The organism is Streptomyces beigongshangae (assembly GCF_019710745.1).
Taxonomy (GTDB): domain Bacteria; phylum Actinomycetota; class Actinomycetes; order Streptomycetales; family Streptomycetaceae; genus Streptomyces; species Streptomyces beigongshangae.
Genome location: NZ_JAHKJW010000037.1, coordinates 1 through 57,671 on the forward strand (window position 1 = coordinate 1; position 57,671 = coordinate 57,671).

46 protein-coding genes and 2 pseudogenes (1 of these 48 running past the window's edge) are annotated in these 57,671 nt (G+C 72.2%); 20 read left to right on the top strand and 28 right to left on the bottom strand.

What is annotated here, in order from left to right; genetic code table 11:
* From KM933_RS25830 to sbnA, 4 genes are all read right to left on the bottom strand, one after another.
* The coding region (locus KM933_RS25830; protein ID WP_260334165.1) for an amino acid adenylation domain-containing protein at positions 1 to 3,680 on the bottom strand (3,680 nt) is incomplete at its 3' end.
* Positions 3,681 to 3,759: 79 nt separating this feature from the next.
* A complete protein-coding gene (locus KM933_RS25835; protein ID WP_221356203.1) occupies positions 3,760 to 3,981 on the bottom strand; it encodes an MbtH family protein in 222 nt (73 codons plus the stop codon).
* Between the two features lie 94 nt (positions 3,982 to 4,075).
* Positions 4,076 to 5,065 (bottom strand): 2,3-diaminopropionate biosynthesis protein SbnB, encoded by a 990-nt coding sequence (gene sbnB / locus KM933_RS25840; RefSeq protein ID WP_221356205.1) that lies wholly within the window; start codon positions 5,063 to 5,065, stop codon positions 4,076 to 4,078.
* An 8-nt stretch (positions 5,066 to 5,073) separates the two neighbouring features.
* Complete coding sequence (gene sbnA / locus KM933_RS25845; RefSeq protein WP_221356207.1) at positions 5,074 to 6,057, bottom strand: 2,3-diaminopropionate biosynthesis protein SbnA; 984 nt, start codon at positions 6,055 to 6,057, stop codon at positions 5,074 to 5,076.
* 188 nt (positions 6,058 to 6,245) lie between these two features.
* Here sbnA and KM933_RS25850 point away from each other — a divergent pair, with 188 nt between their 5' ends.
* The 5 genes from KM933_RS25850 (at position 6,246) to KM933_RS25870 (ending at position 13,530) form a co-directional block, all read left to right on the top strand.
* On the top strand, positions 6,246 to 8,117 hold the full coding sequence (locus KM933_RS25850) for an acyl-CoA dehydrogenase family protein (protein WP_221356209.1): 1,872 nt from the start codon (positions 6,246 to 6,248) through the stop codon (positions 8,115 to 8,117).
* Positions 8,114 to 9,823 carry an acyl-CoA dehydrogenase family protein gene (locus KM933_RS25855; RefSeq protein ID WP_221356211.1) on the top strand — a complete coding sequence of 570 codons (1,710 nt, stop codon included), beginning with the start codon at positions 8,114 to 8,116 and terminating at the stop codon, positions 9,821 to 9,823. Before KM933_RS25850 ends, KM933_RS25855 begins: the two co-directional genes overlap by 4 nt.
* Before the next feature lie 91 nt (positions 9,824 to 9,914).
* Positions 9,915 to 10,205, top strand: coding sequence for an acyl carrier protein (locus tag KM933_RS25860; protein WP_221356214.1), 291 nt, complete (start codon positions 9,915 to 9,917; stop codon positions 10,203 to 10,205).
* Positions 10,205 to 11,611, top strand: coding sequence for a condensation domain-containing protein (locus tag KM933_RS25865; RefSeq protein WP_221356216.1), 1,407 nt, complete (start codon positions 10,205 to 10,207; stop codon positions 11,609 to 11,611). Before KM933_RS25860 ends, KM933_RS25865 begins: the two co-directional genes overlap by 1 nt.
* A 107-nt stretch (positions 11,612 to 11,718) precedes the next feature.
* Complete coding sequence (locus KM933_RS25870) at positions 11,719 to 13,530, top strand: fatty acyl-AMP ligase (RefSeq protein ID WP_221356218.1); 1,812 nt, start codon at positions 11,719 to 11,721, stop codon at positions 13,528 to 13,530.
* Between the two features lie 430 nt (positions 13,531 to 13,960).
* Here KM933_RS25870 and KM933_RS25875 read toward each other — a convergent pair whose 3' ends face one another.
* The 3 genes from KM933_RS25875 to KM933_RS25885 all read right to left on the bottom strand — a co-directional run bounded on the left by KM933_RS25875 (position 13,961) and on the right by KM933_RS25885 (position 18,721).
* Positions 13,961 to 17,089: an AfsR/SARP family transcriptional regulator gene (locus KM933_RS25875; protein ID WP_221356220.1), complete on the bottom strand. Its 3,129-nt coding sequence runs from the start codon at positions 17,087 to 17,089 to the stop codon at positions 13,961 to 13,963.
* 1,026 nt (positions 17,090 to 18,115) lie between these two features.
* A complete protein-coding gene (locus KM933_RS25880) occupies positions 18,116 to 18,403 on the bottom strand; it encodes a hypothetical protein (protein WP_221356222.1) in 288 nt (95 codons plus the stop codon).
* 39 nt (positions 18,404 to 18,442) lie between these two features.
* A complete protein-coding gene (locus tag KM933_RS25885; RefSeq protein WP_221356224.1) occupies positions 18,443 to 18,721 on the bottom strand; it encodes a hypothetical protein in 279 nt (92 codons plus the stop codon).
* Positions 18,722 to 20,333: 1,612 nt separating this feature from the next.
* Here KM933_RS25885 and KM933_RS39670 point away from each other — a divergent pair.
* Positions 20,334 to 20,564, top strand: coding sequence for a GNAT family N-acetyltransferase (locus tag KM933_RS39670; protein WP_260334167.1), 231 nt, complete (start codon positions 20,334 to 20,336; stop codon positions 20,562 to 20,564).
* 34 nt (positions 20,565 to 20,598) lie between these two features.
* On the opposite strand, the gene KM933_RS25895 is transcribed toward KM933_RS39670, so the two are convergent.
* The 8 genes from KM933_RS25895 to KM933_RS25930 all read right to left on the bottom strand — a co-directional run bounded on the left by KM933_RS25895 (position 20,599) and on the right by KM933_RS25930 (position 29,169).
* Positions 20,599 to 20,910: a hypothetical protein gene (locus KM933_RS25895; protein WP_221356226.1), complete on the bottom strand. Its 312-nt coding sequence runs from the start codon at positions 20,908 to 20,910 to the stop codon at positions 20,599 to 20,601.
* A 114-nt stretch (positions 20,911 to 21,024) separates the two neighbouring features.
* On the bottom strand, positions 21,025 to 22,578 hold the full coding sequence (locus tag KM933_RS25900) for a sensor histidine kinase (RefSeq protein ID WP_260334172.1): 1,554 nt from the start codon (positions 22,576 to 22,578) through the stop codon (positions 21,025 to 21,027).
* Positions 22,579 to 22,759: 181 nt separating this feature from the next.
* A complete protein-coding gene (locus tag KM933_RS25905; RefSeq protein WP_221356230.1) occupies positions 22,760 to 23,797 on the bottom strand; it encodes a rod shape-determining protein in 1,038 nt (345 codons plus the stop codon).
* Positions 23,798 to 24,059: 262 nt separating this feature from the next.
* Complete coding sequence (locus tag KM933_RS25910) at positions 24,060 to 24,302, bottom strand: hypothetical protein (RefSeq protein WP_221356232.1); 243 nt, start codon at positions 24,300 to 24,302, stop codon at positions 24,060 to 24,062.
* On the bottom strand, positions 24,299 to 24,649 hold the full coding sequence (locus KM933_RS25915; protein ID WP_221356235.1) for a CU044_2847 family protein: 351 nt from the start codon (positions 24,647 to 24,649) through the stop codon (positions 24,299 to 24,301). The genes KM933_RS25910 and KM933_RS25915 overlap by 4 nt, the downstream gene beginning before the upstream one ends.
* 98 nt (positions 24,650 to 24,747) lie before the next feature.
* Positions 24,748 to 26,220: a carboxyl transferase domain-containing protein gene (locus KM933_RS25920; RefSeq protein ID WP_221356237.1), complete on the bottom strand. Its 1,473-nt coding sequence runs from the start codon at positions 26,218 to 26,220 to the stop codon at positions 24,748 to 24,750.
* Positions 26,213 to 27,730, bottom strand: coding sequence for an acyl-CoA synthetase (locus KM933_RS25925; protein WP_430727366.1), 1,518 nt, complete (start codon positions 27,728 to 27,730; stop codon positions 26,213 to 26,215). The genes KM933_RS25920 and KM933_RS25925 overlap by 8 nt, the downstream gene beginning before the upstream one ends.
* An 83-nt stretch (positions 27,731 to 27,813) precedes the next feature.
* On the bottom strand, positions 27,814 to 29,169 hold the full coding sequence (locus tag KM933_RS25930) for an SLC13 family permease (RefSeq protein ID WP_221356239.1): 1,356 nt from the start codon (positions 29,167 to 29,169) through the stop codon (positions 27,814 to 27,816).
* A 183-nt stretch (positions 29,170 to 29,352) separates the two neighbouring features.
* On the opposite strand from KM933_RS25930, the gene KM933_RS25935 reads away from it, so the two are divergent.
* Entirely contained in the window at positions 29,353 to 30,075 is a 723-nt protein-coding gene (locus KM933_RS25935) for a FadR/GntR family transcriptional regulator (protein WP_221356241.1), read from the top strand.
* A gap of 43 nt (positions 30,076 to 30,118) precedes the next feature.
* Positions 30,119 to 30,874 (top strand): Type 1 glutamine amidotransferase-like domain-containing protein, encoded by a 756-nt coding sequence (locus KM933_RS25940; RefSeq protein ID WP_221356243.1) that lies wholly within the window; start codon positions 30,119 to 30,121, stop codon positions 30,872 to 30,874.
* A 68-nt stretch (positions 30,875 to 30,942) separates the two neighbouring features.
* Here KM933_RS25940 and KM933_RS25945 read toward each other — a convergent pair whose 3' ends face one another.
* Positions 30,943 to 31,794 (bottom strand): enoyl-CoA hydratase/isomerase family protein, encoded by an 852-nt coding sequence (locus tag KM933_RS25945; RefSeq protein ID WP_221356245.1) that lies wholly within the window; start codon positions 31,792 to 31,794, stop codon positions 30,943 to 30,945.
* Positions 31,795 to 31,836: 42 nt separating this feature from the next.
* Between KM933_RS25945 and KM933_RS25950 the strand changes: the two genes are divergently transcribed.
* The 3 genes and pseudogenes from KM933_RS25950 to KM933_RS39675 all read left to right on the top strand — a co-directional run bounded on the left by KM933_RS25950 (position 31,837) and on the right by KM933_RS39675 (position 33,877).
* Positions 31,837 to 32,238: a winged helix-turn-helix transcriptional regulator gene (locus tag KM933_RS25950; RefSeq protein ID WP_221356246.1), complete on the top strand. Its 402-nt coding sequence runs from the start codon at positions 31,837 to 31,839 to the stop codon at positions 32,236 to 32,238.
* Positions 32,239 to 32,670: 432 nt separating this feature from the next.
* Positions 32,671 to 32,889 (top strand): annotated as a pseudogene (locus KM933_RS25955) (GNAT family N-acetyltransferase); the annotation flags it as partial.
* Positions 32,890 to 33,319: 430 nt separating this feature from the next.
* Positions 33,320 to 33,877, top strand: a complete 558-nt coding sequence (locus KM933_RS39675; protein ID WP_260334168.1) for a L,D-transpeptidase — start codon at positions 33,320 to 33,322, stop codon at positions 33,875 to 33,877.
* 159 nt (positions 33,878 to 34,036) lie between these two features.
* Here the strand turns inward: KM933_RS39675 and KM933_RS40700 are convergent.
* A pseudogene (locus tag KM933_RS40700) lies at positions 34,037 to 34,150 on the bottom strand (transposase domain-containing protein); the annotation flags it as partial.
* A 21-nt stretch (positions 34,151 to 34,171) separates the two neighbouring features.
* Complete coding sequence (locus tag KM933_RS25965) at positions 34,172 to 35,317, bottom strand: MerR family transcriptional regulator (protein ID WP_430727367.1); 1,146 nt, start codon at positions 35,315 to 35,317, stop codon at positions 34,172 to 34,174.
* 138 nt (positions 35,318 to 35,455) lie between these two features.
* On the opposite strand from KM933_RS25965, the gene KM933_RS25970 reads away from it, so the two are divergent.
* On the top strand, positions 35,456 to 36,382 hold the full coding sequence (locus KM933_RS25970; RefSeq protein ID WP_221356249.1) for an ATP-grasp domain-containing protein: 927 nt from the start codon (positions 35,456 to 35,458) through the stop codon (positions 36,380 to 36,382).
* A 4-nt stretch (positions 36,383 to 36,386) separates the two neighbouring features.
* Here the strand turns inward: KM933_RS25970 and KM933_RS25975 are convergent, their stop codons facing one another.
* The 10 genes from KM933_RS25975 to pgfA form a co-directional block, all read right to left on the bottom strand.
* A complete protein-coding gene (locus tag KM933_RS25975; RefSeq protein ID WP_221356250.1) occupies positions 36,387 to 37,013 on the bottom strand; it encodes a hypothetical protein in 627 nt (208 codons plus the stop codon).
* On the bottom strand, positions 36,976 to 37,839 hold the full coding sequence (locus KM933_RS25980; protein ID WP_221356251.1) for an FkbM family methyltransferase: 864 nt from the start codon (positions 37,837 to 37,839) through the stop codon (positions 36,976 to 36,978). Before KM933_RS25980 ends, KM933_RS25975 begins: the two co-directional genes overlap by 38 nt.
* On the bottom strand, positions 37,836 to 38,174 hold the full coding sequence (locus KM933_RS25985) for a Trm112 family protein (protein WP_308013548.1): 339 nt from the start codon (positions 38,172 to 38,174) through the stop codon (positions 37,836 to 37,838). The genes KM933_RS25980 and KM933_RS25985 overlap by 4 nt, the downstream gene beginning before the upstream one ends.
* The gene (locus KM933_RS25990) at positions 38,056 to 39,129 is read right to left on the bottom strand and encodes a hypothetical protein (protein ID WP_308013549.1); all 1,074 of its coding nucleotides are present in this window, start codon (positions 39,127 to 39,129) and stop codon (positions 38,056 to 38,058) included. Before KM933_RS25990 ends, KM933_RS25985 begins: the two co-directional genes overlap by 119 nt.
* A 15-nt stretch (positions 39,130 to 39,144) precedes the next feature.
* The gene (locus KM933_RS25995) at positions 39,145 to 39,885 is read right to left on the bottom strand and encodes a class I SAM-dependent methyltransferase (RefSeq protein ID WP_221356253.1); all 741 of its coding nucleotides are present in this window, start codon (positions 39,883 to 39,885) and stop codon (positions 39,145 to 39,147) included.
* The gene (locus KM933_RS26000) at positions 39,882 to 41,270 is read right to left on the bottom strand and encodes a condensation protein (RefSeq protein ID WP_221356254.1); all 1,389 of its coding nucleotides are present in this window, start codon (positions 41,268 to 41,270) and stop codon (positions 39,882 to 39,884) included. Before KM933_RS26000 ends, KM933_RS25995 begins: the two co-directional genes overlap by 4 nt.
* The gene (locus tag KM933_RS26005; RefSeq protein ID WP_221356299.1) at positions 41,267 to 45,877 is read right to left on the bottom strand and encodes an alpha-(1->3)-arabinofuranosyltransferase domain-containing protein; all 4,611 of its coding nucleotides are present in this window, start codon (positions 45,875 to 45,877) and stop codon (positions 41,267 to 41,269) included. Before KM933_RS26005 ends, KM933_RS26000 begins: the two co-directional genes overlap by 4 nt.
* Entirely contained in the window at positions 45,874 to 46,686 is an 813-nt protein-coding gene (locus KM933_RS26010; protein ID WP_221356255.1) for a class I SAM-dependent methyltransferase, read from the bottom strand. The genes KM933_RS26005 and KM933_RS26010 overlap by 4 nt, the downstream gene beginning before the upstream one ends.
* Positions 46,683 to 47,837, bottom strand: a complete 1,155-nt coding sequence (locus KM933_RS26015; protein ID WP_221356256.1) for a glycosyltransferase family 4 protein — start codon at positions 47,835 to 47,837, stop codon at positions 46,683 to 46,685. The genes KM933_RS26010 and KM933_RS26015 overlap by 4 nt, the downstream gene beginning before the upstream one ends.
* Before the next feature lie 327 nt (positions 47,838 to 48,164).
* Complete coding sequence (gene pgfA / locus KM933_RS26020; protein ID WP_221356257.1) at positions 48,165 to 49,196, bottom strand: cell envelope lipid trafficking protein PgfA; 1,032 nt, start codon at positions 49,194 to 49,196, stop codon at positions 48,165 to 48,167.
* A gap of 321 nt (positions 49,197 to 49,517) precedes the next feature.
* Here pgfA and KM933_RS26025 point away from each other — a divergent pair, with 321 nt between their 5' ends.
* From KM933_RS26025 to arfA, 8 genes are all read left to right on the top strand, one after another.
* Entirely contained in the window at positions 49,518 to 49,670 is a 153-nt protein-coding gene (locus KM933_RS26025; protein ID WP_221356258.1) for a hypothetical protein, read from the top strand.
* Positions 49,671 to 49,672: 2 nt separating this feature from the next.
* A complete protein-coding gene (locus KM933_RS26030) occupies positions 49,673 to 50,917 on the top strand; it encodes a PucR family transcriptional regulator (protein ID WP_221356259.1) in 1,245 nt (414 codons plus the stop codon).
* Positions 50,918 to 51,110: 193 nt separating this feature from the next.
* Positions 51,111 to 51,884, top strand: coding sequence for an IclR family transcriptional regulator (locus tag KM933_RS26035; RefSeq protein WP_221356260.1), 774 nt, complete (start codon positions 51,111 to 51,113; stop codon positions 51,882 to 51,884).
* A complete protein-coding gene (locus tag KM933_RS26040; protein WP_221356261.1) occupies positions 51,881 to 52,795 on the top strand; it encodes an SMP-30/gluconolactonase/LRE family protein in 915 nt (304 codons plus the stop codon). Before KM933_RS26035 ends, KM933_RS26040 begins: the two co-directional genes overlap by 4 nt.
* A gap of 221 nt (positions 52,796 to 53,016) precedes the next feature.
* Positions 53,017 to 54,375 carry an extracellular solute-binding protein gene (locus KM933_RS26045; protein WP_221356262.1) on the top strand — a complete coding sequence of 453 codons (1,359 nt, stop codon included), beginning with the start codon at positions 53,017 to 53,019 and terminating at the stop codon, positions 54,373 to 54,375.
* Positions 54,372 to 55,313 carry a carbohydrate ABC transporter permease gene (locus KM933_RS26050; RefSeq protein ID WP_221356263.1) on the top strand — a complete coding sequence of 314 codons (942 nt, stop codon included), beginning with the start codon at positions 54,372 to 54,374 and terminating at the stop codon, positions 55,311 to 55,313. The genes KM933_RS26045 and KM933_RS26050 overlap by 4 nt, the downstream gene beginning before the upstream one ends.
* Positions 55,310 to 56,221: a carbohydrate ABC transporter permease gene (locus KM933_RS26055; protein WP_260334170.1), complete on the top strand. Its 912-nt coding sequence runs from the start codon at positions 55,310 to 55,312 to the stop codon at positions 56,219 to 56,221. Before KM933_RS26050 ends, KM933_RS26055 begins: the two co-directional genes overlap by 4 nt.
* Before the next feature lie 115 nt (positions 56,222 to 56,336).
* Positions 56,337 to 57,671, top strand: the 5' portion of a protein-coding gene (gene arfA, locus KM933_RS26060; RefSeq protein ID WP_221356264.1) for an arabinosylfuranosidase ArfA. Its footprint extends 186 nt past the window's final position; 1,335 of the gene's 1,521 nt are visible here — the first part of the coding sequence; the start codon lies at positions 56,337 to 56,339; its stop codon lies beyond the right edge, outside the window.

The window sequence follows — 57,671 nt, forward strand, 5'->3', positions numbered from 1 at the left end:
ACACCCTTGGGACGGCCGGTCGAACCCGAGGTGAAGATGGTGTACGCCAGGGAGTCGGCGTCCCTCCGGCGCTCCGGCGCGGTCCGAGGGCGCTCGTCCAGCGCAGGCCGGTCGCGGTCGACGAGGACGGTGGCGACGGCGCCGAAGCGGTCTGCGTACGCCCCCTCGGTGACCGCGAGCCTGGCGCCCGCCGACTCCAGCATGGTCGCGATGCGCTCGGCCGGGTACGAGGGGTCGATCGGCACATAGGCCGCACCGGCCTTCCACACCCCGAGCAGGCTCGCGAGCAGGTTCGGCCCTCGGTCCAGCAGCACCCCGACCACCGACTCCGGGCCGGTGCCCGAAGCGAGCAGGTGGTGGGCCATCTGGTTGGCACGGACATCCAGTTGTCTGTACGTCACCGTCCCGTCGGCGAAGCCGATCGCGGGGGCGTCCGGTGTACGGCCGGCCTGCTCCTCGAAGCGCCGGAGCACGGAGGCGGGCCCGAAATCGGCCCGCTCGCCCGTACCGAGGTCCAGCAGCCGCTGCCGCTCATCGGCGGGCAGCAGCGACACCGTGGAGAGCCGGGCGGCCGGGTCGGCCGTGACCTGGGTCAGGAAGCGGATGAACTGCTCCTTGATGCGGACGACGGTCGCCGCGTCGAAGAGCGAGGTCGCGTACTCGAAGACCCCTTCAAGCGAGCCGTCGGCCGAGCGTCCGATGAAGACCGAGAGGTCCGTCTTGGCAACCGTCCACGCGTCGGCGAAGGCCCGCAGGTCCGCCGCGTCGGTGGCGACGCTGGTGACGCCCTCGCTGTGCATGTCGAAGGCGACCTGGTAGAGCGGCGTACGGGACATGTCCCGCTCGGGCTGCATCTCGTCGACGAGCCGGTCGAACGGCAGCTCCTGGTGCGCGAACGCGGCCACGGACGCGGCACAGACCCGGCCAAGCGCCTCGGCGAAGGAAGGATCACCCGTCAACTGGCAACGCACGACGAGTGAGTTGAGGAAGAAGCCGACTGTGTTCGCCAGCTCGGACCGGGTCCGGCCCGCGACCGGGGTGCCGACCGGTACGTCCCACTGGCCGCTCTGCCGGGCCAGCACCGACGCGAACGCGGTGAGCAGCGTCATGAACGGGGTGGCGCCGTGCCTACGGCCCAGCTCCTCCACCTTCGCCGCCAGCTCCGGCTCCACCCGTACCGGGACGACCGCGCCGCGCGGGTCGCGCTCGGCGGGCCGGGGCCGGTCAGTGGGCAGCTCCAGCGGAGCTATGCCGTCCAGCGCGGCGCGCCAGTGCGCCAGCTCCGCGGCTGTGAACTCCTCGGTCTGCCCGGCGCTCTGCCAGGACGCGTAGTCGGCGTACTGGACACCGGTCGCGGGCAGCACGGGCTCGCGGCCCGACAGCCGGGCAGCACACAGCTCCCGCAGCTCACGCTCCAGGACGACGGTGGACCAACCGTCACAGGCGATGTGGTGCATGGTGACGAGCAGGACGTGCTCCTCGCCCGGCACCCGGGCCAGCAGGACCCGCCACAGCGGACCCGCCGCCAGGTCGAAGCCGCGGGCGAACTGCTCCTCGAAGCGTGCCGCGAGACCTTCCCGGGTGGTGTCGACGACCCGGAGCTCCACCGGCCCGGCCCGGCCGATCACCTGGCGGGGCTCGCCGCCCTCGTCCAGGTAGCGGGTGCGCAGCGCCTCGTGGCGGGCGCCTAGCGCGGTCAGGGCGGACTGGAGGGTGTCGACCGAGGTGTCGGCGGGCAGCCGCAGGATCAGAGGGGCGACCCACTCCCGGCTGCCCGGGTTCAGCCGGTCCAGGAACCAGAGCCGGCGCTGCCCGGAGGAGAGCGGCAGGGCCCCTGAGCGGGACACGACGGGGATCGACCGCACACTCTCGGACGGGGCGCCGATCAGCTTGGCCTGGGCCTCCACCGTGGTGGCGCTGAAGAGGCCGCGCATCGAGATGGCGACCCCCGAGGCCCGGAGCCTGGCCGCGAGCCGGGTGAGCTGGAGCGACGTACCGCCCAGCGCGAAGAAGTCGTCGTGCGCGCCGACCTTCTCCCTGCCCAGCAGTGCGGCCCAGACCTCGGCGACCTGTTCCTCGGCGGAGTTGCGCGGGGCGATGTAGTCGCCCTGCCCGGCCGTGGCGCCGGTCTCGTCCATCGTGGAGGCGAGCGAGGCCCGGTCCACCTTGCCGTTGGGGGTCAGGGGGAAGGCGTCGACGGTGTGGAACAGCGAGGGGACATGGCTGTCGGGCAGCCGCTCCCGCAGGAACCTGCGCAGCACCGTCGGGCCGAGCGGGGTGCGCGTGGTGAGCGCCGCACCGATCCGCTTGCCGCCGTCGTCCGCCACGAACGCGACCACGGTCGCGCCGCTGACGTCCGGGTGGGAGGTCAGGGCGGCCTCGATCTCACCGGGCTCGATGCGTACGCCGTTGACCTTGAGCTGGGCGTCGGCACGGCCGTGGTACTCCAGATAGCCCTCGGCGCTCCAGCGGACCAGGTCCCCGGTGCGGTACAGCCGCGAGCCGGGCGCGCCGTAGGGGTTGGGGACGAACTGCTCCGCGGTGAGGTCGGGGCGGCCCAGGTATCCCTGGGCCAGGCCGACCCCGTCCGCGTACAGCTCGCCGGTGACGCCCTTGGGGGCCGGGGTGCCGTCGGGGCCCATGACCAGGACGCGCATGTTGCTCAGGGCGCGGCCGATCGGCACCGGGCCGGAGGTCTGCTCCGGATTCACACGGTGGGCGGTGATGTCGATGGAGCACTCGGTGGGGCCGTAGGTGTTCCAGACGGCGATCTGCCGGCCGGCCCGCACGCGGACCCTCTCGACGAGTTCGGCGTGCAGCGGCTCGCCGGCCGAGAAGAGCAGGCGCAGCGCGTAGCAGCCGGCCCAGCCCTCCTCCTCGACCAGGAGCCGCAGGACGGAGGGCACCACCTGAAGGACGGTCACGCCGCCGTCGGCGACGGCGGCCAGCAGCACAGAGGCGTCGCGCTCGGTGCCGTCGGGGGCGATCACGACGCTTCCCCCGCTGATCAGCGGGGCGAATATCTCCCAGCCCGCCGCGTCGAAGCCGACGGAGGTCTTGAACAGGATGCGGTCCTCGGTGGACAGCTCGTGGGTACGCGCGGCCCAGGTGACCCGGTTGGCGATGCCCGCGTGGGTGACCTGCACGCCCTTGGGCTGCCCGGTCGAACCCGAGGTGAAGATGGTGTACGCGACGCTCTGCGGGTCCACGTCGACGGCGGAGGCGGCAGCCTCTGCTGGGACCTCGGCCGCGTCGCGGATGTCCTGCGGAGTGAGCGTGCGGGTGCCCTCGGCGGCCAGCGGGCCGGTCAGCTCCACTCCGGTGACCACGAGCGTGGTGCCGCACTGGAGAAGGAGGGACTTCAGCCGCTCCGGGGGGTGGCCGGGGTCCAGGGGCACATACCCGGCCCCTGCCCGCCACACCCCCAGGAGGGTGACGACCAGGTCGATGCCCCGGCCCAGACACACGCCGACCAGCGAACCGGGGACTGCGCCGGCCGAGCGCAGAAAGCGCGCCGTGCGGTCGGCGGCGAGATCCAGCTCCCGGTAGGTCAGCGTGCGGGCCCCGTCGCGGACGGCGGCCGCGTCGGGCGTACGGGCAGCCTGCTGTGCGACGAGCACGGGCAGGGTGGGAGGGACAGTTCCGCTCAGGGAAGTCCCCGGCAGCTGTGCGGCGTTCAACAGGTGCTCCTTCGAATGACCTGGCGCCAAATGCGACTCAGAACTCGGTGGTGGTGAGGGGCCCGCTGGGGGCGGCGGATCAGGCGGCTGCGTTCTGGCTCTCCATGCGGCGGCGCAGGCTCGCCGGGCGCATGTCGCTCCACACGTCGTTGATGCGGGCGAGGCACTCCTCGCGGGTGCCCTCGGTGCCCTCCGCGCTCCAGCCGGCGGGCAGCTCGCGGCCGGCCCGCCAGATCGAGTACTGCTCCTCGGCGTTGAGGACGACGCGGTAGACGGTGGTGTCGGTCAGCTCGCTGGACATGGTTCTCCTCGGTGACGTACGTGGGTGGGTGGTGAAACGGCAGCCACGCGGGTGCTGCGGGCGTGGTGTGTGTTGCAGGCGCTGCGGGCGGGGTTCAGGACAGGAAGTCCGTGATCTCCACACCCACGCCGAGCTGCCGGGCGCTCTCGTACACATCGACGGCCAGGGCGAGGTCCAGGACCCCGAGCCCGAACGGCGAGTAGATGGTGACCTTCTTCGGAGAGGGCGTGAACGTCCGTGTGCCCGCGATGAGCTGGCCGATGGACGCGTCGATGAAGGCGCGGCCCCCGGTCATCTGCTCGGCGAGGTGGAGCGAGGTGCGCTCGCGGCACACATGGTCCGCGTCGTCCACGATGTTGTGCGCCTGGATGAGCGTCTCGGGGTCGATGTCGCGCAGCGAGATGTGCAGCACCACCGTGCCGGGCGCGGCTGCCGTCAGATCGGTGTGGGGCTCGCCCGCCGAGGTGGCGAAGGAGATCAGGGACTGTGCGGCCAGCGCCTCGTCGATGCTTGCCGCGAGAGAAATCCGTGCCTCGGGAAGAATTTCCTTGCACGCCCGGGAGAATTCCTCGGCGCGGGCCGTGGAACTGTCGTAGATCGTCACTTCTCCGAGGCCGTCGATGGCGGCCTTGAGATAGCGGAGGATCTCCAGGTTGATGACACCGCAGCCGATGAGGGAAACCCCGCCGGGGCGACGGCCCCTGGTCAGCATCTCGGCAGCGAGAGCGGCACTGGCAGCCGTACGCGCGGCCGAGATCAGGGAGCCTTCGAGGAGGGCTTCCGGGTGACCGGTGCGCAGCGAGTTGAGGAGCATCGCGGCACTGGCGCGCGCGATGCCGGACTGGATGTTTCCGGGGAACGAGGAAATCCACTTCATGCCGGCGGCCGGCTTGTCGCCACCGCGGTACGAAGGGAGACCGATGATCCGGTTTGCGGGCTGGTCCGGAAAGCGGAGGAAAATGGAGTGCGGGACTGTCGTGGCGCCCTGCTCGTGCAGTTCATAGGTCGCCCGGACCGTCTCGATGTGTTCCCGTGCCTTTCCGCTGAGGAGCTTCTCCACATCGGATTGACGGATTACCAGCATGGGACAGATCAACCCTTCCACAGGTGCGACACTTCACCGAAGTGTTCTCGCACCCAGTCGTCGGAATAGATGGTCTTGAGATAGCGGTCTCCCCCGTCGGGGAAGATCAGCGCGGAGACGGAGCCGGGTGGAATGCGCGGCAGCATCCTGTCCACCGCGGCGAGCACGGCCCCGGACGATCCGCCGGCCAGAATCGCTTCCCGCGCCACCAGTCGGCGGCAGAAGACGACACAGTCGAGGTCCGAGACGTGCATCACGTCGTCGGCCGCTCCCGGGTCCATCAGCGCCGGACGTACTGAGGCGCCGTGGCCGGGGATGAGCCGCCGGGCCGGGGGCCGGTCGAAGATGGCGCTGCCGTCGGCGTCCACCGCCACGATCGTGGTCGGCAGGCCGGCCCGGTGGATGTAGTCCGCGCAGCCGCGCAGTGTGCCGAAGGTGCTGACCGAGCAGAAGAGGAAGTCGAGGTGCCCGTCGAGGGCTTCGACTATCTCGTGCATCGTGCTTTGATGGGCCTTCGGATTGCGTAGGTTCGCGTACTGATTGGGGGAGTACGCGTGCGGAACGCTCTCCAGCAGTTCGCGTACCCGGCGCAGTCTGACGGGCAGGAACTCCCCGGTGGCGGCGTCCCTTTCGTCTACCACCTCGACCTCGGCCCGGTAGGCCTTGAGGATGGCCAGATTCTGTTCGGTGGTCTTGGCGTCGACCACACAGATGAAGCGCAGTCCGAAATACCTGCATATCTGGGCGAGTCCGACCGCCAAATTTCCCGAACTCGATTCCACGACGACCGAACGCCCCGGCGTGATTTCTCCGCTGCGCAGCGCCTCGACGATCATATTGAGGCCGCTTCGGTCCTTTATACTGCCACCTGGGTTGAAGCGCTCGATCTTGGCGAAGACTTCTGACTGCCCCTCGGGAAACATTCTTTCCAGCTTCACCAGGGGCGTCTTGCCGATCGTACCCAGAATCCCCGAATTCGATCTTTCCGGCATGGATTCCCTCTCACCTGTAGGCGTGCAATGGAGACAGTAGCCGCCGCCCAAACGGAGTTACGGCTTCTTCCCTGGCAGGGAAGTGCCACCGCAAGGTCCTGTCAGCCCGGGCCCGCGACAGCGCTCCGGTGGGTGCTCAAGACTGGGGCTATTCCGGAATTCACATGTTCTCTGATTCAGGTGGAGTTGTGACGAGACCTCAGCTAGTACCGGACCGGCCGGCGCGCTACGTGCCGTACGACCTGGCCGGCAGCTTCGACCAGGACCTGGGCGACCCCCACCGCCAGGACCTCCCCTTCTTCGCGGGCCGGCTGCGTGAACTCGACGCGCTGGAGGAGTTTCCCGAGGACGCGGTACGCCGGCTCGACGAGCAGCGGCTGCCCTCGCACTACGTGCCCGTGCGGCACGGCGGGGAGCTGCGCAGTTACGAGGACCTGCTCCAACTCGTCCGCGTGGTGGCCCGGCGCGATCTGACCGTCGCGATCGCCCACACCAAGACCTATCTGGGCGCGGTCAGCACCTGGGTGGGCGGTACGGCGGATCAGGCGGGGGCGCTCGGGGAACGGGTGTCGGCCGGTGCGGTGGTGTCCTGGGCGCTCACCGAGCGGGACCACGGCAGTGATCTGCTGTCCGGCGGGCTGACCGCCACCGCCACGGCGGACGGATACCGGCTCGACGGCGAGAAGTGGCTGATCAACAACGCCACCCGGTCCCATCTGGTCTGCGTCCTGGCTCGCACCGCACCCGAGGGCGGCACCCGCGGCTACAGCCTGCTGCTGGCCGACAAGGAACGGCTCGCTCCCGGCACGTACAGCACCCTGCCCGCCGCGAAGACCCACGGCATCCGGGGCGCGGACATCAGCGGCATCGCGTTCCACGGCGCCGAGGTCCCGGCCGGTGCCCTGATCGGCGCCGAGGGGCAGGGCATCGAGATCGTCCTGCGGAGCCTGCAGATCACCCGTACCATCTGCGCCGCTCTGTCACTCGGCGCGGCCGACCGGGCACTGCGCATCTCGGCTGGGTTCGGTCTGGAGCACGAGCTGTACGGGAAGCGGCTCATAGACCTGCCGCAGGCGCACCGCAGCCTGACCGAGGCCTACGCCGACCTCCTCACCATGGAGGCGGCCACCCTCGTCGCCGGGCGCGGAGTCCACGCGCTCACCGAGGAGATGAGCGTGACGTCGAGCGCGCTGAAGTACCTGGTGCCGAGCACGGTGGACGAACTCATCTCTTCCATGGGCCAGTTCCTGGGCGCTCGCTCCTTCCTCAGCGAGGAGTTCGCGCACGGCGCCTTCGCGAAGCTGGAGCGCGACCACCGCATCGTCGGCATCTTCGACGGCAACACCCTTGTGAACCTGAATGCCCTGATCAACCAGTTCGGCGCCCTCGCCCGCAGCTACCGCGCCGGGCGCACGGACGCCGAGGGCCTCGCCACCGCGGCGAACCTGACCACCCAGGTCCCCGACTTCGACCCGGCCCGGCTCGACCTGACCTCGCGCACCGGCAACAGCATCGCCGCCTCCCTGCCCGCGGGCGTCGCCGAGCTCCGGAAGCTGGCCGCCGACGGCCAGGTCCCCCCGGCGGTCCTGGCTCTGGCCGAGGACCTCCTGGAGACCACCGACGAGACGCACCGGCAGATGGCGGCCCACCGCCCCACCCCCCGCGACGTACCGGCCGGAGCCTTCTCGCTGGCCCACCGCTACACCCTGTGCACGGCCGCGGCCGCCTGCCTCCAGGTGTGGCTGCGCAACCGGGACACGGTGGCGCGGGACACCGCGGCCGTCGACGCGCTCTGGCAGGACGGCCTGTGGCTGGAGGCCTGTCTGAGCCGACTGGTGAACCGCCTGGCACCGGGCGTGCTGCCGGCGATGGCCGGGGAGGGCGACGGCGCGGGGGCCCCCAAGGCCGCGACGGATCCCACGGCCGTGCTCGACCGGCTGATGCCGCCGCTCCTGGACCAGTTCCGGACGGGGGAGATGTTCTCCTTGCTGCCTTTCCCGCTGGCCGCGCCCGGCACCGCCTCCGCGCACATGGCACAGCCCCTTCTGGAGACGTCATGAATACGACTGCCGACACCTCGTGCACAACAGCCGACCTCGAACAGGTGCTCGGAGACGCCCACGACCGTGACAATCCGCTGGGCTTCCGGGCCGTACTCGAAGCGGACGAGCGCGGCGAGATCCTCCCCGAGGGAGAGAAGGCCCTGGGCTCCTTCGGATTCAACGCCGAGTTCGTCCCCCGGCGACTCGGCGGCCGCCTCGTCGACATCGAGCGCCTGATGCTCATGATGCGTACGCTCTCCCGCCGCGACCCCACCCTGGCGCTCGGGTACGGGTTCACCAGCTACATCTCCGGCTCCGCGATGTGGACCTCCGGCAACGAGAACCAGCAGCGGCGGATGGCCGACATCCTGCTCGGCGGCGGCAAGACGGCGGCCGGATACAACGAACTCGCCCACGGCAACGACTTCACCCGCACCGACCTCGCCGCCACCACACACGGCGACCGCATCCTGATCAACGGCCGCAAGCAGATCGTCAACAATTTCGGCCGGGCCGACGCCGTCGTGCTGCTCGCCCGCACCGGCGAAGGCCCGGGCAACCGCAGCCACTCCCATCTCTTCGTTGACCTCGTCGACGGCCCCGCCGACCGTGTCGACCGCGATGTCCGCTACCCCACCGTGGGCCTGCGCGGCTGCCTCATCGGCGGCGCCGAGTTCACCGACTACCCGGTGCCGGCCGATGCGCCGATCGGCCCGGTCGGCGGGGCGATGGAGACCGTGCTGCGCGCCTTCCAGACCACCCGCGCGGTCCTGCCGGGCATGATGGTCGGCACCTCGGACACCCTGCTGCGCACCGTGACCCGCTTCGCGCTCGACCGCAAGCTGTACGGCCGCCGCGTCGCCGCTCTCCCGCATGCCAGGGCCACCCTGGTCGGTGCCTTCCTCGACCTGCTCGCCGGGGACTGCCTGTCCACCGTGGCCTGCCGCGCCCTGCACGTCCTGCCCGGCCAGACCAGCGTCCTGACGGCGGCCAACAAGTACCTCGTACCCAAGGTGCTGCACCGGTCCTCGCACGCGCTCGGCACCGTGCTCGGCGCCAATTCCTATCTGCGCGACGGTACGTACGGGATCTTCCAGAAGTTCGCCCGGGACCTGCCCGCCATCACCTTCGCCCACGCCAACGCCTCCGTGTGCCAGGCCACGATGCTGCCCCAGCTGCCCCGTCTCGCCGCGACGAGCTGGCTACGCGCCCCGCGCCCGCCCAAGGATCTGTTCGAGCTCGACGCCCCCTTGGGCGACATCGACTACGGGGCCCTCGAACTGACCTCACGGGGCGCCGACCATCTGACCGCGATGCTCTCCCATCCGGGGACCCGGGCCCAGCTGCCGGACGCCGCGGCCCGCCTGGTGGAGCTGCTGCTCACGGACCTCGCGGACCTGCGCGAACGCTGCCTCGCGCTGCCGCCGAGCGAGCACTCCGTGGTCGCCGGCCGGGCCGGGTTCGCCCTGGCCGACCGCTACGCCCAGCTCGCCATGGCTGCTTCCTGCCTCGGCATCTGGCAGCACAACCAGCACAGCGACGACGCGTTCCTGCGCGAGGCCGACTGGCTGACCGGTGCCCTGCACCGGATCGCAGCCCGGCTCGGCCACGACCTGGGCGCCCTGCCCGACTCGACGGAGCAGCGGCTCTTCGACGAACTGATCTTCAGGGAGAAAAACCATGAGGGCTTCGACCTCGGCCGTCCGCAGCTATCGCTCGCCTGACGTCAAGGCGTACCCGAACCCGTATCCGTATCCGGACCAAAAGCCTCTTCCGACCAACTTCCACACCCTGCACATATCAAGGAGCCTCCTCATGTCCGATCTGACCACCGACATCAGCACCGACGTCAGCACCGCGGCGACCGTCGAGACCGTCCGTACCTGGCTCACCGAGCGCGTCGCGTACTTCCTCGACGTCACCCCGCAGGACATCGCCCACGATGGTCTGCTCGTCGAGATCGGCCTGGACTCCGTCTACGCCCTCACGCTGTGTGGTGACGTCGAGGACGAGTACGGAATCCTCGTCGAGGCGACCCTCGCCTGGGACCACCCCACCATCGACGCGCTCACGGCCCACATCCACTCCGAGCTCGGCGCCCGCTGATGGCGGAGACCGGACCCGGGGCCAGAGCCCTGTCGGTCGGGCAGGAAGCGCTCTGGTTCCTGTACTGGATGGCCCCCGAAAGCCCCGCGTACAACGTCCAGGCCGCCCTCCGCATCCACGGCCCGCTCGACGCGGGCCGGGTCCGCCGGGCCCTGCGCACCGTGGTGGAGCGGCACGATGTGCTCCGCTCCACCTTCGCCGACACTCCGGCGGGCCCCCGGCGGCTCGTCGGGGAGCCGGAGTCGGTCACCCTCCAGGTCCGCGAGCCTCCGGCCGTCACCGGAGCATCCCAGATCAACAAGGTGGTCAGGGAGTTCGGGGACACCCCGTTCGATCTGACCGGGGAGGGAACCTGCAGGGCCCTGCTGCTGAAGCTGGCACCGGAGGACGCGGTGCTGGTGCTCTCCACCCACCACATCGTCACCGACGCCACCTCCCAGTGGCTGCTGCTCCAGGAGCTGCTGGACGCCTATGCGGCGGACGGCGCCGCACCGCCGGCCCCGCTGAAGCGCGGGTACGACGACTACGTCACCCAGGAACAGGGGCTGCTGGCCGGTCCGCGCCGGAAAGAACTCCAGAAGTTCTGGCAGGAGTTCACCGACGGCGCGGTCGCCGCCGAGCTGCTGCCCGACCGGCCGCGGGGCGAGGACCGGCCCGGCGTGTTCAACGGGGCGACCTGTGAACTGCGCATCCCCGACGAGCTGCTGCCGAAGCTCCGTGAGACGGCGCGACGGTCGGGCGTCACCGGCTTCGCCCTGCTGCTCGGCGTCTTCCAGACCCTGGTCCACCGCTACACCGGCCGGACCGACTTCCTCATCGGCTGCCCGACCACCACCCGCAGCGGCCCCGGCATGCGCCAGGTCGTCGGCTATCTGGTGAACACCCTGGTACTGCCCGCCCGTTTCACGGCGAGCACGACGTTCGCCGACGCGGCGGGCCAGGCGCAGCGCCAGGTCATGTCGGCAATGAAGCACATCGGCTACCCGTACGCCCTGCTCGCAGGGGAGGACCGGTACGGCAGCCGGAACCCGCCGGTGCGCATGGCCTTCACGATGGTCGCGCCGAGCCGGCTGGAACCGCTGCTCCAGCAGGTCACCGAGGCGGCGGCGCACGGCACGAGCACGGAGTACGGCGGCCTGAGCGTCGGCCTCGTCGACGTGCCGCAGCTGGAGGGCCAGTTCGACATCTCGGTGGAGATGCGGCAGAGCGCCTCCTCCCTCACCGCCGTGTTCCGCTACGCGACGGACCTGTTCGACGAGGGCACCGTCAGGCGGCTCCTGGACCATTACGTCCATCTGCTCACCGCCGCCGTCGCCGACATCGACGGCCCCGTGTCGGCACCCGCCCTGGTCGACACCAGCGAGCTGGACGCGCTGCTGACGCTGGGGGCGGCCGATGACTGGTGACGGCAGCGACGAGCGCCAGGTCCTGACGTATCGCGTTTCCCAGCTCACCACATACCCGGGGGGCCGCGTGGCGCGTCTCCCCGCTCACCACGTACCCAGGGGGTTCCATGTCCCAGCACAACCAGCTCATGCAGGCTCCCAGCGCCACGGCGCGCATCCGTGAGAACGCTCTGACCACCCCGGACGACCCCGCGGTGATCTTCGTCCGTGATCCGTCCACGCCGGACGGCGCCGAGACCTGGTCCTACGCCCGGCTGGACCATGAGGCCCGCAGAATCGCGGGCTGGCTCCAGGCCCGGTACGCACCGGGCGACCGGGTACTGCTGCTCTACCCCGAGAGCCTGGAGTTCGCCGCCGCGTTCGTGGGATGCCTCTACGCCGGAATGGTCGCCGTCCCGTCCTCGCTGCCGGGCCAGTACAGCCACCAGCGGCGCCGGGTGGACTCCATCGTGGAGAACGCCTCCGTCACCGCCATCCTCACCAGCCAGGCGGCCGCGCCGTCCGTGCTGGACTGGGCAGGCTCCGACTCGGCATCCGGAATCGACTGCGCCGTCACGGACGGTCCCGCGTTCACCGACGCCCACGCGGCCTCCTGGATCATGCCCGAGGCGGACCACGACAGCCTGGCGCTGCTCCAGTACACCTCCGGGTCGACCTCCACCCCCAAGGGCGTGATGGTCAACCAGGGGAACCTGCTGCACAACTCGCAGATCCTCGGAGAGGCCTTCGGCCTCGACCGCACCAGCCGTTTCGGCTCCTGGATCCCGCAATACCACGACATGGGACTGCTCGCGATCCTGCTGCCGCCGCTGCTGCTGGGCGGATCCTGTGTGCTGATGAGCCCGACCACGTTCCTGAAGCGGCCGCACTGGTGGCTCCAGATGATCGACAGGTACAATATCACATGGTCGGCCGCGCCCAACTTCGCTTACGAGCTGTGCGTGCGCCAGGTCACCGATGAGCAGCTGTCCCAACTGGACCTGTCGCGATGGCGGTTCGCCGCCAACGGCTCCGAGCCGGTGCAGGCGTCCACCCTGACCGCCTTCGCCAAGCGCTTCGCCCCGGCGGGCTTCCGCAGCGACACCATGGCCCCGTGCTACGGCATGGCTGAGGCGACGGTCTTCATCTCCGGCACCGGCCCCCGCGAGCTCACCGTCAGCCACATCGACGAGGAGCGCCTGCAGCGCCATGAGTTCCACCCGGTGAGCCTTGGGGATTCCGGCCGTGACGTCGTCAGCTGCGGTGCGGCGGCCGCCTATGACGTACGTGTGGTCGACCCGGCCAGCCGCGAGGTGCTGCCCGCCGGCCGGATCGGGGAGATCTGGCTGCGCGGCCCGAGCGTGGCGCAGGGGTACTGGGGCCGCGAGGACGCCACCCGTGACACCTTCCGGGTTCAGACGGCGGACGGGGACGGCGGCTATGTCAGGAGCGGCGACCTGGGCACGGTCCACGACGGTGAGATCTACGTCACCGGCCGGATCAAGGAACTGATCATCCTTCGCGGCCGGAACATCTACCCGCAGGACGTCGAGCACTTCCTGCGGGCGGAACAGAGCGAGCTGGTCGGCCTGTTCGGCGCGGCCTTCGTCGTCCCCGTCCAGCACTCCGACGGCAGCGTCGAGGACCAGCTCGTCGTCGCCCACGAGGTGCGCGGCGGCATCGACCAGGACGGTCTCAAGGAGCTGGCCGGCCGGGTCAAGGCCGACATCGCGCGTGGGTTCAGTGTCCGGCCGGGGGCCGTCGCCCTGGTCCGGCGCGGCGGCATCCTGCGGACGACGAGCGGCAAGATCCAGCGCGCGGCGATCCGCGAGACGTTCCTGAAGGGCGAGCTGGAGAGCCGGTACCTGGAGGTGAACAGCCAGGTCGGCGCCCTGCTCGCGGAGGCGGCGGAGGCTCAGGGGGCGGGAGTGGCTGCCTGACGGAGCTGACGGTACGAGAGGGCGGGCCCGACGTACCGGGCCCGCCCTCTCGTACCGTCGGCCACGGCTCATCGGTGTTCGGGACTGCGCAGCACCAGACCGCGGGCGGCTTCGGGCCGAACGACGTCGGCCTGCGGCATCGTGCTCCTTCACCGGCCGGCCCCCGGAGCCCTCCTCGTGTGCCGGATGGAGCAGGACCAGGCCGAGGTCCCAGGCGCCGGCGCGAGGCTGTTCGGCACGGAGGTGGAGATACGTCGGGTCCCTGCGGGCTGTTACCCGCAGGGCCCGTGCATTTCATCGGCGCACAGCAGGAAGGCGCCTTTTCGATCCGCCTTCACGCCGGCAATGCGGAATGCGGTCCTGGGGCGGACGGACCGCCTGGCAGCGGAGAGGCGGCGTGTGGGCGTGAGCGATCGGCACGGCCGTCGGTTCAACGGGTGCCGAGCAGCCGGGCCAGCGTGTCCGCGTCGACGCGGGCGCCCTGCCGGGTGGTGCCGACCATGTCCGTGATCTGGGCGGTGCGTTCCTCCCACGCGGTCGCGGCTAGGAAGCGGAAGATCTCCCGGGCGTGCTGGAGCCGTACGACGGCCGCGGAGTCCCCGCGGATGGCCTCGGCGCAGGCCCGGTCGGTCTCGATCCGGGCCTGGAGGAACCGGTCACCGACGTCCTCGGCCGCCGTGAGCGCCTCCCTCAAAATGGCCTCCGCCTCGGCGGAGCGATTCTGCCGCCACTGTGCCTCGCCCATGGCCCGCAGCGCGTATGCCTCGCCCAGCCGGTCGCCCTGTGCACGTGTCAACGTGATGACTTCGCGGCAGCTCTGCTCGACCCGCGGCAGTTCGCCGGCCCGGAGGTAGGCCTCGGCGAGCCGGTAGATGTTCTGTGCCTTGCCCCGTACGGAACCGGCCTCGTCGTTCGTCCTTATGGCCTCACGCAGCAGCGTGATGCCGAGGCCGGTCTCGCCGCGCTCCAGCTCGATCTGGGCGAGCAGCCCGAGCGCGTGGGACCGGCTGGTCGGGTCGTCTGTCCGGCCGAAGCAGTCGAGCGCCGCACGGCAGTGCTTGGCAGCGCTGTCGAGGTCCCCCTTAAAGCGGGAACACAGCGCGAGGTTGCGCAGCACGATGGCCCGCTCATGGAGGTCGTCGCTCCGCTCCAGCAGATCCATCGCGGAGGAGAGCAGGGAGTCTGCCTCCGCGTAACGCCGCTGGTAGATCGCCAACGTGCCGAGGGAGCGCAGCATGATCGTGGCCCCCGGGTCGTCGCCCGCGCTTCGCGCGCCGTCCAGGGCGGCCTGCGCGGTCTGCTGCCAGTCCTCCAGGTAGTTCCGCATCTCGAAGAGCGGCATGGTGCGCGCGGTCAGCCCCCAGGCGTGCGCGGAGGTCCCGCTCTGCGAGGCGTGGGCAACCATGTTGACGAGGGAGGTGCGCTCCGACTCGAACCACTCCAGGGGATCTTCCAGCAGTTCCGCGACCGTCTCCTCGGGCAGCGCCACTTCGAGCCGGGCCTGGTGGGGAGCGAGATGGCCCTTGCCGTAGAGCTGCCGGTGCGCTGCGTCGGCGAGGGTGAGCATGGTGCCGTAGGTCCGCTCGATGGTGTCGTCCCGGTCCTCCTCGGAGTCCTCGGCGTGGGCGCGCTCCCATGCGAACAGCCGCAGCAGTTCCTGGAAACGGAATCGGACGGGCGCACCCGGAATCATGGTGGAGACCTCCAGCAGCTGGGCGTCCACGAGTTGTTCGAGCAGATCCTCGGCCTGGTCCACGTCCAGGTCCTGGACGGCGGCGGCCGTCCAGGCGGCGAACGTGGTCACCGGGAGCAGCCCGAGGCGCCGGTAGAGCCGCGCGGCGTCGGGGGACAGCTCCCGGTAGCTGAGCCAGAATCCGGCCCGTACGCCGCCGTCGTTCGGGCTCAGGACGTCCAGGCGTCGGTAGCGGTCCTCCAGGCGGGAGACCAGCTGGCGCAGCGACCAGTGGGGCCGGGTGGCCAGCCGGCCAGCGGCGATGCGCAGGGCCAGCGGCAGCCGCCCGCAGAGGTCGACCAGCCGGGCCGCGGAGGCCGGATCGGTGGCGACCCGCTCGGCCCCGATCACGGTGGCGAGCATGCTGTCGGCCTCGTCCGGCGTCATGAGCTTCAGATGGATCCGTACGGCCGCGTAGTCACTGGTCAGCTCATCCAACGGGTCACGGCTCGTGAGCAGTACGAAGCACTGGCCGCGCCCTGGTAGCAGCGGCTGGATCTGCGTGAAGGACCGGACGTCGTCCAGAATGATGAGCAGCTTGCGGTTGTTCAGGAGCGAACGGTAGAGGGCGGACCGTTCCTGGAGATGCGCCGGGATCTGCGCGCTGGGCACACCGAGGCCCCGCAGCGACTGGTCGAGCACGGACATGGGCGACAGCGGCTGGTCGAACTCGTGATAGCCGTGTACGTCGATGAAGAGCTGGCCGTCGGGGAACCGGTCGGCGACCCGGTTCGCCCAGTGCGCGGCCAGCGCGCTCTTGCCGATGCCGCTCACCCCGGAGATGACAGCGACCGAGAGGGGGCCGCGGTCGCTGTCGTCGGGTAGCAGCCGGTCCAGCACACCGATCTCCGGCAGGCGCCCGGTGAACGCGGTGACCGGGAGGGGTAGTTGCGCGGGCACGGCGACGGCGATGCCGTGGGTGTGGCCGGCGGGGGCGGCTGCCGGGGTACGGGCGGAGGCGGCTGCCGCGACGGAGCCTGCGACCGTGCTGGTGGCGGCGGCGTCGGGCCTGGCGGTGGGGGGTGTGGCCGGTGCGGGTTGTGCCGGCTGTGCGGTGAACCCCTCCAGCTCGTTCGCGTCCTGGAGGATCTGCTGGTGCAGCTCCTGGAGGGCGCATCCCGGTTCGATGCCCAGTTCCTCGACAAGGGCCCGGCGACCCTCCCGGTACACCTGGAGGGCTTCCGCGCGCCGCCCCGCCAGGTTGTGCGCGTGCATGAGGTGGGCTCTGGCCTGCTCGCGCAGGGGGTGTTCCTTGACGAGTGCGGTGAGCCGCGTGATGACCGAGTGGTGTCCGCCGAGGCGCAGTTGCAGCGCCGCGTACTCCTCGTTGATGTCCAGCCTGAACTCGGAAAGCTGGGTGACCGTGTCGTCGATCCGGTCGCCCGCAAGACCCTCCAGGACAGGCCCCCTCCACAGGGCCAGAGCGTGCTCGAAAAGGGCGGCGGCCTCGTCGACGCGTTCGTCGTGCGCCGAGGTGAGGCGTGCCCGCGCGACCGTTTCGCTCAGGTCCTGAAGGTCGATATAACAGTGTTTCGAGTGGAGGATATAACCAGGATGGCGCGTCTCGATGAGATCTTCGACCAAAGCCTTTTCCCGAAAAATTTTACGAAGTGCGGTAATGCAAATGGCTATTTGGTTACGCGCGGTGGTCGGCGGAGCGCCCTGCCATACGGCCTCCGTCAGCGTCGCCACCGACACCGTGCGGTCGGGTGACAGCAACAGCGTGGCCAGCACGGCCCGTTGACGGGCGCTGCTCACCAAGGCCGTCTCGCCGTCCACCGAGATCTCCAGCGGCCCCAGCAGTTTGAAGGACAGCGTGTGGGTCACCGCATGTCCCCGTCTCTGTGATATGCCCAGCGGCACGCGGATGTCGTGAACCGTGCCTGTGCGACGTGAGCGCGCGGACGGTCGGGCTCGACAATCCTCGTGCACTGCTGCGCCCGGGGGCCGGCGGGACGACGCCCGGGTAGCACTCCTGACGCTCCGGAATCCCGGCTGGCCGGACCGTAACTCACGGAACGTCGGGCGGTATTGGCCGAAAGCGGAGAAGGCACAGCAGTAGTCATGTTTCCAATGATCACCACCTCGGGCACAAAGTCAATGCGGATTCCCCGCATCAATGCGCCTCGCGATTTTTGACGCGATTTCGACTTGTTGGACCTTGGACGGGAGCCGGTCACCGGGGGTCTTCGGGCGCGGCCCGGGCCGCCGGCCCGGTAAGGGCGTGCACAGGCCCTGAACAGGAACGGCGAGCTTGTCGTCGCCAGTGCGTCCTGGCGAGATCGCGACCGCACCTTAGGGCCGCCCCGAAATGCCCGGCGGGCGCAAGGGTGCCCGCTCTACACCGGGTTTGCGGTGCACTCACGACTGCCAAGAGCCGCACAGTCGCAGTCTCATTCCTTTCTTCGGCCGGCCCTTCCTTGATCTTGCATGCCTCCTCCCAGGAATCCGTAACGGAGCATCATCATGGCTTCATCGGTATTCACCTTCCAGTCATTTCCTTTGCCTGTGGCGCCCGGATGGTGCGAGCGTCCTTGGGCGTGGCCCCTGAGCTCCGCACCCCGCGATTTCCGATCTCGGGCGACGGGGAGGGCTCCGGTGTTGCGGTTGCGGTTGTCGGACTCGCCGCCAAGGTGCAGAGAGCAGCGACGGACGGGACGAGAGCGCGCGTAAGGCGCATGCTGGGTTCTCCTGTGACGAAGTTGTGTCAGTGCGTCACAGGAGACTCACAGTAAGTACCGGAGTGCAGGGGGAATGTGATCGATTATGTCGGATTCTCGATCACAATCGCCCTGATGTTCGATCTTGCGTGATCTCTGTTACCGGTGTAATGCGCTGTGTTGCGAAGAGCTTTTACGGAGTCTGTCCGGCCTCGTCGACGATGCCGCGGTCGACGAGGGCCACGGAGGTGACGACGGTGCCGGCCTTCCCCCAGGCGCTGTCCTCTACGAGGACGGTGCGCTCTCCCGGAAGTTGGGCCGTGCTCCTGTCGAAAATCCACTCGGTGCGTTCGCCGTCGTGTGTTCGGGAGACGGCGACCCCGTGCCGGCCTGCCGCGTCCACTGCTTCGGGAACGACGTCCACTCCGGGGATGAGGACAGCGGCCCGGTAGAGGGCCGCGGACGTCTCGGGGGGAGTCACCCCGTTGCGCAGAAGGTCGCCGATCGTGACAAATGCCTCCTAATCGAGTCCCGTCGTGGAGCCGGAACCGGTTCCATGATTTTTCTCGGCGTCGTCGCTGATCCGCTTCAACAGGGTCTCGGAGTCGGTCGGTAGGGCAGCCAGGAAGTTGTAGGTCGGTGAGTTCAGGTTGCCCCGGCCCGGGGCGCCGGGCAGCAGGTTGTCGTTGTCGTCCTTGCGCTGCAGACTCCGCTTACTGCCGTCTACCGATGTCCACTGCTCCATGTCCTCGTCCTCGCGGAGGAGTTCCATCTCGCCGCTCTCGGTCTCGGACAGCACCGACGTATGGCCGACCGTCCTGACGTATGAGTACTGCCCGGCGTGCACCTTCGTCCGCGGCGTTGTAGCGGCGGCCAGGGCCGCTCTCTCCAGCAATTGGACCGACGCCGCCGAGGCCGGTGGCACGTTGCGCGGAGTGTCGGTGGGTCCGGAGCCGATACCGAGAACGACGACGGACGCTCCAAACAGCTCACGAAGAACGGCACGGGAGAGCCGGGTGCGGTGAAAAGCCGCATGCCCGGTTCGGGGCGGGGCCGTCGGAAAGGACCCCAGCCAGGGGCACCTCGTCGGCGGCCAACTTCACACGCCCTGTCTTCCGCACGGGCGAAGCCGCCGTCGTGACAGCTGGCGATGAGACGGTACTCGTCGGCGGACCATCCGTTGGCTTGCCGTGTCCGAACCCCTTGAGGAGCAGCTCGCTGCCCGTGGGAACGAGCTGCTTGCCGTCGTCCTGAGGGGATGCCTGGATGCTTCTGCGGCCAGGGCGGTGATGTCGGCTGTGCCGTCGCCCGTCGTGTCCATGAGGTCCTTGGGTCGGCGAGATCAGGAAGGATGCGGGTTGATGCGGGACGAACTCGTCGCCACATGTGCCGCCGCCTCGGCTGAACGAGATCCCGGCCTCCTGCGCGGGCGGCGTTTCGGTGCGCGTTGCGCTCTCAGGGGCGTGACCCTCTGTGGCGGGTCACAGGGGCAAGGGAAGTGGGAGCCTGTTGCAACTCCGAGGATCGGCCCGGTGATGTTGAAGGGCGGTTTTTCATGCCTTTCTCCGGCGCGGGGGACTCGCGCGGCGGGGAGTTCACGGTGCAGCGAACGCCGCACGGCTTCCGATTGAGCAGGATCGAGGAGGATGCAGCTGGATTGAAACAGATGGATATATCCGGCCCTTCGGCGTCTTCGCAGGTGAGACGCGTCACTGAAATGGGTTCGAGTCCCACCCGCCCCACCATGCAGGTTGTTGAACTGCGGAAACGTATCGCCAGGACGTATCGCCGGGCGTGAGGTCTCTGAAACCTCGGCTCGGCGGCCCGGCGCGTCCGGCGGGCTCGACGGACCACTCACTCACCGGGTCGGTCCCGTCCCGCAGGTGTGCGTGGTCCGCACCGCTCAGACCGGGCGCCCGGGGGCCCCTCCTGTGTCCCGCCGCGGTGCTCCGCGGGTGAGGCGCCTGATGTCGGCCGCCGTCGGACGAGGAACGCACCCGTCTCCGCCGATTCCGGAGCCGGAGGGGGTCAGGCAGTGGGCGACCCCCCTCGGTCGCGGCACGGCAACGGCATGCCGTCCCGCTGCCCGTGGTGCTACGGGGTTGGTTCCCGGCCGGTGGCGTGGACGCCCTCGGCGGGTTTCGCATGTGATCGAGTGTCACACGTCGTGCTCCGGCCGGTTGTCGCCGACGACGAGGCGGAGTTTCTCGGACTGGCCCGGATCAGTGCCGGTCTTCACCGCCCCTGGGTACGGCTTCCCCGTACTTCCGAGGGCTTCTCTGCCCCAAGGACAGGGGAGACCTGGTGGGGGTGACCAATATCAACGACATCGTGGGTGATCCCTACCAGAAGGGCGTACTCGGGTACGCCGTGTTCCTTCCTCATTCCTTCCTCATGCGGGCCGGGGTCGTATGTCGGCAGGTGTCGCGCCGGCGGTGCACCACGCCTTCGGGCGCCTCGGTCCGAACCGCCTGGAGGCCGGCATCCAGCCCGGGAACGAGGCCTCCCGGAGGCTCGTCCGGCGGCTCGGCTTCCGCAAGGAAGGCTTCTCGCCCGGCTTCATCAGGATCGGGGGAGCCTGGCGGGACCACGAACGCCGGGCGATCGCACGGGACATGGATCTTCCCGCCGTTCGCCGGTGACGAGGTGGCCGACGGGGTGGGGCACCGGACCCGGTCACTCCATCGTCAGGCCGCCGTGGACGTCGCGGACCTGCACCACGTTCTTGGCCTGTCCGTGGAAGGAGTTGACGACTCCGTCTCCGGTCGCCTGGTTCCACAGGTTCTGGCATTCCTGGCGGAAGCCGGGATCGCTGCTGAACTCCTCGTCCAGCGCCGTCGCAAGCTGTGCCTGGGACTGCGGCACCTCGGGGCGACCCGCGAACCGTTCCCTGATCCGCCGGAAGAGCGCGGGCAGGGCCGTGCCCGCGGATTCGCCTGCTCCGGTCGCCACACCGGCTGCGAGGGCTCCGGCGATGGCAAGGGACAAGGGGTCCAAGGTGTCCTCCGCTCCGTGGGCAGTGGGTCCCGTCCATCATGCAGGTGAGAAATCGGGCAGACCATAGGCAGACAGGACCGAAAGGCGCGTACCGAGGTCCTGCGGTCACAGAGGTGACTGCCACGTCGCCGGCGTGGCCCCCGCGCCTCCGGGATCGTCCGCGTCACCGCCGTCGGACACCGTCAGGCGTACTCCGGGGCGGCCGTCCGGAAGGATCACCGTCGCGTCGACCAGGACGGCGACACGGGCCGGGCCGGCGCGGTGGGACGCCGTGGCGAGGGCGCCGCGCAGGGCCCTGAGGAGGTGCCCGGCCACCGGGGGCGGGATACGGGTGTCGACGGGGCCGGTGAACCGGACCGACGGCTGGACGCCCAGGACCGCCGCCGCGCCCGCCGTCTCGCGGAGCACCTTGCCGCGGAAGGTGGTCGGGGCGTCGGCGGGCGGCTGCTGCAGGGCGAAGATCGCCGTACGGACCTCCTGGACGGTCGACCCGAGCTCCTCGACGGCCCGGCCCAGCGTCGCGTGGACCTCGGCGTCCCGCTCCTCCGCGGCCGTGCGGCGCCGCGTGGACTCCAGCATCAGGCCCGTCGCGAAGAGCCGCTGGACGACCAGGTCGTGCAGGTCACGGGCGATCCGGTCGCGGTCCTCGAAGACGGCCAGCCGCTCCCGGCGCTGCCGGGCGTCGGCCAGCACCAGCGCCAGCGCGGCCTGCGAGGCGAACTGCGTGGCCAGCAGCTTCTCCGCCGGGCTGTACGGGGGATCACCACGCCGGCGCGGCAGGGCGAGGGTGCCGATGAGCCGGCCCCCGGCCTGGAGCGGCAGCATCATGCTCGGCCCGAACCGGTGCCGTACGGGGGTCGTCATCCGGGCGTCGGTCGCCGAGTCGTCCAGGAAGACCGGTTCCCCGCCCAGGAGTTGCTCCAGGACCGCACTGCCCGGCGCGATGGTCGTCCCGACCAGGCCGTCCGCGTCGTCCGGCGCCGACGCCGTCACGATCTCCATGCCGCCCTCGTCCGTGGGCTGCAGGATCACCCCGGCCGACGCGTCGGCGAGGACGCGGGCCCGCTCGGCGACCGTCCTCAGCGCGTCGGCCGCCGCCTCGCCGGTGAGCAGGGCCGTCGTCACCGCCGCCGCGCCCTCGATCCAGCGCTCCCGGCGGCGGGACGTCTCGTACAGGCGGGCGTTGCCGATCGCGATACCCGCCTGGGCGGCCAGCAGACGCACCACCTGCTCGTCCTCGGCGGTGAACGGGCCGCCGCGCTTCTCGGCGAGGTAGAGGCTGCCGTACACCTCGCCCTCGACGAACAGGGGCACGCCGAGGAAGCCGCGCATCCGCGGATGGCCGGGCGGCAGTCCGCACGCACGCGGGTCGGTGGTCAGGTCGCGGAGCCTGAGCGGCTCCCGTTCGTGGACGAGGGCGCCGAGCACGCCCCGGCGCCCGCTGGGCGGATGCCCGATCCGGGCCTGCTCGGCCTCGGGGAGTCCGGTCGTGCAGAACTCCGCCAGGCCGCCGCCGTCACAGCCGTCACCGCCGTCGCCGGGTGCGAGCACGCCGAGCGCCGCGTACCGGGCGCCGGTCAGCGCCGCCGCGTTCTCCACGATGCGCTGCAGCGTGGCGCGCAGCTCCAGGTCGTCGCCGACGCCCAGAACGGTTTCCAGGAGGCGGGGGAGGGGGAGGCAGGCGCGTACGGCGTCCGGTTCGGGTTCGGGTTCGGGCTCCGGCTCGGGTCCCGGCTCGGGCTCCGGCTCGGGTTCGGGCTCCGGGTCCGGCTCGGGTTCGGGTTCGGGCTCTGACGCGGTGGAGGTCACTGGCTCTGTGTCTGTGGAGGCCGGGGGAGGGTCAGCCGGCCGCCCGGTCCAGGATCATCGGCTCGATCCTGCCCTCCAGCATCGCGCCCAGGCCGAGGACCGCGCACACGTCGGGCCGTTCGGCGATGTGCACCGGCATTCCCGTCGCCTGCCGCAGCATCTGGTCCAGGCCCGGCAGCAGCGCGCTGCCGCCGACCATCATGATCCCGCGGTCCACGAGATCGGCCACCAGGTCCGGCGGGCAGGCGCGCAGCACCTTGCCGATGCCGTCGAGTACGGCGGTCAGCGGGGTCTGGATGGCGTCGCGCACGGCGGCCGTGTCCACCTGGACGGAACGGGCCAGGCCGGTGGCCACGTCCCGGCCGTGGATCTCCGTGGACGCGGGCCCCTGCGAGGTGAGCCCGTTACCGGACAGGGCCAGTTGCAGCGGCCGTACGGACTGCGAGGGCAGCATCAGCTCGTGGTGGTGGCGCAGGTGCTGGACGATCGCCTGGTCGATGGCCTCACCGCCCACCGGGATGCGCTCGGCGGTGACGATCGAGCCGAGCGACAACACGGCGACCTGGGTGGCGGCGGCCCCGCACACCATGATCATGGTGGCCTCGGGGTGCTCCACGGGCAGCCCGCAGCCGACGCCGGCGGCGATGAGCGTGTCGACCAGTTCGACACGCCGCGCGCCGAGGCCGACGAGCGTCTCGATGGTCGCGCGCTGGGCCAGCGGGTCGGCGTCGTGCGGGGTGCAGGCGGCGGCCCGCAGCCGGGGCCTGCGGCGCAGGGCGCGGCGGACCTTGTCGCCCAGGAGCTGGCGCAGCATGCGCTGGGCCATCTCGATGTCGACGACCGTGCCGCCGGAGACGGGCCGTACGACCCGGATGTAGTGCGGGGTGCGCCCCGTCATCCTCTCGGCGAACTCACCGACCGCGATCAGGGCGCCGCTCTTCGTGTTCACGGCGGCGACGCTCGGCTGGTCGACGACCAGCCCGGCCCCCTTCACGAAGACACGGGTCCGCGCCGCCCCCAGGTCGACGGCGAAGTGACAGCGGCGCAACTGCTCCAGACTGGCGGTCATGGCGGGTCCTCCCGAGGGCGCAGAGCTGGGACTCCGCCGGGCGGCGGTCCTCCCTACGCATCGTGCGGGAGCTGACGGGGGGTCGCTTTCCGGGGTGGGCCGGGCGGGGTGCGGCTGGACGGGTGGTCTTCGGCGGCGACCGCCCGGCGGTGGTGCTCCCGGCGGACCGGGCGCCGCCTGTGCGGCCCGGAGCGGGTGCGGCCGGGGAAGCGCAGGCCGACCGCCTTCGCCGCGGTCGGCTCGGCGGCCGGCGAACCGACCGTCACGGTGTTCCCTGGGCACCCGGGCCGGTCTCGCGGCCGTCCCGGCCGCCGTGCGCGACCACCCGGGCGGGGACCTCCTCGTAACCGCCGTGCGCGAACGACACGGTGACCGCTTCGGCGCTGCCGCGCGCGACGACGTGGGCACAGGTCAGCACCTGTCGCTCGGTTTGCTCGGTGACGAGGAAACCGGCGCCGGTGCCCCGTCCGCAGCCGATTCCCGCGTGCCGGGAAGCACCGGTCATGAGCGCGGCGCGGCCTCCGGGGCACCGGCGGGCGGCTCGGGCGACCAGGCGAGCTTGACCAGGAGATGGCCCTCGACGGCGCTCTTGGCGATCAGCGCGCCCGCCTCCGCCGTCAGTCTGACGCCGAACTCGATCTCCACGGAGTCGGGCCTCAGCGAACCGTCCCGGAAGACGCGCAGCGCGGACTCGGCGGCGGCCCGCACCCCCTCCAGGGAACCCTCGAAGGTACGGGCCGCCAGGACCGTCCCGTCCCCGCGCGCCACGAGGCGGGAACCCGACTCGTCCTCGGCGCCCTCGACGACGATCACGGCCCCGTCGGCCGTCCTGAACTCCACCAATCCGTCCATGGCGCGGCAGAACCCCCGTTGACCGTCACTCCGTCACTGGTGAACACCTTCATTGTCACGGACGGCGCTCGGGGCTGTCGCGGTTTCCGCCGGTCACGTCACGAAGAAGGCCCGGACGGTTCCACGATGCCCCGTACGACCCCCAGCTCCACCAAGTCCTGGGGCCGGATGCGGAGTTGGTCGGCCGTGGACCGTACCTCCGCGGCCGGCCGCTTGAGGATGGCGGCCGCCGGCTCGGGGGCGATGACCGAGAAGTAGCTGTCCGGCGTGGCCCAGGTGTTCCCCGGAGCCGCGAGGGCCAGCGCGCCGCCCGAGCCGCCCTCTCCGATCAGGAGGGTGGTGAGGGGGGTCTCCGCGCACGCCATCGCCGCGAAGAGGTCCGCGATCGCCGCGCCCGCGCCCTGCCGTTCCGCCTCCGCGCCGTTCGCGGCACCCGGGGTGTCCACCAGGGTCAGCACGGGGATGCGGAGCCGGTCCGCGAGCCGGACCAGCCGGGCGGCGGTGCGGTAGCCGGCGGGGCGCGTGGCGGTACCGGTCTGGGCGGCGTAGGCGACCGTGCGGCCGTCCCCCGCCCGGGTGCCGAAGCCGCACAGCATGCCCTCGTCGGTGCCGCCGCAGCGGTCGCCGCCGATCGCCGCCCGGTGGTCGAAGTACGCGTCCAGATAGGCATGTGCGCGCGGGCGGCGGGCGGACCGGGCGTTGCGGACGGCCTCCCAGCCCGTGACCGGGAGGACGCGGAGGCCGAGCGCCGGGGGAGGGGGTACGGGGCCGGCGGCCGGGACGGCCGCCGGGGTGATCAGTGGGTCGGCCGACGCGGCGGCGGCCGGGACGGCCGGTGGGGCGCTCAGCAGGCGCAGCCAGAGCGCCAGGGTCCCTGCCAGGTCCCGTTCGGGCACCACCGCGTCGACCGCCCCCGCCGCCAGCTGCGCCTCGGCCGTGTACGCGGCCGGGTCCGCGTCGGGCGGGCGGACCCGGGAGCCGGCGAAGCCCACCTGCGCGCCCGGCAGGGCGAGGACCACGTCGGCGCCCGCGCCCAGCGTGGCCCAGCCGCCGCCCGTCGTCGGGTCGCGCAGGACGGCGAGCTGGGGGAGACGGGCCGCCCGGGTGAGCGCCGACTGCCGTGCCACGCGCTGGAGCTGGACCAGCGCGCGCATGCCTTCCTGCATACGGCTGCCGCCCGTCGCGACGAGGGAGACGACCGGGAGGCGGTGCTCGCGCGCGTACGTGTGCGCGGCCTCCAGCCGGTCGCCCGTGCGTTCGCCCAGCGAACCGCCGAGGAAGCCGAACTCGAAGGAGATCAGCACGGCCCGCGTCGTACCGAGGAGGGCGGTCCCGCAGACGACGGACTCCCGCTCGCCGGTACGCTCCCCGGCCCGGACGCGCGAGGCGCCGTACCCCTGCCAGGACAGGGGGCCGTCCGGCCCGTACGAGCGGTATGAGCCCTCCGGCTCGTACGACCCCTCCGGGGCGGGCAGCTCGGTGAAGTCGGCGGCGACGAGGGCGACCGCCTCGCGGGCCGTGAGCCGGCGGGGCCCCGCGCCCGTGACGCCGTCGGCGGCGCCCTCAGCCATGGGCGAGCGCACGCTTCATGATCTTGCCCATGTCGTTGCGGGGCAGGACGTCGAGGTGGTGGACCACCCGGGGCCGCTTGTGGGGTGCGAGCCGGCCGGCCACGTGGTCCGCCAGCTCGGCCGCCGAGGGCGGGGACTGCGGGTCGGCGGGCACGATCCACGCCACGATCCGCTCGCCGAGGTCGGCGTCCGGTTCGCCCGTGACCGCGGCCTCCCGTACGCCCGGGTGCTCCAGGAGGGCGTTCTCGATCTCGCCCGCCCCGATCTTGTAACCGCCGCTCTTGATGAGGTCGGTGGCCTTGCGGCCGACGATGCGCACGTACCCGTCGGGGTCGCGCACCGCCATGTCACCGGTGCGGAACCAGCCGTCCCCGGTGAAGGCCGCGGCGGTCGCGTCGGGCCGGTTCAGGTACTCGGTGAAGAGGTTCGGTCCGCGGACCTGGATCTCGCCCACGGTCTCCCCGTCGTACGCCTCCAGCACCGTCGTCCCGTCCTCCTCCGTCAGCCGCAGCTCGACGCCGGGCAGCGGGACGCCGACCGTGCCGGCGCGGGGCTCGCCGTCCGCGCGGACGCTCGTGTTCATCAGCGTCTCCGTCATCCCGTACCGCTCGACGACCCGCCGCCCCGTCGCCTGCGCGATCCGCTCGTGGTCGTGCACCGGCAGGGCCGCCGAGCCCGACACGAGGAGGCGGGCCCGTGCCAGCGCCTTCGCGAGCGCCGGGTCCCCGGGCAGCGACTCCGCGATCCGGTGGTACATCGTCGGGACCCCGAACAGCATCGTGGCGCCCTCGCTCAACTCCCGCGTCACGCCCGCCGTGTCGAAGCGGCCGAGGTGCCGGACGGAGCCGCCGCGGCGCAACGGGCCGAGGATCCCCAGGATCAGACCGTGCACGTGGAAGAGGGGGAGGCCGTGCACGAGGACGTCGTCGCCGGTCCACCGCCAGGCGTCCGCGAGGGCGTCGAGGGTGGTGGCGACGGCCCGGCGGGGGATGACGGCGCCCTTCGGGGGGCCGGTGGTGCCGGAGGTGTAGACGACGAGGGCGGGAAGCTCCGCGTCGGGTTCGGGGCCGGGGGATGCCGTCGGTCCCGTGGCACGTACGTCGACATCGACGTCAACGTCGGCGTCGACGCGCTCCAGGGACGCCAGCGCCTCCGGGAGGTGTTCGCCCGGGGCCGCGAGCACCAGCGCCGGCGCGCTGTCCGCCACGATGTGCCCCAGCTCGCTCCCGCCCGACTTCGGGTTGAGCGGCACGGCGGGGACACCGGCCAGCAGCGCGGCGACCACGGCGACGGCGGTCTCCAGCGTGGGAGTGGCCCAGACGGCGACCCGGCCCGCCCCGCCGACGCGGGCGGCCAGGGGGACGACGGCCGCCGCGAGTTCGCCGTAGGTCAGGGAGCGGTCGCCGAAGCGCAGGGCCGGCCGGTGCGCGGCACCGCCGTCCGGGTCCGCCAGTGCCTCGGTCAGGGCCGGGAAAAGGGCGGGGGAGGGGGCCGGGGAGGGAGAGGACACGCGTACGTACTCCTTGGTCGTCGGTCGCAGGCCGTGTTCGTTCGTACAGGATCGCCGGGGCACGGTCCGGCCGTACACCGGTGTCACCCCCAGTCCGGTACCACCAGCGCCAGCCACACCACGGCCGGGACCACGGCCACCACGGTCCCTCCGTACATCATCAGCTGCCGGAAGAAGCGCTCGCGGTCGACGTCCGGCGCGGCGGCCAGGACCAGGGCCCCGTTCGTCGAGAACGGGCTCACGTCCACGACCGTCGCCGACACCGCGAGGGCCGCCACCATGCCGACCGCCCCGATCTCGCCCTGCGCCAGGAACGGCACCGCCAGCGGGATCAGCGCGCCCATGATGCCGACCGAGGAGGCGAACGCGGAGACCAGCGCGCCGATGTAGCAGAGCAGTACGGCGGAGAGCAGCGGGACGCCGATGTCGCTGACGCCCTCACCCGCCCAGTCGATCGTGCCCATCTCGTCGAGGACGCCGACGTACGTCAGCACGCCGCAGATCAGCAGGACCGTCGGCCAGGCGATCTGGGTGACGGCGGTGCGGCTGTCCTGCGGCCAGCAGGTGCTGAGCAGGACGGCGAGGGTGATGGAGGTGAGCCCGGCGTCCAGGTCGAACGCCAGCACGGCGACGACGAGGGCGACGAGCGCGGCGAGGGTGGCGATGCGGGCGGGGCCGAGCCGGAAGACGTCCTGACCGGAGCCTTCGGTGTTCCCGGCGCCCTCGGCATCCCCAGCACTCCTGGTGTCCCCGGTATCCCCGGCACGCTTGGTGTCCCCGGCACCTCCGCCACCGTCCGCTTCGGCGCCCTTGGCATCGGCGCCGGCGCCGCCACCCCTCAGCCGCAGACCCCCGAAGAGCACGAACACCACGCCGGCGATCACCAGGTTGGCGACGAGCGAGGCGAGGAAGAGGGCGACCTCGTTGCCGGGGAGGCCCTCGCGCTCGACGATGCCGTTGACGATCGACCCGTAGATGCTGATGGGGGAGAAGCCGCCGCCCTGGGCGCCGTGCACCACCATCGCGCCCATCAGCAGCGGGCTGATGGAGTACCGCGCGGCGAAGCTCAGGGCGATCGGAGCGACGATCGCGACGGCGGCCGGACTGACCGCGCCGATCGCGGTGAGCGCGCCGGTCAGCACGAACATCACCCAGGGGATCAGTACGACCCGGCCGCGCACGAGCCGGATGGAGGCGTGCACCAGCCAGTCGGTCGTGCCGTTGGCGCGGGCGATCGCGAACAGGTACGTCACACCGACGAGCACCACGAAGAGGTCGCCGGGGAAGCCGGCGAAGATCTTGTCGGCGTCGAGGTCCGCGACGAGTTCACCGACTCCGAACGCGGCGGCGAAGGCGAGGGCGCCCATGTTGACGGAGCGGGTGGTGGCGATCACGAACACCACGACGAGCACGAGGATCGATATCAGTTCGGCGGACATACGGGCTCCCGTCTCTGGGCCCCAGGGCGGTTCGGCCGGTCCAACTGGTCAAGTGGCTGAATGGTCAAGTGGCTGAGTGGCTGAACCACATTGGGTGGCGGTCGTGGAGAGCGTCAAGACAGATGACGTAAATTGGCTCGGCCACTCATCCACCAGATCGAGAGGTAAGGGGGAAGACCGGACATGACCGACGCACTGCGGCCCATGGGGTCCAAACCGCGCCTGTACGAGCAGGTCCTCGACCGGCTGCGCAGTTACGCGGCCGAGGGCGGCCTCGGCGCCGGTGACCGGCTCCCGCCCGAGCGGGACCTGGCGGCCAGGCTCGGAGTCAGCCGCGCCTCCGTCAAGCAGGCCATAGTGGTCCTGGAGGTGCAGGGGCTGGTCGAGGTCCGCCACGGCGGCGGCACGTACCTCCTGAGGGACACCCTCGACGCGGAACCGGTGGAGCAACTCGTCGACCGCCGGCGCCGGTTGCCCGACGTGCTCGACGCCCGTGAGGCCCTGGAGACCAAGCTCGCCGAGCTGGCCGCGGAGCGCCGCACCGACGAGGACGTGGCCGCCATGGACTCCGCCCTCGTGCACATGCGCGAGGAGATCGCGGCGGGCGGGCACGGCGTCGAGGGCGACCGGCTCTTCCACGCTGCGGTCACGGCCGCGGGACACAGCGCCATCCTCGCCGAGTTCATGCGGTCCATCGCCGGTCAGATCACCGAGAGCCGCCACGAGTCGCTGCGCCAGCCGGGCCGTCCCACCCGTTCCCTCACCCAGCACCGGGCGATCTTCGACGCGATCGTCGCGCGGCAGCCGGGCCGGGCGGGCGCCGCGATGCGCCGGCACGTGCAGACGGTGGCGCGGGTGCGGCTGCTGGACTGGGACCCCGAGGGGACCGACACGCAGGGCTCCTGAGGCGAACAGGATTTCGGGAGGGGCCTGGTTAGGATCGGTCGCCATGACCGCGCCCACCGCACCGCAGACCCGGCCGCCCACCATCCTGGCCACCTCCGGCGGCCACCGGACCGGCGGCCGGACCATGGTGGAGTTCGACGCGCTGGTGCACCACGCGGTCGACCTGTCGGGCGCGCACGGGCGCCGGCCCCGCGTGCTGTACGTCGGCACGGCCATCGGGGACGCCGAGCACTTCACGGCCCGGATGGCCGAGGCCGCGCGCGTGGCGGGGTTCGACCTGACCCCTCTCCACCTCTTCCCGATGCCCAACCTCGACGACGTCGAGGGCACCGTGCTCGAACAGGACGTCGTCTGGGTCATGGGCGGTTCGGTGGCCAACCTCCTCGCCGTCTGGCGGGTGCACGGCCTCGACCGCGTCCTCCGCAGGGCCTGGGACGCGGGTGTCGTCCTCAGCGGGGTCAGCGCGGGGTCGATCTGCTGGTTCCAGGGCGGGACCACGGACTCGTTCGGCCCCGAACTCCGGCCCGTGACGGATGCGTTGGGATTCCTCCCCTACGGCAACGGCGTGCACTACGACACCGACCCGGGGCGCCGTCCGCTCGTCCACGACCTCGTGGCGGACGGCACCCTCCCCACCACCCACTGCACCGACGACGGTGTGGGACTGGTCTACCGCGGCACGGAGCTGGTCGAGGCGGTCACGGAGACCCCGGGCAAGGGGGCGTACATCGTGACCCGGGAGGGCGACGCGGCAGTGGAGGAACGCCTGGAGCCGCGCCGCCTGCCGGGGGTCGCCTGACGGGTCGGTCCGCCGACGGTGGTCCTTCCTGGCCCGTACCGGCCCGACCATCCGTGCGGGGCGACTCGTCACGAATGCCGGACGAGGTTCGCGCGCAGCACCCCTTCGATGTCCAACTCCACCTCGCGCGTGTGAGCCCCGGCCGCGAGTGCTGCCCGGGCAAGCTCTCCAGACACGGGGGTGAACGTTTCACCGAGCAGGCGGTCTTCCGCACGCAGTGCGTCCTCGAGCGTGCCGTCGGCCGCGTCGATCGCTTCGGTGGCCGCGGCGCGGACACCGTCGGGCAGAGTCGCGATGGTCAGTGCGACCCACTCAACGTATTCGTCCAGTTCCGCGGCGGGCAGAGCCCGGTTCACCCATCCCCACCGCTCGGCGGTCGCCGCGTCGACGAGCCCGCCTGTCAGCACGATCTCGAGAGCGCGAGCGCGACCCACGAGGCGGGGCAGGTGGGCAGTCGCACCGGCTCCGGGGACGATGCCCATCAGTGCCTCGAACTGGCCGAACGCCGCGGTCTCGAGGGCCGCGAATCGCAGATCCAGGCTGGAGACCAGCTCGGATCCACCACCGCGGACGAGTCCCGCGACTTTGGCGACGGTGGTCTGAGGCAGACGCCGCCAGCGTTCGTGAAGCCGCATCATCGGGCCCGTCCCGACAAGCGTCTCCTCCGCGACCGGGAGGGCGGCGTAGGTCGCGGGGTCCTCCACGAACGACAGGTCGCCGTGTGCCAGGAAGAACTCCGGATTGGCGCTCTGGACCACGATGACGTGCAGATCGGGATCATTCTCGGCCGATGCAGCCACGGCGTCCAGATCGAGCATGAGCTGCGCCGTCATCAGGTTGACGGGCGGGACATCGATCGAGACCCATAGCACTCCGTCCTGGCGCTTGACATTGAGGCTGGGCAGGGACTGTTCGGTCATGGGGTTCCTTTGGATTGAAGGTATCTCTGGTATACCTGGCGCATGACAGGTACTTCAAAGAAACCTGGTATCCGCGAAGATCCGGCCGGCCACGAGACCATCGTCGGCCCGCAGCGCGAGCTCCTGGATCAGCTGCTGGACAAGTGGGGTCACCTGCTGCTGGCCGCGCTGTGCCGGCAGCCGCGACGCTTCAACGAACTCAAGAGAGAGCTCGACGGGGTCGCCCAGAAATCGCTGACGCAGGCACTGCGACGGCTGGAACGCAACGGCCTCGTCGAGCGCCGGGTACTGACGCAACGCCCCGTTGCCGTGGAGTACCGGATCACGCCGCTGGGTCGCACGCTTGAGGAGCCCTTCTCGATCCTGCGCGCCTGGACCGCCGACCACCTCCCCGAAGTCGAACGACACAGGGACGCATTTGACGAAGGCGCGGACACCCTTTAACCGGCGGCTCGCGTCAGCAGTCGGCGAAGCAAGGTCGAGCGCACGCACGGGGGTCACGTGTCTGCGCCTTGGGAGAGCCGTGTCAGGAGGTCGCTGGTGACGAATCGACCGTCCGGGACCCGGCCGAGAGGACCACGACGACGAGCACCACACCCGGTGAAGGGTCCAGCAGCGGGCACGGGGACAGCCCACGAGCGACGCCGGCCGCGGACGCCCGACGAGGCGCCTACCGGGAGAAGCTGCTGGAGGCGATCGGGGTCTTGACCGCCGCGGCACGACCCGCGCGGCCGCGGCTGCAGCGCACCGACGACGGTGACTGGACCGACGACCTGATGAGGGCCGCCGACCGGGCTGACTGGGCTGAGCTCGTGACCCCGGCCCCGGCCCCACCGGAGTTCGCGGCCGCGAACTCCGGTGGGGCCGAGGCGATCGCTGGCCGTCCGCCCGAGGATGCGGAAGCAGGGCGTGGCGCACGCGCTCTCCCGCGCGCTTCTGGAGGGTCGGCCCGAGGACCTCGCCGTCCTCCTCGTGGACGTCGAACACCCGCGCGTACAGGCGCTGTACGAGGACCGGGGCTTCCGTAAGGCCGGGGAGCGCCGACCCTTCCCGGACTCCCCGCCGTACGCCGTCACGTTCGCGGAGCTGCCGTTGGGCCGACGTCCCGGTCCGGCCCCGGTCCTGCTCCGGTCCTGGACCGGCTCCCGCGGCCGGGTCGTGGAAGGTGCCCGTGCTGAGCCGGTACGCCCGTGACGGTGGGCCGCGGGAAGCGACGACGTCCGGCAGGGGGCCGGGTCCGGTACGTAACCGCTACGGCGTCGGCCGCCGCATACCCGGCTTCCGCCCGAAGACGCTTCCTGTCCCGTTCGACTGTCCCGGACACGTGCCTGACCTGCCCGGACATCCGCTGCCCGTCCGGGACGCCCGAAGACCGTTGCCTGCTGCCGGAGCGCCTCGGAAAGCTTCTGCCCGGCCCGGACGATCCACCGGGTCGGCACCACGGGACATTCACGCATTCCGGCGTCGGCGCATGCGGGTGTCCGACTCCTTCATGCGCCACGCTTCACACGAGACCGGAGCATCCATGGGAACTCGAACACACTTCGTCCCCGTACTCCTCGCGGCAACCCTTGTCGGCGGCCTGGGGGCCGTCACGACCGCACCCGCCCAAGCGCGGCCGACGGCGGCGGCGCACTACCTGAAGTTCGACAAGAGCTCCAACACCAATTCCTCGTTGGCGCTGATGAAGAGCGTCGCAGGGCCGGACAAGGTGATCAAGAAGTACCGCGCCGGTTCCGGCGTCACCAAGAACGAGTGCACCCGGCTCAAGGGCTGGCTGCCGACCAAGTCGTACACGATCAAGAAGTGGCACACGAAGTACAACGGCGGCCTGATCAAGGGGTACGCGTTCCATCTCAACGACACCAAGTGCAAGGACGGGCGCACCCCCAGGACCGAACTGTTCATTCACAGCGAGATGACGAGGAACGGCGGCGAGGGCACAAGCGAAGCCACCCGCTGGGACGGGACCGGGGACTACAAGTCGGCGGGCTGCATCAAGCTGAAGCCCGCGGACATAAAGGACCTGTACAAGCGGGGCAAGGCCCTCGGGTTCCCGAAGAAGCTCGTGGTGACGAACTGACGGGTCCGGCCGAGCGGGGGATCTCCCGGACGTCTGTGTCCGGGGCGGGGGGCCGCTCGGCCCACCGGTGACACGGTGGGCCGAGCGGCCCCGCCGGCGTGCGGCGGCGGACGCCGTTCCTGGGCGCCCAGGGGCCGGTCGTTCCGCCGTGCACTCGCGAAACAGGCGCATCGTCGGCAGGAAGCAGACCCCGATCCGCGACGGGAGATCACACAGCCGCTGCCGCGCGGTTCCCGTCCCCGCGAGGCTCGCGTCCACCAGCTCGTACGGCACGACCGCCGTCGGTTGCCGGCTTCAGGCTTCGTCGCAGCGCTGAACCCGCCTCACCACGTCCGCCACCACGCAGCTCACGTTGTCCGGGGCGCCGGTGCCGTTCGCCGCCTCGATCAGGGTGCGTACCGCCCCCGCCGGGTCGGGGGACGTCGTGAGTGCCTCCTTGAGGACGGCGTCCGGGACGGTCGTCGTCAGGCCGTCCGAGCAGAGCAGGTAGCGGTCGCCGGGCAGCGCGTCGTGCAGGCGCAGGTCGGGGGCCGGGGCGGGGCCGCCGCCCGTCAGGGCCTTCGCGAGCAGGGAGCGCTGGGGGTGGGCCGTCGCCTCCTCCGGGGTCAGGCGGCCCTCGTCGAGCAGCGACTGGACCACCGTGTGGTCGTGGGTGATCCGGAAGAGCTCGCCGTCGCGCAGCAGGTAGGCGCGGGAGTCGCCGATGTGGACCAGGGCGAGCTGCGAACCGGTCCACACCATCGCGGTGAGGGTGGTGCCGGTTTCGTCCGTCGCCCCCGCCACCTCCCGTACGGCCTCCGCGGCGCCCTGGACCGCGTCCTCCAGGAGGTTGAGGACGCTGCCGGCGGGGAGCGGCTCGGCGTCGAGGGACTTCAGGGCCTCGACGGCGGCGCCGCTCGCGGGCGCGCCCCCGGCTCCGAAGCCGTCCGCGACGGCCAGGACCCGGGTGCCCGCGTACGCGGTGTCCTGGTTGGCGGGGCGCACGAGGCCGGTGTCGGAGACGGCGGAGTAGCGGAGTTCCAGCGTGGTCATGGTGGGCAGCTCCTTGTTCGGGTTGTCGGGGGACGGGCCCGCGAGGGGGCCCGTGAGGTGGTCGATCAGGAACGTCGCCAGGTCGCGGCGGGCCGCCGTCCGCGCCTCGACCCGCGACCAGTACGCGCGGATCTCCCGCGCGGCGGCCGCCGGTTCGAGTGCGACGACCTCGCGGATCCCGGCCAGCGGCATGCCCAGCCGCCGCAGCCACGCCACCAGGCGCGCCCGCTCCAGCTGCTCGGGCGCGTAGTGGCGGTAGCCCGTCCGCGGATCCACCCGCGCGGGGCGCAGCAGCCCCAGCTCGTCGTACAGCCGCAGTGCCTTCGGTGACAGCCGGCTCGCCTTCGAGAAGGCCCCGATCGTCATCGTCATTGGTATCGGCTTCGGCTTCGGCTTCGGCTTCGGCATCGTGGCGTTCCTTCCGTCCTGGCATCGATGCTGTGGCTTTCCCGAAGGGGAAGGTCAAGCGGCGCCGGGCCGATTTCCGGGATGTTGTTAACCTGCGGATCGGATCATCGGAGCCGACGCACCCGTGAGGAGCCCGCCGTGGCACGCACCGCACCCCGCATCGCACTCGTCACCTGCCAGGAGGTGCGTGCGTCCGGGTACGACCGCGACCTGCCCGTCCTCGCGGACGCGGTGCGGCGGGCCGGCGCCGACGCGGGTACGGGCACGCAGGCGGGGGCGGATGCCGCCGTCGTGTGCTGGGACGACCCCGACGTCGACTGGGGCGGCTTCGACCTCGTCCTCATCCGCTCGACCTGGGACTACTCCTGGCGGGCCGCCGAGTTCCTGGCGTGGGCCGACCGCTGCGGGGCCGTGACGGCACTGGCCAACCCGCCGGAGGTCGTGCGGTGGAACGCCGACAAGCGGTACCTGGGCGACCTGGCCGCCGCCGGGGTGCCCGTCCTCGACACCCGCTACCTCGCCCCGGGCGACCCGGCCGACCTGCCCGGTGACCACGAGTACGTCCTCAAGCCGGCCTCGGGGGCCGGTGCCCGGTACGCGGCCCGCTACACGCCCGAGGACCACGACAGGGCCGTACGGCACCTGGAGCGGATGCACGCCGAAGGGCTGACGGCGATCGTGCAGCCGTACGTACGCAGCATCGACACGGCCGGCGAAAGGGCCCTGCAGTTCTTCGGCGGGCGCTTCCTCCACGCCATCCGCAAGGGCGCCGTCCTGGCACCCGGCACCGCGTTCGACGACGAGAAGGTCCCGCACCCGAACCTGAGCCGCTGGGAGCCCACCCCCGCCGAACTCGCCGTCGCCGAGCGGGCGCTGGCCGCCGTGCCCGGTGCGCCGGAGCTGCTCTACGGCCGCGTGGACCTGGTGGACGGCGACGACGGGGCGCCCCGCGTCATGGAACTGGAACTCGTCGAGCCCAACCTCTTCCTCTTCCTCCACGAGGACTCCGTACCGGTCGTCGCCGGGGCCGTCGTCGAGGCTGCCGTCGAGGCCGCCGCCCGCTGACGGGTCACCAACTCGGCCCGCGGACCGCCACGCGTTGGAGCAGCCCGTACGTGAACTCCGCCACGCAGTCCCGCCGTACGCCCGAGCCGTCCGGCGCCGTGAACGCCAGCCCCCACCGCGTCGGCGCCGTCCCCTCCAGCGGCCGGGCCGGGGCGAAGGCGCGGGCGACCTCGTCGACCGTGCAGGACCAGGGCGTCAGGTCGTCCAGGGAGCGCAGGTCCGGGGCGGCGGCGTCCGGCGCGCGGACCAGCCACTCGTTCCAGGCCGTGCCGCCCGGCGCCACCAGCACCTCGAAGCGGAGGTCCGGCCAGAGGGGGACCGGCCACCGGAACGCCTCGCAGGACAGGTCGCCGAGCGTACGGGGCGTCACCGGCTCCGGCTCGCCCAGGACCGAGCGGAGGAGGGGGACCGTGCCCCGGCCCCGCGGCGCGTGCCGCACCGCCTGCCAGCGCCGGTTGGCCTCGCGCATCCGCGCGGCCGGGACGCCCAGTGCCTGGCGGGCGTCCTCCACGAGGTCCGCGTTGTGGTCGGCCATCCGGCGCAGCAGGACGAGCTGGAAGTCGAGGGGGGTGAGGGGGCCGGGGGACGCGTGGTCACCGGTCGGTCGCCTGGCTGGGGTCATGCGTCCCATCGTTCCGTACCGGTCGTGCGTCCCGTGCGTCCCGCGTGTGCCGTGCGTGCCGCTCGCCGGGACGCCGGCCGTCGGGGAGGAAGAGCACCGAGTTCACGTACCGGACGTACCCCGGCCTGCGGAAGGACAGCACCCTGCGCACCAGACCCTGCGCGGCCACGTGCGAGGTGCCCGCCTGATGGGCCGCCAGGTCGAAGGAGGCCAGCGGCAGCCAGGTGTCGCCGGGCAGTACCCAGCCCTCGTACCCCCGCTCGGCGAGGTGGGAGATCACCGGGTCGACGGGCTGGATGCGGGTCTCCAGCTCGATGAACAGGGCGGGCCGGTCGCGGGTGACGAGGGTGTCGGCCCCGCGCAGCACCGCGAGCTCGTTGCCGTCGACGTCGATCTTGACGAAGCCGACGTCCCGGAGGTCCAGGCCGTCCAGGGTGAGGCAGCGGACGTCCAGCGCATGGGCGTGGATGTCCCGCCGGACGAGGGAGGAGACGCCCCGGTCGCCCCGGTCGCCGTGCGGCAGCCAGAGGCGGGCCGTGCCGGACCGGTCGCCGGCGGCGGCGTGGACGACCCGGACGTTCCCGGGGGCCGTGGCGGTGAGCAGCCGGGCCAGGTGCGGAACCGGCTCCACCGTCACCACGCGGCGGGCCCGGCCCGACAGCCGGTGGGTCCAGGGGCCGTACCAGCCGCCCACGTCCACGGCGGTGCCGCAGCCGGGCGGGCAGAGGTCGTCGAGCCGGGACAGTTCGGGCTCGAAGCGCGGATAGACGGACCGGGCGGCGGCGGCGACCAGCCGCACCGGCACGAAGCGTGCCAGACGGGCTGCCAGGGTCATGGCGTCCTCGTCCCGGGGCGCCGGGGCCCGTCGGGGGAGCCGCCGGTCCCGCCCCCGCTTCCGTTCCCGCCCTCGTTCCCGCCGATGCGCAGCAGCAGTTCCTCGTGTTCCTCGTCCGTCACCTGCTCGCCGGAGGACGGGAGGAGCTGCGGGATGCCGTCCACGATCGGATAGCGGCGGCGCAGCCGCGGGTTGTAGAGCGCGTGCCCGGTGCTCTCAGGGCTTCCGCCCTCCCCCTGGGCCCCGGTCTCCTTCCCGTTCCCGTTCCCGTTCGTGCTCGTGTTCGTGTTCGTGAGGAGGTGCAGCGGCCCCTTGTCCAGCGGGCACGCCAGTATCCTCAGCAGCGGATCGTCCGGGTTCATGGTCGGTCAACTCCCTGTCGGACAACTCGGATGGCTCGGATGTCCCCGATGACGGGGCGGGGGACGGCGGATCGTGCTTCGGCATCGCGAGGAGCACGCAGACCGCGAGCGCCGTACCGCCGGTGCGCAGCGCCAGCCGCAGCGGGTCCCCGGGCAGCGACTCGCCGAACGCGAGCGTGCCGAGCACCGCCGTGAACAGGCAGCTCACCGTCGTGCAGACCGGCACGATCAGCGAGGCCCGGCAGCGTTGCAGCGCCGCCTGCGACATGACCAGGCCGAACACACCGGTGAACAGCAGGAGGTACGGGTACGGGGAGCGCAGCACACCGAGCACCGCGCCGCCGGGGCCGTCCCCGCCGAGGTGGCTCGACACCCCCTTGACGGCCAGCGAACTGACCCCGTACAGCAGGCCCACCGCCACGCCGTACTCGACGCCCGTCGTCGGCATGCGGTGCCGGTGGCGGGCACGGCGCTCGGCGGCCCCGTACAGCCAGACGCCCAGCGCCAGCGACGGCACGCAGACCAGCAGGATCAGCGGGGCCGGGGCGCTGCGGCCGACCGTGTCCGAGCCTTCTTCCAGGGACAGCACCACCATGAGGAGGGCGGCGAGGATCGCACCGAGCGCGTACCGCTCGCGGCCCGACGTCTCCTCGCCGAGCAGCACCGAGGAAAGCAGCACCAGGATCACGAGCCCGGCGACGAAGAGGCCCTGCGCGGCGGCGATCGGCAGGGTGCGGTAGACGACGAGCTGCGCGCCGAAGCCCGAGGCCAGGGCGAGGGACCCGCCGATCCACAGCGGACTGCCGAGCACCAGCCGCAGGAGCCGGGCGGGCCGGCGGACGCTCACCTCGGGCAGCGCCGCGAGCGCCCGTTTCTCCAGCACGAATCCGGCGCTGTAGAGCAGGTTCGCCACCAGAGCCGCCGCCACCCCCCACCACACGGTCTACGTCCTTCGCGCGTGCAGCAGCAGGATCGAGGCCATCGACGGGGCGCGGCACGCCAGCCGGTCCAGCGGGCGCAGCGGCCGGGGCACACCGTGGAAGGGCGCGCCCCGCAGCGCCACGACCTCGAAGCCCGACGCGGTCACGAACTCCCGCAGCGCACGGGCCGTGTAGAGCCGCAGGTGCCCCACCACCTCCGAGCCGGGGCGGCCGTGGATCGCACGCAGGCTCACCTCGGAGAAGACGGGCTGGACACCGGCGAGGAGCAGTGCGCGGTTGTACCAGGCGGCCAGGTTGGGGGTGGAGAGCATGAGGTGACCGCCGGGCCGCAGGATCCGGCGGATCTCGTCGAGCGCCGCGTCCGGGTCGACGAGGTGCTCGACGACCTCGCTGAACAGGACGGCGTCGGCGGATTCGGCCGCGAACGGCAGTCCTCCGTCGGTGAGTTCGCCGCGCACCGCGTACGGGAGGCGGGTGCGGGCGCGTCTGAGGGCGTCCTGGGACCAGTCGACGCCGACGAGGTGGTGGCCGGCGAGGAGCGGGGCGGCCGTCGCGGCGGCGGTGCCGTCGCCGCAGCCGATGTCGACGACCGTGCGCGGACCGGCCGTGGCCGGGCCCAGCGCGGCGGCGAGCATCCGCGCCTGGCGCAGGCTGCGGGGTGTGCCCGAGGCGACCGGGACGGCCGGGTCCTCGTAGAAGTCCCGCAGCCCGTGCGGGGGACGGCGGGGCGGGGCCGTGGTCATGGGGCACTTCCGGAGGGGCGGTCGGCGGGACGCTCCGGGGCGTGCTGCGTCGCGTGCAGGTAGTGCTCGAAGAGGTCGCGCAGGTGGCTGCCGTCGCCGTGGTTCAGCAGGGCGCGGGACCAGCGGAGCGCCACGTGCAGACGGCCCGCCGTGGAGGCCGTGGTCACCGTCAGCCCGCGCGGCATGCGGGCCGGCGCCGAGAACCACACCGCGTGCGCCCGCCCCGCCCCCTCCCCGAAGTCGAGGGCGTACGGGACGCGGCCTATGTTGCTCAGCAGGGTGGTCGACGTCCAAGGGCCGGCGGCCTTCCGCAGCCCTCTGGTGAACGCGGCCCGCCAGGCCACCGGGACCACCGGCGCCGTCAGCAGCGAGGCACCGTGCCCCAGTTGGGGACGCGACCGGGCCTTGAGGGCGCGGGTGCGGTCCGCGGTGCGGCGCAGCAGCCCGGCCATGTCGGACGCGTCCAGCTCCCCGGGGGCGAAGGGGACCTCGACCAGGCGGGTGCCGTTGCCGATCGGCATGTCCGTGCCGCGGGAGCGGTCGTCCACCGGCATCGTGATGCGCAGCGGCCGCGGACGGGCGCCGTGCTCCCGGTTCCAGTGCGCGATCATCAGCGCGGTCGCCACCATGAGCTGGTCGTTCACGGTGTACGGGGCGCCCTCGGGCCGGCGCGGGACGCTCAGCTCGGTGACGAGCATGCCGTTGCCCTGGTGGCGGGAAGGCGTGGGGGCCCCGCGTGCCACCCGGGCGGGCGGCGCCCACGAGGAGGGGGTGTCCGGGACGCGCGGGGTCTCGGCGCCCGTACGGACCGGGGGCGCCGCCGGGGAGTTGTCCCGGCCGCCGTACAGCTCCGCCGCGGTGGCCAGGACCCGCAGACAGGCCGGACCGTCGAGGGCGGTGTGGTTGATGGTGAGGAACAGGACCGTGCCGCCGGGACCACCGGTATCGCGGGAACCACCGGTGCCGGCGGTCTCCGGCAGGCGGACGACCTCCAGCCGGACCGGTGGCGAGGCCGACAGCGGTGGGGCGTCGCGCAGCGCCCTGTCCCGGGCGTGCTTCAGCGCGTCCCGGTCCGGTTCGGGGAACAGGACGGCCTCCACGTCGGCCGCCGGGGTGAGCTCCCACTCGTACCGCCTGCCGTACCAGGGGCGGGCCGCCTCGCGCACCATGATCCGGGGGTGGCGGTGCAGGGCCCGGGTGAACGCCCGGCGCAGGCGGTCCGGGTCGAGGCGGCCCGGGAGGTGGACCTCGATGTGGACGGTCTCCGGCTCCCCCTCCTGGAGGCAGTGCCGGGCGACCTCGTCCACCATGGGGAACGGGATGCGGGCGGGCGGCCCCACGGGGCCGTCCGTGCCGTCGCGTGCCGGGTGGTCCAGCGCGGTCATGCGGGGCCTCCTTCCTCCGTCCTCCTGCGGTCCTCGGGCGGCGCGGGCTCCCCGTCGCCCCCCGTTCTGCCGTCCCCCGTTCTGCCGCCCCCCGCTCCTCCGTCCCCCGCTCCTCCGGTCCCCGCCCCGCCGGGTTCCGGCTTGCGGAGCGGGATACGCAAGGTGGGCGGGTCGGGCCGGGCCCCAGGGCGCGGGTCGGGCAGGGGCCCGGGTGGCGGGACCCCCGGCCCGCGGGCCGGGACGGTCGGGCCGGACGCGGCCCGTGGCGGCTCCGTCGACGCGAAGGGGGGCGGCGGCGCCCCGGGTGCTCCGGGCGCCCCGGGGTTCGCGTTCTCCCCCTGCCGCCGGTACGGCGGCAGGGGTTCCGTCCGGGCCTCGGACCCCGGCGGCAGCGGCGCCGGCGCGCTCGTCCCCGGATGCGTGCCCACCTCCGGACGGGCACTCGCCCCCGGACGCCGGCCGCCCCGGCCGCCGCCGCCCCGCGTGCCGTACGAGGACTCGCCGACCGACACCAGACCCGCGAACAGGCCCACCAGGGACAGCAGTTGCGCCGTACGCCCGAACGCCCCGGCGCCCTCGGCGACCGGCTCCCCGGCCCCCGCCGCGGCGACGGCCCCGGCCCCCGCGAGTGCCAGGAACGCGAGAGGCACCAGCAGGGTGTGCCGCCGCCGGGCGAGCAGCGCGAGCAGCGGCACCAGCAGCGCGAGGAACCCGGCGATCACGATCCCCACCAGGGTGAGCGCGACCGTGCCCAGGGCGGGGCCGGGAGCGGGCGGCGCCGGCGGGGGCCCGTCCGGGTTGGGCGAGTGCCGCCGGAACAGCACGAGCCCGGCCAGCACGAGGACCGCGAGCCCACCGCCGATCAGCCCGGCCTCGTACACCCTCGACGGCCCGTAGGAGAGCTTCACCGTGCCGCCCTCGCCCGCCGGGATCCGCCAGCCCTGCTGCCAGCCGTCGAGCCGTACCGGATCGAGGGCGCGGCCGTTCAGCGTGGCCTCCCAGCCGTCGTTGAAGTTCTCGTACGTCGTCAGGTAGGAGGCCGCGCCCGAGCCGACGGTGACCTCGCGGCGGTCGCCGAGCCAGTCCCGTATGCCCAGTTCGCGGTCGAGTGCCGTGGGTGTGGTGACCGTGCCGCGGGTCAGCGTCACATCGGTGACGGCCAGCGGTCCGGCGTCGCCCGCCTCGACCCGGTGGGAGCCCGCGTCCAGCGGCAGCTCCGGGTCCGCGCGCCCTTCCTGGCAGAGGGTCAGTTCGACGGGCCGGCGCTCCATGAGGTCGCCGACCGTCCCCTTGGCGCCCGTCTCGTACAGCTCGTCGTCGACGGCGAGCGTCGGGCCCTCGCCGCAGGGCAGCTCGAAGGCGTGGGGGGAGTCCGGCTTCGGGGTGCGGTACTCCTCCAGGGCGGGGAGGTACACCTCGGTCAGGCCGACCGGCAGTTGCAGGTCCTCGCCCGCGAGCGGGTGGTGGAGGGTCAGCGGGGCCGTCTCGGTGACGGTGACGTCGAGCCGGTCCGTGGTGATCGGGGCGAAGCGGACCATGCCGTTCTCGTCCACGCCGGCGGTCGTCGAGCCGTCCGGGGACTGGATGTTCACCTCGGTGGGCCGGGTGGACAGTCCGCCGGCCGCGGCGAGGACCATCTCGCGCACCTGCTTCTTCTCCGCCCAGCGCAGGCGGACGGTCGGGTCGTCCCCGGCGATCCAGGCGGTGGTCAGGTCGCCGTCGGTGAGGTTGCGCGGCGACAGACCGGTGCCCAGCCGGGCCGTCGAGCCGGCCGTCGCGACGATCCGGTCCCGCTGCTCGGGCGCGACGTCGTACAGCAGCGCGTCGAGCGGGCCGCCCGGTACGGGGACGGCGCTCGCCCTCACCGTGTACGTGCCGGCCGCCCGCGAGGTCCAGCGGCGGTGCAGCCCGGCCTCCGTGCCCGCCGGGGAGAGGCCGCCCGGGTCGGCGGCCCGGTGCAGGGAGACCGTCTCGGCGGCCGCGTCGGTGTCCTCGGCGTCCCTCGGGAGCCGCAGCAGCCGGGTCACCTGGACGTCCGGGACGCCGATCTCGGAGAAGCCCGCACCGGACAGACCGGGGCGGCGGGCCGTCGAGTCGACGACGGTCACCTTCAGCCAGTCCGTCATCCCCTCGGGGGCCCTGATGCGCTGGCGCGAGCCGTCGGCCCGGAGCGTGCTCGTCCGCGAACCGCGCTCGGTCTCCACGCGCACCCGGGTCGGCGCCGGGCGCACGTTCTCCTGCGGCAGCGGGGTGACCCGGATCGACGGGGGGACCTCCGTCTCCTCGGTGAAGCCGATCCGCAGCCACTGCCCGTCCGCCGAGCCCGCCGACCCCTCGGCCCACGCGGTGGCCGGGTCGCCGTCGAAGGCGTTCACCGGGTCGTACTGCGGCAGGTGGAACAGCCAGTTCCCGCTCGACGAGGCGGTCACCGAGCGCGCCCCGCGCAGCTCGGCCACCGTCTGGTGGCGTACCCCGTCCGTCGGCAGGATCTGGTGGGGCTTCTCGCCGGCGCCCTGGAGGCTGTCCGGCGGATTGCGCTCGCCGCGGGTGTACGTGTACGAGGTGTTGCCGTTGACCAGGCCGAACCGGGTGTCGGCGCGCCGCAGCCCGTCGCCCCTCACCTGGAGCGGGGAAGCGCCGAGACCGGGGTGGTTGTCGCCGGTCAGCACGGTCGCCCGGTCGCGCATCGCCGGGTCGGCGGACAGCGGCAGCAGCGCCTCGGGCCCGCCGGACACGACGGCCGTGTCCGCGACGGCCTTCAGCCCCGCCTGGCCGGGGCGCTCCACGCCGGCGCCCGCCGGCTCGTAGATCTCGACGGCCCGTTGCCGCGGGTACAGCCCCTCCACCTGGATCGGGGTGTCCTCCGCGATGCGCCCGCCCGTCATCACCGGGCCGCGGCCGGTGACGCGCCGGTAGCCGGACTCCTCCAGGGTCCGCTTCACGGTCGTGGTCGGCACGTAGCCGAGCTGGTCCGGGTCGAGGTCGTTGCGCACGACCACGTAGTGGACGCCCGCCCGGCCCAGGTAGTCCGCGAGGCCCGGCACCGCGCCGCCCGTCAGCAGGGCCTGCTCGACGGCGTCCATCGCGCGCCGGTTGCCCGGGGTGCCGAACGGCACGTAGTCCCGCTGGGCCCAGCGGGAGTCCGCCAGCACGTCCAGGGGCTGGTCGATGGGGGAGCCCCAGGTGTAGATGCCGTGCGCGGTGGCGGGCACGACGAGTGCGCGGGAGTCCGGGGAGTGCTTCTCCAGCCAGTCCGCCGTGGCCTTCCAGTACCTGGGCAGCTCCTGGAACGAACCCGGTTGCAGGATCGACCCGTTGAGGTACGGCCAGGCGAGACCGGGCAGGACGAGGACGGCCGCGGCCAGGGCCGCGTACCGGCGTCCGCGCACCGGCCGGGCGCCGTCGGCCCGGGCGGCGACCCCGACCAGATGGGCCAGGCCGAGGACCAGCGCGAGCGCCAGACCGGTCTGGAACTTGTAGACGTTGCGGAACGGGACGAGCCAGCCGTCCAGCCAGCCCTGGACCGTCCCGTGGAAGGGCGCGCCGAACGGGCCGCCGTACCCGGCCAGGGTGATCAGCGCGACCGACAGCACGGTCAGCACCAGCCAGCGCCGCTCGGGCATGTCCCGGCGGGCCAGCCCGGCCAGGCCGAGACCGGCCGCCAGCGCCGAGGAGACGACGACGACCGCCGAGGCCGCCACGCTCCAGCCCGCGGGCAGCCATGCCTCGCCGAAGTGCAGGTAGGCGACCCAGTTGCCGGCGCCGCGCAGCGCCTCCGTGGCCGCCATGGTGTCCGTCGTGGTCCGCGCGTCCTCGATGTAGGGCAGGAAGTTCTCGCCGTGGACGCCCAGCAGCAGCAGCGGGACGACCCACCAGGCCGTCGCCAGGAGGACGCCCGGCACCCACCAGGTGATCAGCCCGCGCCGGCGCGGGCCGCGCGGCCGCGACAGCAGGTACAGGCCGACCGGCAGCAGGGAGGCCAGCGTGGAGGCCGCGTTCACGCCGCCCATGAAGGGGATGACCAGCGCCGAGCGCAGGGCGGCGACCCGGGCGCCGTACCGGTCGTCCGTCAGGGGCAGCAGCACCCACGGCAGGAAGGCGCCGGGCAGGGCGGCGGCCGAGGTCGAGCCGACGACGACCGTGAACACCGGCCACAGGGCGTACGCCAGCGCGCCCAGGAGCCGGGACGCGGAGTTGCCGACGCCCAGGCGCTCCGCGAACCGCAGCGCGCCCCAGAAGGCGACCGACACGATCAGCGACATCCACAGCCGCTCGGCCAGCCACACCGGCAGGTTCACCAGGTCGGTCAGCCAGTAGTACGGCAGCATCGGGAAGGCGTAGCCGACGTACTGGTCCGCGATGCCGCCGAAGCCGCCCTGGTCGTGCCAGAGCTGGCCCAGGTCGGACAGGAACCTCCGGGGGGCGAGCGCGACGCCGAGCTTCGTGTCGAAGGTCTGCCGGCCCGGGTCCACGGCGAGGAGGAGCACCAGGACCACGGCCCAGAACCCCAGCAGCCACCGCCTGGACCGCGGCCCCTGCGCGGGGCCGGGGTCCGGGGCGAGCGGGCGGGTGGTCGCCGGGGGAGGGGCCTGGACCGTGCTGGTCATGGACACCGCCGGAGGATGAGGAGGAGGTTCCAGGTGGCGAATTCACGCAGTCCCGGCACCCGGGCGACGGCCTGGGCGAGGAACGGCCAGTAGCGGGAGCGCGCCGAGACGACCCAGACGTCGTCCCGGGCGCGCACCTGCCGCAGGGTGGGTCCGATGTGCACGGCGAAGAGGTTCTCGCCGAGGGCGTGCTTGGGCGCCCTGCCGGTACGGCGCCGGTAGCGGGCGCGGGCCCGCTCGGCGCCCAGGTAGTGCCAGGGCGCCCACTCGTGACCGCCCCAGGGGGACAGCCAGTTGGTGAACGACACGTAGATCAGCCCGCCGGGCCGTGTGACGCGGACCAGCTCGCTGAGGAAGGTCTGCGGGTCGGCGACGTGCTCCAGGACGTTGGAGGAGAAGCAGACGTCGGCCACCCCGTCCGCGAGCGGCAGCAGGTACCCGTCGGCGACGACGGACCCCCGCGGCGGCGCGGGGCCGAGTTCGCGCGGGTCCGGCTCGAAGAGGTGGCCGTGGGCGCCGCGCCGCCGGAACTCCTCCGTGAAATAGCCGCCCCCGCCGCCCACGTCCACGACGATCCGGCCCTTCACCGGTCCGTCGTACGCCTCCACCTGGTCGGCGGCGTCGCGGGCGAGCAGCGAGTAGCAGCCCTCGGGGTCGTCCTGCTCGTGGCGGAAGGCGCGGAGGAGGGCGAGGGAACGGCGCAGCGAGGGGTCCCGGAAGCCCGTGCCCGGCCCCGGTCCCCCGTTCCCGCGCCCCCCGTTCCAGCGCTTCCCGTTCCCGCGCCGCCCGTCCCCGCGCCGCGCGGTCATGGCGTCCAGCCCCTCACCGCCTCCGCGGCCACCGTCCTGAACTGGCGTACCGTGCGGCTCCAGCGGTACTGGGCGGCGCGGTCACCGGCCGCCTTGCCCATGAGGGTGCGGCGGTGGGTGGACAGGGCGAGTGTGCACCAGGCCGCGGCGAACGAGGACTCGCCGCGGGCCAGCAGGCCCGTCTCGCCGTCCACGACCGAGTCGCGCAGACCGGGTACGTCGAAGGCGACGGTCGGGGTCCCGCGGGCCGCCGCCTCCGTCACCACCAGGCCCCAGCCCTCCACGGCGGAGGGGTGCAGCAGCAGCCAGGCGGCACAGAGCAGGCGGTGCTTCTCGACCTCGGAGACATGGCCGGTGAACTCGACACCGGGACCGGCGAGCCGTTCGAGGCGGGCGCGCTCGGGTCCGTCGCCGACGACGACCAGCCGGCCGCCGGTGACCGGACGGACCCGTTCCCACAGGCGCAGCAGCAGATCGATCCGCTTGTACTCGACGAGCCGCCCCATCGCCAGGAACATCGGCTCCGGCGAGCGCTCGGCGGGCGGGCCCGGTTCCTCCACCCCGTTGTGCACGACCCGGATGCGTTCGCGCTCCACCCCTATCGCGCGCAGCGCCTGAGCCGTCGACGGGGAGACGGCGACCAGCAGGCCGTGGCGCCGCGCACCCGCCAGCGCCCAGTGTTCGAGTCTTCGCCCGACCCGGGCGGCGGGCGCCAGCGGCCCGCCGAACCGCATCCGCCACAGATCGGTGTGCACGTGGTTGACCAGGCACAAGGTCGGTCCGCGGTGCCAGAGCGGCGCCAGGTACGGCATGCCGTTGCAGACCTCCACCAGCAGGTCGCAGTCGCCGATCCGGCGCCGGAACACCGATCGGGCGCGCAGGTAGTGGCCGAGGTCCCCGCCCGCCGACACGACGCGGTAGCCGCGGGAGGGGGAGGCGGGACCGCCGCACAGCAGGGTGACCTGGTGGCCGAGGCGGGTCAGGCCCTCGGCGAGTCTGTCGACGAGCAGTTCGGAGCCGCCCGCGGCTTCGTTGCCGAAGTCGCGGCGGGCGAGGAAGACGATGCGGCGCGGCTGTGGGGGAAGCGCCGGGTGTCGCTGCGCGGAGCTGGGGAAGGCGGTGCGCAACGACGAAGGCACGTGCTGGGGCATGGGTGCTCCAACTCGTCTCGGGGTGCGGAACCAGCGTGGGAGTGGGGGTCGGTCGGTACGGCTCGGTGCGTGGACGGTGGGGTGGCGGTCTCCCGGTGCGGTCGGTCTGTGCGGTTTGTGCGGTCGGTCGGTGCGGTCGGTGGAACCGGTCGGTGGTGCCGTTCTGCCGGGTCGTGCGTGCGGGGCGTTCGGCGGAGCCGTGGGGGGCCTGCTGCGGCGGGGCACGGGTGGGCCGTGTCCGGGTGGGATGGACAGTTTTCGCCCGCCCGTTCGCCGCGGCTACTCACCGAAGTGACAATTTCGGGTCTTTGTCGAGCTGACGTCTCATCACATCGTGAGCGACTGCTGGGAGCTCTCGTGCGCTTCGGGACGCGGCCGCCGCCGGGCGACCAGAACGGCACCCGTCACGGCCAGGACGAAACCGGTGATTCCGGCCACCAGGGGCAGTGTCCGCCCCACCAGGCGCAGCAGGCCGCTGTCCGAGTCGGCGAGCTCCACCTGCTCCTTCTGGGTCTCGGTGTCGAACGCGATGCGCTTGCTGTCGAGCAGGGTGACGGCGTCCTCCTCGCCGCCGGGCGCCCGGAGCGTCTTGCGGGGCCCGATGGCCGCGTAGATGATCCGGCCGGTGCGCTGGTCGGCCACCAGCTCGATGCCGTGGTTGGCGTACCACTCCTCGGCGAGCACCTGGCCGACGTCCTCCACGCCCACGAGACTGCCCGGCACGAGCCGGGTGCCGGTCTTGGTGGCGGGCACGGTGCCGGTGAACTTCAGGCCCTCGTACCCCTGGATCCGCTTCTTGCCGTCGTACTTCAGGGTGACGGTCGACCCGAGCGTGTTGTCCCACCAGATGTAGGAGCGTTTCTGCACGTCGAAGGGGAACTTCAGGTACGCCTCGCCCTCGAAGTAGGGCTCCTCCTGGCAGCAGTGGACCGGCTTGTTCGTCCTCCGGTCGGTCACCCAGCGTTCCACGGTCCACTGGAGCGAGTCGTGCGGATCGGCCGCGGGCAGCGACTTGTCGCTGTCGACGGACGTGGAGACGTCCCAGACCGCCCGGCCGCTCCTCTCGCTGTCGGCGACGTCGCCGCGGACCTGCCGGGTGATGGTGAGCTTCTTGCCGCTGACGGGTTCGATCCGTTCGGTGTCGAAATACGTGCCCGTGCCGGTGAACACGGTCGTCGTGTCGATGTCGACGGGCGTGCGCTGGGCGCGTGGTTCGACGTACCAGGCGAGCAGCGGGGCCAGCACGAGCAGGAAGACGCCCAGACCCAGGACGACCAGGGGGAGGGCGAGGGGAGGGCGTGGCCCGGAGGACCTGCGGACGGGACGGTGTTCGGGTGACGGGCGGGCTCTGCGGCGCATCCGGGCACTCCAAGGGCTCGTCGGCGACACGGCACGCGGGTGTGCCGGCACGGTGGGAGGGTGCAGGTGCGGTATGGGCCGGGAACCGTAGGCGCACCCTTGACGAAGTGTCAATGTGTTGTCGACACTGGGTGCTTGCCGGACGGGGCCGGTGACGCCGGGGCGGACCGCCCCCCGAAGGGGCACGGGCCGTGCCGTGCACGGCTTCACCGCTCGGGCCCGACCGGCCACGGCCGGCCGCGGACGCCCGGCGGATCCCGGACAGCGCTCCGGCGGAGCGCCAGGGTGGGAGTGACCTTTCGACAGAGAGGCTGACCCGCGATGCCCAGACTGCTCGCCGCCCTGCTGACCGTGACCGTCGCCGCCCTGCTCGCCGTGGGCGCCGCCCTCGGCATCGTCGCGCTGCTCGACGCGACGCCCGAGCAGCCGAACACCCCGCTCATCACCTACGAGACGGCCGGCCGGGAGCGCTGACCATGGCCGCCCTCCGACAGGGATCCGTCTCCGTGCGCTCGGCCTGGCACGACGTACCGCGCCTGCAGGTGCGGCAGTTCGCCGCGCTCGCGATGGCCGAGGCGCCCGTGCTCGCCGAGGAGATCCTCCAGGAGATCCAGCACGAGTACCCCCATCTGCCCGTCGTGCTCGACGACTCCGGCGAGCCGATGGCGCTGATCGGGATCCGCCGCGCCATCGAGGTGTTCGTCCAGCACCTGGAGACCGCCGAGGGCCGGCCGAGCGTCCCGCCGGGGGTCTTCCAGGAGTTCGGCCGGGGCGAGGGCCTGAACGGCCGCAGCCTCGACGCGCTCCAGGCGATCTACCGGCTCGGCGTCCGGCTCGCCTGGCGCCGTTTCGCCGAGATCGGGCAGCGCGTGGAGATCCCGCCGCCCGCGATGTACGAGCTGGTCGACGCCGGGTACGAGTACCTGGACGGGCTGGTCGACCAGTCCGTACGGGGCTATGCCGAGGCCGCCGCCCGGCAGGCGGGCGAGCGGCTGCGCCTGCAGCGCCGGCTGATGGAACTGCTCCTCGCCGAGCACCACCGGGGCGATCCGTCCGAGGCCCTCGCCGAACGGGCCGCGCGGATCGGCTGGCCGCTGCCCGGCCGGGTCGCGGTCGGCGTCCTGCTGCGGCCCGCCCGGGAGGCCGTCGCCCCCGCCGTGGGCCAGGGCGTGCTGCTGGACATGGAGTACGAGCAGCCCCGCATGGTGGTGCCCGAACCCGACGCCGCGGGGCGCCCCGAACTGCTGCACCGGGCGCTGACGGGATGGGCGGGCGCGATCGGGCCGCCCGTACCGCTGGCCGACGCGGCGAAGTCGCTGCGCTGGGCGGAGGCGGCCGTGCGGCTGATGGAGCGGGGGCTGCTGCCGTCGGGGGAGGTGCTGTACTGCACCGAGCACACCGAGGCGCTGGTCCTGCTCCAGCCCGAGGAGCTGATCGACGACCTGGCGCTGCGGTGCCTGGAGCCGCTCGCCCACTGCGGCCCCACGCACGGGCGGCGGCTGGCGGAGACGATGCTGGCCTGGCTGGAGACCCGGGGCGGGGCGCCCGAGGTGGCGGCCCGGCTGGGGGTCCATCCGCAGACCGTGCGGTACCGCCTGCGGCAGATCCGGGAGCTGTGGGGCGACGAGGTGGACGATCCGGACCGGCGCTTCGAGCTGGAGCTGGTGCTGCGGGCCCAGCGGTTGCGGGGGGAGCTGGGTGACCCCCGGGCCCGGCGCTGAGAGCCCGGCGCCGGGAGGCCCCTCCCTCCCTCCCGCGCGTCTGTACGCGCCCCCGTCCGCGGCAGGCCGGCGGGCGGGGTACCGGGGCGCCGGTCACGGGCGCGCCCATTGCCCTGCGTAACCATGGTGAGTAGCCTGTGTTCGCTATGCCGATCGGCTGTTGAAATTTCGAACGCAAGGGAGGGGGCCAGTTGTGGGACGCCTCGTACCTGCCGTAACCAGGGCTCTCGACATACTCGAGCTCTTCCTCGACGGGGACGGCACACTCTCCGCCCCCGACATCGTGCGCCGGCTCCAGCTGCCGCGCACCACCGTGCACGAACTGGTGACCACGCTCGCGGCCCGGTCGTACATCACGCCCGTACCGGGTCAGCCCGGACGCTACCGGCTCGGCGTGCGGCCGTACCAGCTCGGCAGCCGTTACTCCGAACAACTGGACCTCGCCGCCGAGGGGCAGCAGGTCGCCCGGTCCGTCGCGGAGACCTGCGACGAGACCGTGCACGTGGCGATCCTGGAGGGCACGGACGTCATCTACATCGCCAAGGTCGACTCCACGCACGCCGTGCGCATGGTGTCCGCCGCCGGCCGCCGCCTCCCCGCGCACTGCACCTCCGTGGGCAAGATGCTGCTCGCCTCGCTGCCCGGGCCCGAGCTGGCCTCGCGCATCCCCGACGACGCCGAGCTGATCCGGATGACCCCGAACAGCATCACCGAGCCGGCCGCCCTGCGCGAGGCCCTCGCGGAGATCCGCGCCCGCGGCGTCGCGGTGGAGAGCCGGGAGTCGAACCCCGACGTCAGCTGTGTCGCCGCGCCGGTGCGCGACCGCACGGGCCAGGTCGTGGCCGCGCTCTCCATCTCCGTGCCGATGATCCGCTGGAGCGAGGACCGCAAGGTCGAACTGGAAGGGCTGGCCGCCAAGGGCGCGGCCGAGCTGTCGGAGCGTCTGGGACATCGGAGCGTCGGATGACACGGGTACCCGCGTACGAAGTGGCCGTCAGGGCCGAGGCCGCCCTCGGCGAGGGCCCCACCTGGGACGCCGAGGGCCGGCGGCTGATCTGGATCGACATCCTCGGCTGCCGGGTGTTCACCTACGATCCGGTCTCCGGCCGGCGCACGGTGCTGACCACCGAGCAGCACGTGGGCGCCGCCAAGCCGCGGGCGGGCGGCGGCCTGGTCGTCAACCTCCGCGACGGGGTGGGCCTCTACGGCCCTGACTCCCTCGACGGCCCCGGCCCCGACTCCGGCTCCGGCTCCGGTGGGGCGTCCCCCGGCGGCGAGGGCTTCCGGTGGCTGCACCACGAGGCCGTCCCCGGGCGCCGCGCCAACGACGCGGCGGTGGCGCCCGACGGCTCCCTGTGGGCGGGCACCATGCGCTACGACGAGGCGCCGGGCGGCGGCTCGCTCTCCCGGATCGCCCCCGACGGCACGGCCGAGACCGTCCTCGACGACGTGACGGTGAGCAACGGCACGGGCTGGAGCCCCGACGGCCGCCTCATGTACTACATCGACACCCCCACGCGACGGATCGACGTCTTCGACTTCGACGGGCGGCGGGCGAGCAACAGGCGGCCACTGGCCGTCGTCGACGAGGGCGACGGCTTCCCCGACGGGCTCACCGTCGACGCCGAGGGCTGCGTCTGGGTCGCCCTCTGGGGCGGCGGCGCGGTCCGCCGCTACACCCCCTCCGGCGCGCTCGACCGGGTCGTGGAGCTGCCCGTGCCACGCCCCACGGCCTGCGCGTTCGGCGGCGCGGACCTGACCGACCTGTACATCACGAACGCCCGTACGGGCCTGGAGGCGCCGCACCCGCTCGCCGGCTCGCTGCTCGTCGTCCCCGGCGCGGGCAAGGGCCTGCCCCTGCCCCCGTTCGCGGGCTGACCGCCTGCCCGCCCCCTCCCGTATCGCGCCCAGCGGCCCCCGTCCGGCTCCGGACGGGGGCCGCTGTTTTTGTGCAAACCATTGACGAGAAAGCGCTTCCTCTCTACGGTCCGTTCGAAGTTACGAGCGCCAATCGAAATATCGAACATGGCCATCGTGAGCAGAACCATCGTGAACGGAACCGTCTCGAACAGAGACACCTCGAACAGATGGGGCAGGGTATGGAACGACCTGGCCTGGATCGCAGGCACTTCCTGGCGGGACTGAGCGGGCTGACGGTCGCGGGAAGCCTCGGATTCGCCGCGCTCGGCACCGGGGCGGACGCACTCGCCTCCGGCGCCGACACCCGCGTGCGCTACTGGAACCTCTTCAGCGGCGGCGACGGGTACAACATGATCGCGATGCTGGACGCCTTCCGGAGGGCGAACCCCGGCATCGACGTCAAGGACTCCACCCTCCAGTGGGGCAGCCCCTTCTACACCAAGCTCGCCATGGCGGCGGCGGGCAACCGCGCACCCGACCTCGGCGTCATGCACCTGGGCCGCGTCACCGGCTTCTCGCCCGGCCGGCTCCTGGACCCCTGGGACACCGGCCTGCTCGCGAAGTACGGCGTGCGGGAGGCGGACTTCAACCCCGAGCTGTGGAAGCGCGCCGTCGTCGGCGGGGAGCTCTACGCCCTCCCGCTCGACATCCACGTCCAGCTCTGCTTCTACCGCAAGGACGTGCTGGAGAAGGCCGGCCTCCTCGGCGCCGACGGCAGGATGGTGCCGGTCACCTCCGCCGACGAGTGGTTCGGGGTTCTCAAGGAGGCCAGGGGGGCCACGAAGAAGGGCTTGCAGACCCTCGGCATGTGGTCCAGCGACCAGAACTTCCAGTGGTGGTTCTTCGTCGCCTTCTACACCCAGCTCGGCGGCACCTGGTTCGACGACGACGCCGCCGAGGTCACCTTCGACACCGACAAGGCCACCCGGGTGCTGGAGTTCCTGCGCCGCCACCTCACCGAGGGGTACGTCGATCCGGGCTTCGCGGGCGGCGCGGGCGCCGAGCAGTTCGTCAACGGCGGCCCCTTCGTCTGGGAGGGCAACTGGTCGGTGCCCGTCTTCGACGGAGCGGAGATCGAGTACGGCGCGACCCCGCTGCCACCCGTCTTCGGGAAGCAGGCCACCCACGCCGAGTCGCACGCCTTCGTCCTGCCGCACCAGTCCGGCCGCGGCGGCGACACGAACGAGGGCGCGCACCGGCTCGCGGCCCACATCGTCCGGCACGCCCGGCAGTGGGCGGCCGGCGGCCACATCCCCGCGTACACGCCGACGCTCTCCACGGCCGCGTACAAGGAGCTGGAGCCGCAGAGCGAGTACGTCTCGGCGATGGACCACCAGGCCACCGAGCCGAAGGTGTGGTTCGCCGGGTCCACCGGCATCCTGGCCCAGCGCGTCGGCCCGATCGTCGTCTCCTCGACGCTGGGCTCCGCCAGGCCGGACGCCGCCGCCCGCAGCATGCGGAGCACGCTCGCCGGACTGCTCACCACGAAGAACCCCATGGACGGGCGGACCGCCGCGCAGAAAGGCGCCGCCGCATGACGACGACCAGTGCACGGACCGTCGTCGCCCCGGCGCGCACGAGAACGGCCGCGGCCGGCCGTGCCGTCCGACGCGGGCAGGGCTTCCAGCACGGCGCCTGGTTCGTCGCCCCGTTCCTCGTGCTGTTCGCGCTGTTCGTGATCTGGCCGCTGCTGCGCGGCGTCTACCTCAGCTTCACGGACGCCAACATCTCCGGCGACGCCACGAGCTTCGTCGGCCTCGACAACTACCGCGAGGCCCTGGACGACCCGCTGGTGTGGGAATCACTGGGCCACAGCGCGTACTTCACGCTCCTGGTGGTGCCCTGCATCACGGTCCTCGCCTTCCTCCTCGCGATGCTCGCCCACCACATCGAGCGCGGCAGGTGGCTGTGGCGGCTGTGCTTCTTCGCCCCGTTCCTGCTGCCGTCCACCGTCGCCGCCAACCTGTGGCAGTGGCTGTTCAACCCCGGCACCGGCATGGTCGAACACGTCCTCGGCATCGAGACGGCGTGGCTGACCGACAAGTCGTACGCCATGCTCGCCGTGGTCGTCTGCACCCTGTGGTGGACGGTCGGCTTCAGCTTCCTGCTCTACCTCGCCGCCCTCCAGGGCATCCCCGCGCACCTCTACGAGGCGGCCAAGCTGGACGGCGCGAACGCCTGGCACCGCATGGTCCGCATCACCCTGCCGATGCTGCGGCACATCACCGGCCTCGTCGTCGCCCTGCAGATCCTCGCCTCGCTCCAGGTCTTCGACCAGGCCGTGGTGATGATGGACTTCCTGCCGGGACCGGAGGGCTCCACGCGCACCTTCGTGCAGTACACCCTCGAAGAGGGCTTCACCAGCTACCGCGTCGGCTACGCCTCCGCGATCTCCGTCATCTTCTTCGTGATCATCGCGGCCGTCGCCCTCGCGCGGATGTGGCTGCTGCGCAACCGTGAGGAGGGCGGCCGATGAGCACCGCCGCACAGACACCCGCCGGCCCCCGCGGGACGGCCCGCAGGACAGCGGGCAGGGCAGCACGCGGGAGGGCCGCCCGCAGGCCCTGGACCCCCGGCCAGATCGTGCTCACCCTGCTCGGCGCCGCCGTCTCCACGGTGTTCCTGGCGCCGCTCGCCTGGGCCCTGTTCACCTCGCTCAAGTCGGAGACCGAGGCCGTCGAGGTGCCGACGCACTGGCTGCCGGACGAGTGGACGACCCAGGCGTGGCGGGCCGTCTTCGAGACCGGCAACATCACCAACTGGTTCGTCAACTCGCTGGTGGTCTCGGTGTGCGTGACGGCCGTGGTGCTGAGCGTGAGCGCGCTCGCCGGATACGGCTTCGCCCGCACGGAGTTCCGCGGCAAGGGCGTCCTGCTGGGCGTGGTCATGACCGGCCTGATGGTCTCGCCCGCGGTCCTCGGCGTCCCCCTCTTCACCACCGTCCAGCAGATGGGGATGGTCGACACCTACTGGGGCATGATCCTGCCGCAGTGCGCGCCCGCCGCGATGGTCTACATCCTCTACAAGTTCTTCCAGGGCATCCCGCGCGAACTGGAGGAGGCCGCCTTCATCGACGGCGCGGGCCGCTGGCGGGTCTTCTTCACCATCGTGCTCCCGCTCTCCCGCCCCTCCCTCGCGGCGGTCGGCATCTTCACCTTCATCGCGTCCTGGAACAACTTCCTGTGGCCGTACATGGTGACCAACAACCCCGACCTGATGACCATGCCGAACGGCATCGCGACCGTCATGAACTCCTACGGCATCCAGTGGGCCCAACTCATGGCCGGCGGCCTGATGGCGGGTCTCCCCCTGATCGTCGTCTTCGTCTTCTTCCAGCGCCAGATAGTGGCGGGAGTGGCCCACACGGGCCTGGCCGGCCAGTAGGCCCCTTCAAGGGGCGCCCTTCAAGGGGCGCGGGGAACTGCGCGAGCAACCCCCACACACCCGCACCCGCCGACGAACCCCGAGCCACCCCACCCGAAAGGCGAACAAGGCACCCATGCGCAACGACACGGCCCGCTTCACCCTCGACCCCGCCTTCACGATCGGAGAGGTGAACCCCCGCCTCTTCGGCTCGTTCGTGGAACACCTCGGCCGGTGCGTCTACACCGGCATATACGAGCCCGGCCACCCCACCGCCGACGAGGCGGGCCTGCGCCAGGACGTCCTCGGCCTGGTGCGGGAACTCGGCGTCACCACCGTCCGCTACCCCGGCGGCAACTTCGTCTCCGGCTACAGGTGGGAGGACTCGGTCGGCCCCGCCGAGGACCGCCCCCGCCGCCTGGACCTCGCCTGGCGTTCGACGGAGACGAACCGCTTCGGCCTCTCCGAGTACATCGCGTTCCTGCGGAAGCTCGGCCCGCGGGCGGAGCCCATGATGGCCGTCAACCTCGGCACCAGGGGCGTCGCCGAGGCCCTGGAACTCCAGGAGTACGCCAACCACCCCTCGGGCACCGCCCTGTCCGACCTCCGCGCCGCCCACGGCGACAAGGACCCCTTCGGCATCCGGCTGTGGTGCCTCGGCAACGAGATGGACGGACCCTGGCAGACCGGGCACAAGACCGCCGGGGAGTACGGCCGCCTCGCCGCCGAGACCGCCCGCGCGATGCGCCAGATCGACCCGGGCGTCGAACTCGTCGCCTGCGGCTCCTCCGGCCAGTCCATGGAGACCTTCGCCGAGTGGGAGGCGACGGTCCTGAAGGAGACGTACGACCTCGTCGACCACATCTCCCTGCACGCGTACTACGAGCCGCTCGACGGCGACGTCGACTCCTTCCTCGCCTCCGCCGTCGACATGGAGTCCTTCATCGAGAACGTGGTCGCCACCTGCGACCACGTCGGTGCGCGCCTGAAGTCGAAGAAGCGGATCAACCTCTCCTTCGACGAGTGGAACGTCTGGTACATGTCACGGTTCCAGGAGGAGGAGGCCGAACGTGACCCGCTGGACTGGCCGGAGGCCCCGCGCCTGCTGGAGGACAGCTACAGCGTCACCGACGCCGTCGTCTTCGGCTCGCTGATCGTCGCGCTGCTGCGGCACGCGGACCGGGTGGCCGTCGCATGCCTCGCCCAGCTCGTCAACGTCATCGCCCCGATCATGACCGAACCGGGCGGCCCGGCCTGGCGCCAGACGACCTTCTTCCCGTTCGCGCAGGCATCGCGGTACGGGCGGGGCCAGGTCCTCGACGTACGCGTGGACTCACCGACGTACGGGACGGCGAAGTACGGCGAGACGGACCTGCTGCACGCCACCGCCGTGCGCGGTGAGGACGGCTCCGTCACCGTCTTCGCCGTCAACCGCGACCGGACCGGCGCGCTGCCGCTGGAGGTGTCGCTC

Coding starts and splice junctions, on each gene's coding strand:
- KM933_RS26055 (WP_260334170.1), top strand. CDS start 55,310: ATGAGCACCGCCGCACAGACACCCGCCGGCCCCCGCGGGACGGCCCGC.
- KM933_RS25975 (WP_221356250.1), bottom strand. CDS start 37,013: ATGGGACGCATGACCCCAGCCAGGCGACCGACCGGTGACCACGCGTCC.
- KM933_RS25995 (WP_221356253.1), bottom strand. CDS start 39,885: ATGACCACGGCCCCGCCCCGCCGTCCCCCGCACGGGCTGCGGGACTTC.
- KM933_RS26050 (WP_221356263.1), top strand. CDS start 54,372: ATGACGACGACCAGTGCACGGACCGTCGTCGCCCCGGCGCGCACGAGA.
- KM933_RS25870 (WP_221356218.1), top strand. CDS start 11,719: ATGTCCCAGCACAACCAGCTCATGCAGGCTCCCAGCGCCACGGCGCGC.
- KM933_RS25915 (WP_221356235.1), bottom strand. CDS start 24,649: ATGGACGGATTGGTGGAGTTCAGGACGGCCGACGGGGCCGTGATCGTC.
- KM933_RS26030 (WP_221356259.1), top strand. CDS start 49,673: ATGGCCGCCCTCCGACAGGGATCCGTCTCCGTGCGCTCGGCCTGGCAC.
- sbnB (WP_221356205.1), bottom strand. CDS start 5,065: ATGCTGGTAATCCGTCAATCCGATGTGGAGAAGCTCCTCAGCGGAAAG.
- KM933_RS25910 (WP_221356232.1), bottom strand. CDS start 24,302: ATGACCGGTGCTTCCCGGCACGCGGGAATCGGCTGCGGACGGGGCACC.
- pgfA (WP_221356257.1), bottom strand. CDS start 49,196: ATGCGCCGCAGAGCCCGCCCGTCACCCGAACACCGTCCCGTCCGCAGG.
- KM933_RS26045 (WP_221356262.1), top strand. CDS start 53,017: ATGGAACGACCTGGCCTGGATCGCAGGCACTTCCTGGCGGGACTGAGC.
- KM933_RS26015 (WP_221356256.1), bottom strand. CDS start 47,837: ATGCCCCAGCACGTGCCTTCGTCGTTGCGCACCGCCTTCCCCAGCTCC.
- KM933_RS25950 (WP_221356246.1), top strand. CDS start 31,837: ATGACAGGTACTTCAAAGAAACCTGGTATCCGCGAAGATCCGGCCGGC.
- KM933_RS26005 (WP_221356299.1), bottom strand. CDS start 45,877: ATGACCAGCACGGTCCAGGCCCCTCCCCCGGCGACCACCCGCCCGCTC.
- KM933_RS39675 (WP_260334168.1), top strand. CDS start 33,320: ATGGGAACTCGAACACACTTCGTCCCCGTACTCCTCGCGGCAACCCTT.
- KM933_RS26000 (WP_221356254.1), bottom strand. CDS start 41,270: ATGACCGCGCTGGACCACCCGGCACGCGACGGCACGGACGGCCCCGTG.
- KM933_RS25935 (WP_221356241.1), top strand. CDS start 29,353: ATGACCGACGCACTGCGGCCCATGGGGTCCAAACCGCGCCTGTACGAG.
- KM933_RS25855 (WP_221356211.1), top strand. CDS start 8,114: ATGAATACGACTGCCGACACCTCGTGCACAACAGCCGACCTCGAACAG.
- KM933_RS25860 (WP_221356214.1), top strand. CDS start 9,915: ATGTCCGATCTGACCACCGACATCAGCACCGACGTCAGCACCGCGGCG.
- KM933_RS25980 (WP_221356251.1), bottom strand. CDS start 37,839: ATGACCCTGGCAGCCCGTCTGGCACGCTTCGTGCCGGTGCGGCTGGTC.
- KM933_RS25930 (WP_221356239.1), bottom strand. CDS start 29,169: ATGTCCGCCGAACTGATATCGATCCTCGTGCTCGTCGTGGTGTTCGTG.
- KM933_RS25920 (WP_221356237.1), bottom strand. CDS start 26,220: ATGGCTGAGGGCGCCGCCGACGGCGTCACGGGCGCGGGGCCCCGCCGG.
- KM933_RS25905 (WP_221356230.1), bottom strand. CDS start 23,797: ATGACCGCCAGTCTGGAGCAGTTGCGCCGCTGTCACTTCGCCGTCGAC.
- KM933_RS25940 (WP_221356243.1), top strand. CDS start 30,119: ATGACCGCGCCCACCGCACCGCAGACCCGGCCGCCCACCATCCTGGCC.
- KM933_RS26010 (WP_221356255.1), bottom strand. CDS start 46,686: ATGACCGCGCGGCGCGGGGACGGGCGGCGCGGGAACGGGAAGCGCTGG.
- KM933_RS25965 (WP_430727367.1), bottom strand. CDS start 35,317: ATGCCGAAGCCGAAGCCGAAGCCGAAGCCGATACCAATGACGATGACG.
- KM933_RS26040 (WP_221356261.1), top strand. CDS start 51,881: ATGACACGGGTACCCGCGTACGAAGTGGCCGTCAGGGCCGAGGCCGCC.
- KM933_RS26025 (WP_221356258.1), top strand. CDS start 49,518: ATGCCCAGACTGCTCGCCGCCCTGCTGACCGTGACCGTCGCCGCCCTG.
- KM933_RS39670 (WP_260334167.1), top strand. CDS start 20,334: ATGTCGGCAGGTGTCGCGCCGGCGGTGCACCACGCCTTCGGGCGCCTC.
- KM933_RS25865 (WP_221356216.1), top strand. CDS start 10,205: ATGGCGGAGACCGGACCCGGGGCCAGAGCCCTGTCGGTCGGGCAGGAA.
- KM933_RS25945 (WP_221356245.1), bottom strand. CDS start 31,794: ATGACCGAACAGTCCCTGCCCAGCCTCAATGTCAAGCGCCAGGACGGA.
- sbnA (WP_221356207.1), bottom strand. CDS start 6,057: ATGCCGGAAAGATCGAATTCGGGGATTCTGGGTACGATCGGCAAGACG.
- KM933_RS25835 (WP_221356203.1), bottom strand. CDS start 3,981: ATGTCCAGCGAGCTGACCGACACCACCGTCTACCGCGTCGTCCTCAAC.